At 37.9% G+C, this 57,671-nt stretch carries 42 protein-coding genes and 3 pseudogenes (1 of these 45 running past the window's edge); 42 read left to right on the top strand and 3 right to left on the bottom strand.

All coding sequences use genetic code 11. From position 1 onward, the window contains the following. The 26 genes from flgL to CVD23_RS16505 all read left to right on the top strand — a co-directional run. Window positions 1–761, top strand: partial view of a flagellar hook-associated protein FlgL gene (gene flgL, locus CVD23_RS16630; protein ID WP_101666617.1) — the 3' portion only. It extends 142 nt beyond the left edge of the window; only the last 761 of its 903 coding nucleotides appear in the window; its start codon lies off the left edge, out of view; it ends in the stop codon at window positions 759–761. 51 nt (window positions 762–812) lie between these two features. Continuing rightward, on the top strand, window positions 813–1,364 hold the full coding sequence (locus CVD23_RS16625; RefSeq protein ID WP_101577181.1) for a DUF6470 family protein: 552 nt from the start codon (window positions 813–815) through the stop codon (window positions 1,362–1,364). 18 nt (window positions 1,365–1,382) lie between these two features. Continuing rightward, complete coding sequence (gene fliW, locus CVD23_RS16620; protein WP_101577182.1) at window positions 1,383–1,826, top strand: flagellar assembly protein FliW; 444 nt, start codon at window positions 1,383–1,385, stop codon at window positions 1,824–1,826. Window positions 1,827–1,828: 2 nt separating this feature from the next. Continuing rightward, window positions 1,829–2,038, top strand: coding sequence for a carbon storage regulator CsrA (gene csrA / locus CVD23_RS16615; protein ID WP_101577183.1), 210 nt, complete (start codon window positions 1,829–1,831; stop codon window positions 2,036–2,038). Between the two features lie 138 nt (window positions 2,039–2,176). Next, complete coding sequence (locus tag CVD23_RS16610; protein ID WP_101577184.1) at window positions 2,177–2,995, top strand: flagellin N-terminal helical domain-containing protein; 819 nt, start codon at window positions 2,177–2,179, stop codon at window positions 2,993–2,995. A gap of 132 nt (window positions 2,996–3,127) precedes the next feature. Further along, window positions 3,128–5,017 carry a tetratricopeptide repeat-containing glycosyltransferase family 2 protein gene (locus CVD23_RS16605; RefSeq protein ID WP_101666616.1) on the top strand — a complete coding sequence of 630 codons (1,890 nt, stop codon included), beginning with the start codon at window positions 3,128–3,130 and terminating at the stop codon, window positions 5,015–5,017. An 11-nt stretch (window positions 5,018–5,028) separates the two neighbouring features. After that, entirely contained in the window at window positions 5,029–7,110 is a 2,082-nt protein-coding gene (locus tag CVD23_RS16600) for a glycosyltransferase (RefSeq protein WP_101577186.1), read from the top strand. Continuing rightward, entirely contained in the window at window positions 7,107–10,307 is a 3,201-nt protein-coding gene (locus tag CVD23_RS16595) for a glycosyltransferase (protein ID WP_180955696.1), read from the top strand. The genes CVD23_RS16600 and CVD23_RS16595 overlap by 4 nt, the downstream gene beginning before the upstream one ends. A gap of 112 nt (window positions 10,308–10,419) precedes the next feature. Next, complete coding sequence (locus tag CVD23_RS16590; RefSeq protein WP_101577188.1) at window positions 10,420–10,983, top strand: acyltransferase; 564 nt, start codon at window positions 10,420–10,422, stop codon at window positions 10,981–10,983. Between the two features lie 201 nt (window positions 10,984–11,184). Continuing rightward, the gene (locus CVD23_RS16585) at window positions 11,185–12,297 is read left to right on the top strand and encodes an aminotransferase class I/II-fold pyridoxal phosphate-dependent enzyme (protein WP_101577189.1); all 1,113 of its coding nucleotides are present in this window, start codon (window positions 11,185–11,187) and stop codon (window positions 12,295–12,297) included. A gap of 132 nt (window positions 12,298–12,429) precedes the next feature. Further along, window positions 12,430–12,798 carry a flagellar protein FlaG gene (gene flaG / locus CVD23_RS16580; RefSeq protein ID WP_101577190.1) on the top strand — a complete coding sequence of 123 codons (369 nt, stop codon included), beginning with the start codon at window positions 12,430–12,432 and terminating at the stop codon, window positions 12,796–12,798. A gap of 16 nt (window positions 12,799–12,814) precedes the next feature. Beyond that, window positions 12,815–14,344, top strand: a complete 1,530-nt coding sequence (gene fliD, locus CVD23_RS16575) for a flagellar filament capping protein FliD (RefSeq protein ID WP_101666615.1) — start codon at window positions 12,815–12,817, stop codon at window positions 14,342–14,344. Window positions 14,345–14,373: 29 nt separating this feature from the next. Next, complete coding sequence (gene fliS / locus CVD23_RS16570; protein WP_101666614.1) at window positions 14,374–14,772, top strand: flagellar export chaperone FliS; 399 nt, start codon at window positions 14,374–14,376, stop codon at window positions 14,770–14,772. Beyond that, entirely contained in the window at window positions 14,772–15,125 is a 354-nt protein-coding gene (locus CVD23_RS16565; protein ID WP_101577193.1) for a hypothetical protein, read from the top strand. Before fliS ends, CVD23_RS16565 begins: the two co-directional genes overlap by 1 nt. A 274-nt stretch (window positions 15,126–15,399) precedes the next feature. Next, window positions 15,400–15,951, top strand: coding sequence for a ribosome hibernation-promoting factor, HPF/YfiA family (hpf, locus tag CVD23_RS16560; protein ID WP_101577194.1), 552 nt, complete (start codon window positions 15,400–15,402; stop codon window positions 15,949–15,951). 272 nt (window positions 15,952–16,223) lie between these two features. After that, the gene (locus CVD23_RS16555; RefSeq protein ID WP_101666613.1) at window positions 16,224–16,799 is read left to right on the top strand and encodes a chromate transporter; all 576 of its coding nucleotides are present in this window, start codon (window positions 16,224–16,226) and stop codon (window positions 16,797–16,799) included. Beyond that, on the top strand, window positions 16,796–17,326 hold the full coding sequence (locus CVD23_RS16550) for a chromate transporter (protein WP_101666612.1): 531 nt from the start codon (window positions 16,796–16,798) through the stop codon (window positions 17,324–17,326). The genes CVD23_RS16555 and CVD23_RS16550 overlap by 4 nt, the downstream gene beginning before the upstream one ends. Window positions 17,327–17,494: 168 nt before the next feature. Further along, window positions 17,495–18,340 carry a DUF1028 domain-containing protein gene (locus CVD23_RS16545; protein ID WP_101666611.1) on the top strand — a complete coding sequence of 282 codons (846 nt, stop codon included), beginning with the start codon at window positions 17,495–17,497 and terminating at the stop codon, window positions 18,338–18,340. Window positions 18,341–18,614: 274 nt separating this feature from the next. Then, window positions 18,615–21,128, top strand: coding sequence for a preprotein translocase subunit SecA (gene secA / locus CVD23_RS16540; RefSeq protein WP_101666610.1), 2,514 nt, complete (start codon window positions 18,615–18,617; stop codon window positions 21,126–21,128). Window positions 21,129–21,249: 121 nt separating this feature from the next. Continuing rightward, window positions 21,250–22,351, top strand: a protein-coding gene (prfB, locus tag CVD23_RS16535) for a peptide chain release factor 2 (RefSeq protein WP_101577199.1) whose coding sequence is annotated in 2 segments (ribosomal slippage) — window positions 21,250–21,321 and window positions 21,323–22,351 — 1,101 coding nt in all. Because the reading frame shifts where the segments join, the coding sequence is not laid out codon by codon here. A 190-nt stretch (window positions 22,352–22,541) separates the two neighbouring features. Then, window positions 22,542–23,408 carry a YitT family protein gene (locus tag CVD23_RS16530; protein ID WP_101666609.1) on the top strand — a complete coding sequence of 289 codons (867 nt, stop codon included), beginning with the start codon at window positions 22,542–22,544 and terminating at the stop codon, window positions 23,406–23,408. Window positions 23,409–23,461: 53 nt separating this feature from the next. Next, window positions 23,462–23,803, top strand: a complete 342-nt coding sequence (gene cccB, locus CVD23_RS16525; protein WP_101577200.1) for a cytochrome c551 — start codon at window positions 23,462–23,464, stop codon at window positions 23,801–23,803. 545 nt (window positions 23,804–24,348) lie between these two features. Continuing rightward, a complete protein-coding gene (ftsE, locus tag CVD23_RS16520) occupies window positions 24,349–25,035 on the top strand; it encodes a cell division ATP-binding protein FtsE (protein ID WP_101577201.1) in 687 nt (228 codons plus the stop codon). Continuing rightward, window positions 25,025–25,918 (top strand): permease-like cell division protein FtsX, encoded by an 894-nt coding sequence (gene ftsX / locus CVD23_RS16515; protein WP_101577202.1) that lies wholly within the window; start codon window positions 25,025–25,027, stop codon window positions 25,916–25,918. The genes ftsE and ftsX overlap by 11 nt, the downstream gene beginning before the upstream one ends. 139 nt (window positions 25,919–26,057) lie before the next feature. Beyond that, the gene (locus CVD23_RS16510; RefSeq protein WP_101666608.1) at window positions 26,058–27,344 is read left to right on the top strand and encodes a murein hydrolase activator EnvC family protein; all 1,287 of its coding nucleotides are present in this window, start codon (window positions 26,058–26,060) and stop codon (window positions 27,342–27,344) included. A gap of 250 nt (window positions 27,345–27,594) precedes the next feature. After that, window positions 27,595–29,046, top strand: a complete 1,452-nt coding sequence (locus CVD23_RS16505; RefSeq protein WP_101666607.1) for a S41 family peptidase — start codon at window positions 27,595–27,597, stop codon at window positions 29,044–29,046. A gap of 237 nt (window positions 29,047–29,283) precedes the next feature. Here the strand turns inward: CVD23_RS16505 and CVD23_RS16500 are convergent, their stop codons facing one another. Then, complete coding sequence (locus tag CVD23_RS16500) at window positions 29,284–30,009, bottom strand: YqcI/YcgG family protein (RefSeq protein WP_101577205.1); 726 nt, start codon at window positions 30,007–30,009, stop codon at window positions 29,284–29,286. A gap of 197 nt (window positions 30,010–30,206) precedes the next feature. Between CVD23_RS16500 and CVD23_RS16495 the strand changes: the two genes are divergently transcribed. The 3 genes from CVD23_RS16495 (at window position 30,207) to CVD23_RS16485 (ending at window position 33,348) form a co-directional block, all read left to right on the top strand. Continuing rightward, the gene (locus CVD23_RS16495) at window positions 30,207–31,400 is read left to right on the top strand and encodes a PDZ domain-containing protein (RefSeq protein WP_101666606.1); all 1,194 of its coding nucleotides are present in this window, start codon (window positions 30,207–30,209) and stop codon (window positions 31,398–31,400) included. A gap of 269 nt (window positions 31,401–31,669) precedes the next feature. Beyond that, window positions 31,670–32,503, top strand: a complete 834-nt coding sequence (locus CVD23_RS16490; RefSeq protein WP_101666605.1) for a TniQ family protein — start codon at window positions 31,670–31,672, stop codon at window positions 32,501–32,503. A gap of 17 nt (window positions 32,504–32,520) precedes the next feature. After that, window positions 32,521–33,348, top strand: coding sequence for a hypothetical protein (locus tag CVD23_RS16485; RefSeq protein ID WP_142382908.1), 828 nt, complete (start codon window positions 32,521–32,523; stop codon window positions 33,346–33,348). An 823-nt stretch (window positions 33,349–34,171) separates the two neighbouring features. On the opposite strand, the pseudogene CVD23_RS22920 reads toward CVD23_RS16485, so the two are convergent. Beyond that, window positions 34,172–34,967: pseudogene (locus tag CVD23_RS22920) on the bottom strand (transposase); the annotation flags it as partial. Between the two features lie 629 nt (window positions 34,968–35,596). Between CVD23_RS22920 and CVD23_RS22040 the strand changes: the two are divergent. The 3 genes from CVD23_RS22040 (at window position 35,597) to CVD23_RS16465 (ending at window position 38,021) form a co-directional block, all read left to right on the top strand. Further along, complete coding sequence (locus CVD23_RS22040) at window positions 35,597–35,737, top strand: hypothetical protein (protein ID WP_180955695.1); 141 nt, start codon at window positions 35,597–35,599, stop codon at window positions 35,735–35,737. Between the two features lies 1 nt (window position 35,738). Continuing rightward, entirely contained in the window at window positions 35,739–36,608 is an 870-nt protein-coding gene (locus CVD23_RS16470) for a hypothetical protein (protein ID WP_101666602.1), read from the top strand. Between the two features lie 408 nt (window positions 36,609–37,016). Then, window positions 37,017–38,021: a hypothetical protein gene (locus CVD23_RS16465; RefSeq protein WP_101666601.1), complete on the top strand. Its 1,005-nt coding sequence runs from the start codon at window positions 37,017–37,019 to the stop codon at window positions 38,019–38,021. A 155-nt stretch (window positions 38,022–38,176) separates the two neighbouring features. Here CVD23_RS16465 and CVD23_RS16460 read toward each other — a convergent pair. Beyond that, window positions 38,177–38,954: pseudogene (locus CVD23_RS16460) on the bottom strand (class I SAM-dependent methyltransferase). Window positions 38,955–39,092: 138 nt separating this feature from the next. On the opposite strand from CVD23_RS16460, the pseudogene CVD23_RS16455 reads away from it, so the two are divergent. The 10 genes and pseudogenes from CVD23_RS16455 to CVD23_RS16410 all read left to right on the top strand — a co-directional run bounded on the left by CVD23_RS16455 (window position 39,093) and on the right by CVD23_RS16410 (window position 57,528). Beyond that, window positions 39,093–39,968 (top strand): annotated as a pseudogene (locus CVD23_RS16455) (LysR family transcriptional regulator). A 262-nt stretch (window positions 39,969–40,230) separates the two neighbouring features. Further along, on the top strand, window positions 40,231–41,451 hold the full coding sequence (locus CVD23_RS16450; protein WP_101666600.1) for an ROK family protein: 1,221 nt from the start codon (window positions 40,231–40,233) through the stop codon (window positions 41,449–41,451). A gap of 9 nt (window positions 41,452–41,460) precedes the next feature. Continuing rightward, window positions 41,461–42,336, top strand: a complete 876-nt coding sequence (locus CVD23_RS16445; RefSeq protein ID WP_101666599.1) for a carbohydrate ABC transporter permease — start codon at window positions 41,461–41,463, stop codon at window positions 42,334–42,336. A gap of 122 nt (window positions 42,337–42,458) precedes the next feature. Beyond that, window positions 42,459–43,220: a carbohydrate ABC transporter permease gene (locus tag CVD23_RS16440; protein ID WP_374702647.1), complete on the top strand. Its 762-nt coding sequence runs from the start codon at window positions 42,459–42,461 to the stop codon at window positions 43,218–43,220. A 15-nt stretch (window positions 43,221–43,235) separates the two neighbouring features. Next, a complete protein-coding gene (locus CVD23_RS16435; protein ID WP_257988580.1) occupies window positions 43,236–44,510 on the top strand; it encodes an ABC transporter substrate-binding protein in 1,275 nt (424 codons plus the stop codon). 66 nt (window positions 44,511–44,576) lie between these two features. Beyond that, a complete protein-coding gene (locus CVD23_RS16430; RefSeq protein ID WP_101666598.1) occupies window positions 44,577–47,981 on the top strand; it encodes a glycoside hydrolase family 31 protein in 3,405 nt (1,134 codons plus the stop codon). 18 nt (window positions 47,982–47,999) lie between these two features. After that, window positions 48,000–50,333: a glycoside hydrolase family 31 protein gene (locus CVD23_RS16425; RefSeq protein WP_257988579.1), complete on the top strand. Its 2,334-nt coding sequence runs from the start codon at window positions 48,000–48,002 to the stop codon at window positions 50,331–50,333. Window positions 50,334–50,344: 11 nt separating this feature from the next. Continuing rightward, window positions 50,345–52,024, top strand: a complete 1,680-nt coding sequence (locus CVD23_RS16420) for a glycoside hydrolase family 13 protein (RefSeq protein WP_101666633.1) — start codon at window positions 50,345–50,347, stop codon at window positions 52,022–52,024. Window positions 52,025–52,145: 121 nt separating this feature from the next. Beyond that, window positions 52,146–55,406, top strand: coding sequence for a TIM-barrel domain-containing protein (locus tag CVD23_RS16415; RefSeq protein WP_219619932.1), 3,261 nt, complete (start codon window positions 52,146–52,148; stop codon window positions 55,404–55,406). A 43-nt stretch (window positions 55,407–55,449) separates the two neighbouring features. Further along, window positions 55,450–57,528, top strand: coding sequence for a glycoside hydrolase family 31 protein (locus CVD23_RS16410; RefSeq protein ID WP_101666595.1), 2,079 nt, complete (start codon window positions 55,450–55,452; stop codon window positions 57,526–57,528). The last annotated feature ends 143 nt before the right edge of the window (window positions 57,529–57,671 follow it).

Below are 57,671 nucleotides of genomic sequence, written 5' to 3'. Positions count from 1 at the left end.
AAGGTATTTCCTACAGGAGCAGCGTAAATGATGTTGAGCAATATCAGAAAAATATTGCTGAAGTTAATGTTTGGCTTGAGAATACTGAAGATGCACTGGAAAAAGCGGGATCTTCGATTCACCGGGTCAGTGAGCTCATCATACAAGCGAATACTGGTTCAGTAACTGATGAGGACAGGCAGAAAATCGAAGATGAAATTGAAGAGATCAAGCAGCAGATAATATCAGTAGCGAATACAAAGTTATCTGGCAAGTACATTTTTAATGGTTCTGATATATATAACCAACCGGTAAACTATAATGGAACAGCAATTACTACAGCTTACAATAATGACTCTATTAAGATAGAAGTATCTGCAGGGATTAAATTAAATGCAAACTATTTGGGCTCTAACATTTTCAAGCATGATCCTGCGAGTACTACTGACAAAGGTTTGCTTGGTGATCTTGAAGCATTACAGGCGGATTTGAAGAACGGGAACGACCCTGATTTAGGTCAGTACATTACTAATTTTCAGAAGCATCTAGAAAATATTAATTCTACTAGATCAAGTATCGGGGCAACTATGAACAGAGTAGAATTAATTGAAACACGTTTAGATTCTCAAGAAATCATTGCAAACAAAATGGTTTCTCAAAACGAGGATATCGAAGTGGAAGAAGTTATTTTACAGCTTCAAACTCAAGAAAGTGTTCATAGAGCAGCCCTGAGTGTTGGTTCACGTATCATGCAGCCAACTCTAATGGATTTCCTAAGATAACACATAAAGCTATCTATATATAGATAGCTTTTCTTTGTAGGGGGAGAAACCGTGCGAGTACCGCAAATCCAGATTGAATCGCAAGCAGGGAGGGTAGGGTTAAATACTCAAAAGCCGACCCAAAGAATAGATCAACCCCCTGCTGATATGATAATTGAACAACCGCCTGCTGAGTTGTTTATTAATCGTCAACCTTCTAGATTAACAATAGATCAAACTTTGGCACGCGAGAATCTTGATCTGAAATCGTATAGGAGAAGAACTCAAGATAATGCGATGTTAGGTGTACAAGGAATAAAGAACTATGTCCAAAAAACCGTGCGTGACGGAAATGAACTTATGAGGATAGAAAATGGCGGAGATCCAATAGCCGCCCAAGCGAAACGAGCATTAATTGATGAAACTACATTTAGTACGGGTGATACACCAGCGCAATTCAGTGTGAAGGTAGAATACACCCCAGCTAAGGTTCATGTAGAATGGGAGCGTCATGAGCCGGTTATGGAAGTCCAAATAAACAAACCGGTTCACGCATATATACCTGGTGCTACTGATGTATATATGCGGCAAAACCCATCGTTAAAGATAGATTTTACAATATAAAGAAATGTGGTGAGATAAGTGAAAGTGAAAACACGTTATCTTGGGGAACTGGAAGTGGATAAAGATGATGTTATTACTTTTCCTAACGGAGTCCCCGGTTTTCCTGATGACAAGGGCTATATTCTCATTCCTTTGGAAGAAAAGTCGCCATTCAGTCTCCTTCAATCTGTCCAGACAGAGCAATTAGGATTTGTAATAGCTGATCCATTTTCCTTCTATAAAGATTATGAATTTGATCTTCCGGACTCGTTTGTCACTCAGTTTAAGATCGATGATAAAACTGACATCAATATTTTTTCGATTGTAACTGTAGAGCAGTCGATAGAAACGTCGACTCTCAATCTTCAGGCACCTATTATTATTAATGATAGGACGAGACAAGGTAAACAAGTAATACTGGATTCGGAGAAATATCATACAAAGCATCCTCTGAAAAATAAACAAGCAGGACAGGAGGGTTAGGCATGCTTGTCCTCTCGCGAAAAAAGAACGAAAGCTTAGTGATTGGTGAAAATATTGAAATAAAAATCCTCGAGATAAACGGCGATCAAATTAAAATTGGGATCAAAGCACCGAAAGAAATTGACATTCTGCGCAAGGAAATAGTAATTAAAACTGAAAAAGAAAACTCTACAGCACTTAAAAGCAATTTCGATATAAATAAATTTTTATAAAAAATCAAAAACTATTAAATAATTGCCGATTTATGTCGATATATTAACTAGTTACATAGTAAACAGTCGGCCGGCTAAATTCTATGTCAAATAAACCACATGGATGTGGACATTTCAAACTCAAGGAGGAAATACAAAATGAGAATTAATCACAATATCTCAGCGATGAACACTCATCGTCAATTGACTTTCAACAACAGCAACGCTGCTAAATCCATGGAGAAATTATCTTCTGGATACCGTATCAACCGTGGAGCTGACGATGCTGCCGGTCTTGCAATCTCTGAAAAAATGCGTAACCAAATCCGTGGATTAGACCAAGCATCTAAAAACTCACAAGATGCAATCTCTTTAATCCAAACAGCTGAAGGTGCATTGAACGAAACTCACTCAATGTTACAGCGTATGGCTGAATTGACAACACAAGCTGCTAACGAAACTATTACAAAATCTGATGCTGATAAAATTCAAGCTGAGATTACACAATTGACAAACCAAATCGACAGCATCGCTGGCCAAACTAAGTTTAATACTAAAGCATTATTGAACAGTGATTCAGCCATACTTACTTTCCAAGTAGGTGCTAATGGTGCAGAGACAATCTCTCTAAGCCTGAAAGATGCTACTGCAACTGGTCTTGGAGTTAATACTCTTACTGCATTAGATGGTACAAACGCCGTTGCTAGTGCAAACTTGATCAAAATTCAAGATGCCATCAATGAAGTTTCTGAAGCTCGTTCAAACTTCGGTTCAGTTCAAAACCGTTTAGAGCATACAATCAACAACCTAGGTACAACTTCTGAGAACCTGCAAGCTGCAGAATCTCGTATCCGTGACGTAGATATGGCTCAAGAAATGATGAACATGACTAAGAACAACATTCTGACTCAAGCTGCTCAAGCTATGCTTGCTCAAGCTAACCAACAACCACAAGGTGTTCTTCAGTTACTAGGGTAATACGAGTTAAAAAACCTCCGTTCAATTTGAACGGAGGTTTTTTTATTACCATAATAAACCTGTGAAACAGAAGGTGTTATATGATTAAGATAATGAATTTTTTGTCGATAAAAAGAGTATGAAATAAAAGTGATGGGTGATAAGATGCGAACTATTTCTCTATGCATAATAGTTAAAGATGAAGAACGTTTTCTTGAACGCTGCTTAAACAGCGTCGCAAAACATATAAATGAAGTCATACTCGTTGATACGGGCTCTACTGATAGAACACTTGAAATAGCGGAGAATTATAATGCTAAGATTTCTCACTATGAGTGGATAAATGATTTTGCGGCAGCACGTAATAACAGCATTAAACAGGCTACAAGCGATTATATCCTCGTTCTTGATGCAGATGAATATTTGGATGAAGATACCGATCTCCAGACGGTGTTAATTACAGAAAAGGATCATTATACAATCCGTATTAAAAACTACCTATCCAGTGGAGGAGCTATTTTCCATCCGGCTGTTCGGTTATTTAAAAATCATCGTGGACTACAATATCAAGGACGAATCCATGAGCATTTGAATGTGGAAGATAAAAGTCTTGGTTTATCTCATGAGTTCGCAGATGTACTCATACATCATGACGGTTATAAAGATGAGGTGGTCCAGGAGAAGGAGAAGCATAAAAGAAATATTGCAATCTTACTTGAAGAGGTGGAGAAAAATCCATCTGGGTATAATTTATATAATTTAGGAACTCAATATAGGGCAAATCATCAGGATGAAGAGGCAATTACTTATTATAAGAGAGCTTTTGAGCTTTCAAAAGACCGTTTATATATCCAAAGCTTGCTTTATAATATGATCGACTCAATAAGAAGGCTGGGCAGACATGACGAAGCTTCAAATGTGGTCAATGCTGCAATTGAAAGCTTTCCAAACCATACAGATTTTCACTTTTTAAAAGGCAGAATTTTTGAAGAGCTTGATTTCAACAATGATGCTGTTCAAGCGTATGAACATTGTATTCGTTTAGGTGAAGTTGAATTATTTCAAACGTTGGAAGGGGTGGGCAGTTTTCTTGCTTATGTGCGTCTAGGAGCTATAGCGGTGGAAAAGGGACAGTATGTACTTGCATTTGAAATGGCTTTAAAAGCTCTTGAGAGTAACAAATACCATATGCCTGCTTTACGCTTATATCTTGAAATGATGAAGAAAACAAATATACCTCTAAAAACGATGGAGGAGCATCTTAGAAACATCTTTTCAGTGGCAAACGTGACTGATCTTAAACATTTAATAGTAGTACTAACAGTTATCAAAAGCCCATTGCTCCAGCAATATATTGATTTATATAAATTAAAACTAGATCCAAGCGTTTCTATGATAGCAAGGTTATATAACCGGCAGTATGCAGAAGCAGTAGAAATAGCTACTAAGATGGATGATATTAAAGAAAGTGAAACCAATGACCTTTTTTTATTGGCATACATATCCAATTCAGAAGATTTAGCAGGAGCCGCCAGGAAGCCATTAAATTTTAGTATTAAAGAATGGAAGCAATTAAAAAGCTTTTTGCAAAGCAAACCCGAGGATCTTGGCAATATTTCTGAACCGGTCGCAAATATCATCGTTTTTATCGCGGAACAGCTTCTGAACTTACAAGAAGAAGATCTTTTCAATCAGTGCATCAGCACAATTCAACAAGGTCCTGCAACGTTAACAATAAAATTTTGCCATATGCTTATCGAAAATAGATATTCAAACATCGCAATGGATTTGTTATTGGCAGAATATGATAAAAATAAACAGAATATAGAATGGTTAGAGTTACTTGGCGATGCTTGCACACAAGAAAATCAGGATAAAGATGCTCTTTCTGTTTACAATCGTGCATTGCAGTTAAAACCTGAATATCGAATATATGAGAAAGTGTATGAAATTTATATAAAATTAAATGAGCACAAAGAAGCTGGATTAATAAAAAATGAAATAGCAAAGCTTTTTCCTTTTGTGGAATGGGCTAAAGCATAGAGGAAAATGACATGAAAACTAGTATAATCATCCTTACTCACAATCAAATAGAGTATACACAGCATTGCATTAAGAGCATTAGAAACTATACCTCAAACCTGGATTATGAAGTTATTGTTATTGACAACCAGTCAACTGATGGAACCGTAGACTGGCTGAAACAACAAACGGACTTAATAGTTCATTATAATTTAGAGAATGTTGGATTCCCAAAAGGATGTAACCAAGGAATAAATATGGCGAGCGGAGAAAATATCCTTTTGCTAAATAATGATGTAATTGTAACAGAGAACTGGTTAGACAATCTCCTGGCCGCTTTATATAGTGACGAAAAGATCGGGGCTGTTGGTCCTGTAACCAATTCAGCGGCCTATTATACTTCAATTCCAGTAACGTATACAACTATCGACGAAATGCACATATTTTCTAAAGGCTTTAATGTTAGCAATCCAAATCTGTGGGAAGAACGCTTAAAATTAATTGGCTTTTGCCTATTATTTAAGAGGACAGCCTTAGACGAAGTTGGAGTTTTGGATGAACGATTTACACCGGGGAACTTTGAAGATGACGATATCTCTATTAGATTGAGAAAAAGTGGATATACTCTTTTATTGTGTCAGGATACTTTTATCCACCATTACGGGAGTGTGTCCTGGAAGGAGAACCTTAACAATTATTCTTCCATACTTTCAACAAATGAACAGCTTTTTATGAACAAATGGGGAACAAATTCATCGTCATATTTAATCGATCTGGATCTAATTGAAGCCATTAATGTAACTACAAATGAGCCATTAAATGTTTTACATATTGGCTGCAGAAGCGGTGGGACACTGCTGAAAATAAAAAATTCATATAAAAGTGCTAATCTGTATGGTATTGAAAAATCTATTTTTGAAGCCAATGAGGCTAAGCTCGTTGCTAAAGTGAATGTTGATGAGCCGTCGAATGCTTTAAGTGAGTATCCAGATAATTTTTTTGATGTCATCCTAATGTCTGACTCGGAGAAATTTGAAGAAATAGAAGTTTTAGTTCCGGACATCAAGAAAAAGTTAAAAGATAATGGTGTCTATATTACCAAGTTGAGTAACATTAGTTTTTATCCAAATATCAAAAATATTTTATCCGGAGGTAAACCGTTATACGGCAATCGTTTCTTTTCTTATCAAGAAGTATTTGATTTATTCAGCGATGAAGAAGCTGACTTTGATATCACTTTATTAAAATCGGAACTAAATGAACGTGCAAGAACAGAGATAAAGGTTTATTCAGAATTTGGGGATGCCAATACGCAAATTCTTATGGAAACAGCCCAGTTTCTTGTCAGAGTAAAGACACAAAATCATGTTAAGCAACTTATCAAAGATATTTTCGAAGGCTATGCTACAGAAGCTAATCTGCAGGTAATAAATTCAAAAAGTGTAGAAGAGCTCATCAATAGTTTTGATGATAATGAGAATACGGTGAATTTCTTAAATCTGTTAGCAATTAAGAATTTAGAATTGCAGAAATATGAATTTGTACTTCCTTACTTAAATGCCGCCCATCATATTGATAAGAATGACGCAGATACAATTTATAACTTGGCCTACGTTTTAAACCTTTTTGGGGACAACAGGAAAGCGATGGAGTATCTTGAGAAATTGACTAACATGGATGAGGAAATCCAATCGCTGTATCAAGTATTATATGAAAAAACCGCTGGCTTAAAGAACATTGTTCGTAGAATAGAGTTTTCAATCGAAGTAGATGAATCGGTACAGGAAGTATTAATTTCGATCCGTGATGGGAAAATTTCTGAAGATGATCTTATGAATGTAATAAATAATGACATTATCAATAAACAATCAGTATTAAATATCTTGGCTGTTTCCTTCTATAAAGAAAAGAATATCGAATTATGTCTTTCGTTACTGGAAAAATCATATAAGTTAGACCCGAAAGATGAGGATACTTTGTTTAATTTAGGGCACATCTTGTGGACATTAAAAGAAAACAGGCTGGCTTTACATTATTTTAGTCAAATAGAAAACCGTGATTTAGAAATTGCCAGTGCTATTGAGGATATTCAAAAGGAGTTACAAACCACATGAACAACAATAAGGTTTGCTTTATTTATTGTGTTAACAATCAATCATTGCTTGAAGAGTCGCTTAAGTATATATACTCCTTGGACATCCCTGAAGGATTTGAAATAGATGTCATTACAATAGAGGATTCACCGGCAATGGCAGCAGGATATAATCGAGCCATGCAAGATTCTGATGCTAAATATAAAGTGTACCTTCATCAGGATGTGATAATTGTAAACCAAAACTTGATAACGGATATTATCAAATTGTTTACTGCTAATCCTAAGTTAGGAATGCTGGGCGTTGCAGGCAGTAAGTATATACCTGGCAATGGCATATGGTGGGAGAGTAAATTTACATATGGAAAAGTTTATGATAGCCATAGCGGTAATATGGAATTGCTTCAATTTAATGAAGTTACAAAAGATTATCAATCTGTTCATGCGTTAGATGGGTTAATTTTAATAACCCAGTTTGATATTCCTTGGAGGGAAGATTTGTTTGGTGGATGGCATTTTTATGATCTATCACAATGTATGGAGTTTATTAAACAAGGTTACGAAGTAGGAATACCTCCACAAGACCGTCCGTGGTGTCTACATGATTGTGGAATCGTTAATACTGAAAACGGCTTTGATTTATACGCAAATATTTATCTAAATGAGTATAAAAATGAGATCAAGGAAACGTATCCACTGGTTAGTATCTTAATCCCTACTTATAATCGACCAGAATTTTTTGAACAGGCTATAATAAGCGCAATAAAGCAATCATATCTGAATATAGAAATTATTGTATGTGATGACAGTACGAATGATGATACTAAAGAAATTGTAGATAAATATGTAAAAGAATACGAACACATCACTTATATAAAAAATCAGCAAAATCTAGGCCAATTTGAAAACGATTTAAAATTGATGAGTCTTGCAAAAGGGGAATACATAAATTTCCTAATGGATGATGACTTATTTCATCCAGAAAAAATAAAAAAAATGATGAGATATTTTTTACAAGATTCCGAGGTGAATATAGTAACCTCTCACCGACAAATAATTAATGAAAATGGAAAATTTGCAAACGATATAAAGAGCACCCAACGATTATTTAAAGAAGACCAAATTTTAGATGGCCTTGAATTTGGTAGTTTTATTTTAAAAGAACTAAGCAATTTTATAGGCGAACCCACTACAGTCCTATTTAAGAAGTCAAAACTTCTTGAGCCATTTGGAACTTATGGTGGAAGAAGATATTTATGTAATGTAGATTTGGCTTCTTGGTTCAATTTATTAGAAACTGGAAAAGTAGTTTATATTAATGAGACATTAAGTTATTTTAGAATTCACTCAGGTCAACAGCAGCAAAATTTTGACATGTATATAAACGGATTGCTGGATTATATCCATCAAATTCTTATTGCAAAGGAGAGGGGGTTTCTTAAAACAGATGAGGATTACTCACTCTCGTTAGAAAAATGCATAAATTACGCGGACAACATCATGACTGACCAAATAATAACTGAATATACGGGAGATAGACTACCTGAGGTACAGAGTTACCTTGACTATATGAAACTGCAGTTTAAAGAATTAAAACAAAAAAAGAAAAAAGAATCTCCGTTAGTTAGTATATTAATTCCCGCCTACAATCGGCCTGAATTGCTTGAAATCGCCTTGAAAAGCGTATTAGATCAAACTTACCCAAACATAGAGATTATCATAAGTGATGATAGCACGAATGATGAAGTCAAAGACATGTTAGCACCTTATTTACAAAGACATAATCATATAAAATATAAAAAAAATGAAATACCAATGGTAGAGAAAAACTTCTCACAATGTGTAAAAATGGCTTCGGGTGAATTTATTAATTATCTGATGGATGATGATGTATTTCATCCTAAGAAAATCGAAATAATGGCGCAATATTTAATCGAAAATCAAAATATTTCACTAGTCACTTCCCATAGACAATTAATTGATGAACAAGGTCACTTTCTACCGGATAAAACTGAAACAAAAGTTTTATTTAAAAATACTACGATATTACCAGGTAGAACTTTGGGTGATTTTTGCTTGAAAAATATGTGTAATTTCATTGGTGAACCTACAACTGTTCTGTTCCGAAGAAAAGATATTGCTAATGATTTCGGTATTTTTGAAAACAAACAATATTCTGTCATAAATGACTTAGCAACTTGGATATCATTATTGGCAAAAGGGGATGCAGTATACATTCCCGAGTCTTTAAGTTATTTTAGACAACACTCTGGGCAAAACCAAGAATCGATGAGATTTCTTAAAGATGCCATTCCACAGTGGCTTAGTTTATTAATTGATTCGAGAAAAAGCGGGTTCTTAAATAATGAAATAGAGTATAAGAAATCTTTGGTTAAGTATATTGATATTATTAAACATGTAATTTCACACGGTCATCGACAGCAAAAATTAGAGCTTTTAGATACCGAAGATATCAATGCGTCCTTGTCTCTATTTTTAAAAGAGCTTACATGCAATGATTCGCATTTCTGTCCATACTGTAAGCAGCGATTTCAAAGTTTTATCCCATGGTCAGATGATTATGATTTTGAAAACTATGATTGGGAAATGTGGAATAAGCGAACCGCTATTTGTCCTAATTGTCATTCGTTGGATAGAGAGAGGTTATATAAAATTTTTATTGAGAAAGAAACCAATATCAATAGTAAGGATCTTGCCGTCCTGCATATCGCACCAGAAAAAAATTTACGAGATTGGTTAAGTGCTAAACCCAATCTTGCCTACGTGGCAGGAGATCTTTTTCCAAGTGATAAAGATATGATCAAACTTGATATAACTGACATTGGCTATAATAATCAGCATTTCGATGTAGTTTTATGCAGTCACGTACTTGAACATGTACCAGATGATATGAAAGGCTTGAAGGAACTATACAGAGTGTTAAAAACAGGGGGGTGGGGGATTATTCAGGTTCCCATTGCCCTAAACATAAATATGACATTAGAAGATCCAACAATTACGACTCCAGAAGATAGAAAAAGAATCTTCGGCCAAGATGATCATGTACGAATATATTCAAAAAGTGATTTTGTAAATAGACTAAAACTAGTTGGATTTAGAGTTGAAGAATACAAACCGATTGAGTGTTTCGGAATAGATATAACAAGCGCAATAGGTTTATCTGAAAAAGATACTCTATACATCGTTTACAAGGCTTAGTTAATTTAACAGCTCTCGAAGCTTAGAGGGCTCGTAAAAGGTTACATTTAAAAGCCTTTCAAAAAATACGAGCCTATCATTATGTTTTAATAAAAATTTCATGGGGGGCTCTATATTGGGATTTTATTCTGAGGAAGAACTAAAAAAGATTGGCTTTAAACATATCGGTGTAAATGTCAAAATTAGTGATAAGAGCAGTATTTACTTTCCGGAAACTATTTCGATTGGCAATAATGTAAGAATAGACGATTTTTGTATATTGACAGGAGGAACGAGCGGAATAAATATTGGTTCATATATTCACATAGCAGCTTTTTCTGCTATATTTGGTAGTGGTGGAGGCGTCACGCTAAAAGATTTTTCCTGTTTATCTTCGAGAGTCACATTATATAGTTTATCAGATGATTACTCTGGCCACAGTTTGACCAATCCGACTGTACCAAAGGAATTTTTAGGTGTAGAAAAAGGACATATACTAATAGAAAAACATGTTGTTATAGGTACAAATTCAACAGTTTTACCGGGTGTTACAATAGGGGAAGGTAGCGCTATTGGTGCCCACAGTTTAGTTAAAGAGTCGTTGGATCCGTGGGGTATATATGCAGGAACACCGGTAAGAAAAATAAAAAACCGAAAAAAAGAAATACTTCGTTTAGAAAAAGAACTGAAGCAATGAATAACTGTCTATGTAAGGCAGGTTCTAAAATTATCGGAGATACTATTGGGCAGGTCGGCACAAGTAATATAAGTGAAAATACGATAATTTTCTTACTTCATATGATGTGTATTTTACAGGACAACAACTAAACATTAAAACTGGACTACATATGTAATCGTTGAAATTAAGTTTTTAACAATAATAATTGGAGTAAAAATAATGATTGAAATACCCTTTCTAAAACCGAAAGTTATACCTTATGAAAAATATGTAAACTATTTAAAATATATAGACGAAAGCAAAATCTACAGTAATTATGGACCGTTAAATAGAATGTTTGAAGACCGCATTTTATTAGAGTACTTCAATGGCATAGGTGCCGTTACAACAGTGAATAACGCTACAACGGGATTAATATTAGCAATAAATGAATTGAAAAGACCAAGAGGAAAGTATGCTTTAATGCCAAGTTTTACTTTTTCAGCAACACCCCTCGCTGCAATGTGGTGCGGGCTTGAACCATATTTTATAGATATAGATGAAAACACGTGGGAAATGGATAGAGATCACTTAAGTAGTGCTCTAAACAGGCTTGGAGATGAAGTTGCAATTGTCATTCCATATGCTACTTTCGGCAATAACATTGATCTTTCTTACTACAGTCTCATACACCAACAAGGAATCCCTGTAGTAATAGATGCAGCACCTGGTTTTGGGGCAAGTGATCAAGGGACACAATTTGGCCAGGATTTTTCCGGAGCTGTTGTATATAGCTTTCATGCTACAAAACCGTTTGGCATTGGAGAAGGTGGCTTGGTTTATAGTAGCGATGAAGAAATAATCCACAAAGTTAGGGCATCTGGCAATTTTGGATATTTAGGAACAAGAGAATCAAAAAGTATGGGACTAAACTCAAAACTTCCTGAATTATTTGCGGCTATTGGATTGGCGACATTGGATCATTTAAGTGAGAAAATAGCGAGTAGATTACGGGTTATTGAAAGCTACCAAAAAGAACTTGAAGCTCATAATTTAATAAGTTTAGGCTGGAAAACCCAACAAACAACCGGGCAAATTCCCCACCAATTTTTTTCGGTGTTATGCCCCGTGGGTGAATATAATGATTACTACATTAAAAAGCTGGGGGAGAAGAAAATTCAAGCATTAAAATATTTTTCCCCTGCTTGCCATGAACAAGAGCAGTTTATTAAATTTTTTCATTCAGATTTGACAATAACCGAAGGAATTTCTAAACGAATTCTTTCTTTGCCGTTCTGGGAGGGTATGGAGCAAGATACTATTTCACGGATTATTAAAACTCTAATTTCATAATTTACAAACGCGGAACAAAATGTAGTCGTTATGTCTATTTTTCACTGTGTTTATCAAACAAGCATATTAAAATTTAACATTCATTATTTTTATCCGATGTAATAAATAGATAATCATTAGGGGGATAAAAATATGGTCTCTGTCGATTCGATTTCACGATCAACAATAGGAGAAATAACTGTCGAACCAAAAAGTTCACTCCCAATGCTTCCGCAAGAGAAAGAATCTAACACCGTAGAACAGCAGCAGCTTGAGAACTTGAACGATAATAATATTAAAGAAGAAGAGTTAGATAAAGCTGTAAAAGATTTGAATAACTTTTTAGATACTTCACATACACATCTAAAATATGTTTTCCACGACAAGCTAGAGAGATATTATGTTACTTTAATTGACGACGAAACGAAAGAAACGGTAAAGGAAATCCCAGCTAAGAAATTATTAGATGTCTATGCTTCCATGAGAGAATATTTGGGCTTGTTTGTAGATGATAAAATTTAAGGGGAGGTTTTAATCTATGTTTACGAATCAAATGAGGATCACCGGGTTTGCGTCAGGCCTTGATACAACTTCAATAATTAGGGATTTGATGACTGCTGAAAGAGCACCGCTGGATAAGTTATTTCAACAAAAAGAATGGCTGCAATGGCAACGGGATGCTTATAGAGATGTAAATCTAGAGATTGCTACAGTTAGAAATAAAGCTGATAAATTAAGATTTTCCTCTGGCTTTAATGGTTTTAGTGCTTCTTCTTCAGATACTTCGAGGGCCTTAGTTGCTGCGAAAAGCAACGCTGTGGCCGGCTCATATGATCTCACTATTAATAGTTTGGCCGAGGTTGCAAAATTAAAAACAGGCAATGCTATAGTTAAAACTGATGGAACTGCTGCACAATCAACGGATAAGATACTTGCTGCTGGACAGACAGCTTCTTTCACACTTGAATCTTTAAATGGACAGGCTTCTATAACCATTACTGAAGAAGATACATACTCATCCTTGGCAAGCAAAATCAGTTCCGCAACTGATGCAACAACCGGTGTTTCATTAGGCCTGCGTGCCTCTTTTGATGCTACGACATCGCGATTTGTCCTATCTTCAAAGGAAATGGGTGGAGATCAAAAAATTGTTCTGACTGACACATCCGCAGCTGGTTCAACAAATATCGCGGCATTAATGACAAATGGTGGCGCAGCTGCGCAGTCAACGGGCGCAGCCACAGTGGAAACAAATGTTACAGGTGCATACGGAGAAATTGTATTTGATGGTACACTCATTCAGAATTTGAAATCAAACAAAGTCTCCGCGTACGGGGTCGACCTGACTCTTTTGAAAGCAGATCCTGCTAACTTAACTACTATATCTATTCAGTCAGATACTGAATCTATTTTTACAAATATAAAAGATTTTGTTGAAAATTATAATTCCTTAATTGATAGCTTTAATAGTAAGATAAAAGAGCCGAAGGACCGTGATTATCGACCTTTAACTGACGTGCAGAGGGAAGAATTATCAGAAAAAGAAGCAGAAAAATGGGATGAGAAAGCAAAGCAAGGCCTTCTTTATAATGACCAAATTTTACGTGAGACGTTAACTAAGTTAAGGGGAAGTATGTACACTCCGGTAGCAGGCATTCCAACTGGGCAACTAAGAATGCTGTCAGAATTAGGTATCAAATCTCCTTATATGTCGCTCGACGGAAAGCTTGAAATCGATGAAGCTAAATTAAGAGAGGCCATTGCCAACAAACCCGATGAGATTGAAGCGTTGTTTACAAGCGAAGATGGGATAGCTTCCAGAGTATATGATGAAGTGAATAAGGCGATTGATAAATTAAATAAAAAAGCTGGGAGGCCTCAAACAAGTGCTAACTTGGATGTTAGCACTATTGGCAAATCCATCGCTGGTATAAGTCAGCAAATGATATCCTGGGAAGACAAGCTTACTAGAATAGAAGAACGATACTGGAAACAATTTACAGCAATGGAGACTGCTTTGAGTAAGATGAACGAGCAAAGTAATTACATTACGGGCATGTTAGGTTAAATATATAAGTAGAAAGTCTGGGAGGATATATGTTGCAAAACCAGTATGAAAAGTATCAACAAAACGCTGTTTTGACTTCGTCACCGGGTGAATTAACGCTAATGCTATATAATGGCTGCCTCAAGTTTATTCATGTAGCTAAGAAGGCTATTGAAGACAAAGATATAGAGACAAAGCATATTAACATTTCTAAAGCACAAAATATAATCACAGAGTTAATCGTAACCTTAAATTTGGATTACTCTATAGCGAAAGAAATGAGAAGACTTTATGACTATATAAACCGCCGATTAATTGACGCTAATTTAAAAAATGATATCTCCATTCTAAATGAAGTGGAAGAGCTAGTTACTGACTTTAGAGATACTTGGAAAGAAGTCATCGCCATAAACAGAAAAAAGCAATTCAGAACTAGCGGACAAGCATAATGAACCAGATTCTTTCTTTGATTGAGCTGACTGATAAACTCGATACGATCCTCAAAGAAGTACCACAAGGTGATCAGAGAGAAATGGTGATCGAGGAAGTTACCAAAACATTAGACTTGAGAGAAGAACTTTTGCTTGGTATGAAGGAAATGATCTTTTCAGATGAAGAGAAAGAGCAGCTTAAGCAGATCAATGAAAAAAATAAAGCCATAATGATAAAGATCAGTCAATTGAAAAATATAATTCAGAATGATATTTTAACAGCTAAAAAAGGGAAAGGTGCCTTCAAAGGTTATCACCAGCTTTACCAACCTTCAACTCAAGACGGATACTATTTCGATAAGAAGAAATAATGACCCCATATGGGGTTTTTTCTTTGTATGTAGTGTGAACAATAATCGGGACTCGCAGTAAATTGTTAAACACAAATCAGTTCTTAAATTTCTCTGTTCAAACAATTTTTTTCGACAAAACTTTTCAAATTATTTCTCTGTTTTTGCAGGAGTTTTCTGGGGTAAAATAGAAATGTATTTACATAGCCTTAACATTTGTGAGGTGAGGTAAGAAGCAAGGATTGGATTCCGTTGCTAATACCGCAATTGGATAATAAAAAGGAGGAGTTCACTTATGAATTATAACATTCGTGGTGAAAACATTGAGGTAACTCCAGCAATTAAAGAGTATGTAGAGAAAAAAATTGCTAAGTTGGAACGCTATTTTGCTGAAACTCCTGATGCAAATGTTTATGTAAACTTAAAAACTTATAATGATGGAAGATCAAAAGTGGAAGTCACCATTCCGATGCCGAATTTAGTGCTGCGGGCGGAGGAAGATCATGATGATATGTATGCGGCAATCGATTTGATTACCGATAAATTGGAACGGCAAATTCGCAAGCACAAAACAAAGGTTAACCGCAAGTTTCGTGAAAAAGGCGACATTAACGAAATGTTTACAACTGTTGATGAGGCAGGTTCTCCGCAAGTTGAAGAGGATAACGATCTGGAAGTGGTCCGCCAAAAGAGCTTTGACCTGAAGCCAATGGACAGTGAAGAAGCCATTTTGCAAATGAACATGCTCGGCCACAGCTTTTACGTGTTTACAAACGCCGAAACAAACCTCACAAACGTCGTTTACAAACGAAAAGATGGCCGCTATGGCCTGATTGAAGCCCAATAACATGGTTGCTGAACGCAGTCCTGATTTTTCAGGGCTGTTTTTTATGATAGGTTTTTTATTTGACACAACATGGGGTTCTTATAAATAAGCGGCCCAAAAGGGCTTCCACATGAGAAAAGCCTGTTTATAAGCTTGTTCGAAATCATTTTTTCCAAAATGCTCTCATAAAATTTCGTGCTTCTAAATATTTTGTATTTTTCTTATAATTGAACTATGCGATAACGCATGGACAATTTGGACGTTATTCGTAAAAGGATGAAACGGGTGATTTAATGAAACAGCTTCATATTTTTTTAGCGTTTTTCCGAGTGGGGATTCTTGGCTACGGGGGTGGTCCCTCGTCGATCCCGCTCGTACATAAAGAGGTGGTTGAGAAATACAAATGGATGGATTCAGATGAGTTTGGTGATGTTCTTGCACTCGGCAACGCGCTCCCTGGCCCAATTGCCACGAAAATGGCCGGTTATATCGGTTACCGTGTTGGCGGCTACACCGGAATGCTCAATGCTCTTGTTGCGACAATGGTGCCGACGATTGTACTGATGATCCTGCTGCTCAATGTTCTGAATGCTTATAAAGATGAACCGTGGGTTACCGGCATGGCGGCAGCCGTTGTCCCCGTTGTAGCCGTGATGCTGGCAACATTAACATGGGACTTTTTTAATAAGTCCGGAAAGTCGGCTCTTGGCTGGGTCTGGACAGCTATTTTTGTCGTCGCGGGCCTGTTCTTAATTGAAATGCTCGGGGTCCATCCAGCGTTCATCATTTTGGCTCTCTTATTAGGAGCACTGTTTAAAAAGGATTCGGCTAAAAAGAATGAGGCAGAAAGGGAGAACAGTACATCATGATTTATTTTCAAATATTCCTGGCCTTTTTTTTACCCGGTATCCTTGGCTACGGCGGAGGGCCAGCTTCGATTCCGCTTATTGAAAATGAAGTGGTTGACCGGTATGAATGGTTGACGGTTAATGAATTCAGTGAAGTTCTGGCCTTGGGGAACTCATTGCCCGGACCGATTGCCACGAAAATGGCCGGCTATATTGGTTACGAACAGGGCGGGGTTCTTGGCGCTGTCGTTGGTGTCTTTGCTACGGTTGCCCCATCGCTTATTTTGATGATTTCCTTGCTCGGCTTGTTGATGAAATATAAGGAATCGCCAAGGGTCAAGCGGATGACAACCGTAATCCGGCCGGTCATTGCAGTTTTGCTCGGCGTTATGACGTATGATTTCCTGTTTTCTTCGTATGAAAGTGTTGGTGCTTTACAAACGATTGTGATCGGCACGATCAGCTTTCTTTTAATGGAAAAATTCAAGGTTCACCCTGCCTATGTCATTGCCGGAGCACTTGTGTATGGGGCGCTTGTATTGTCATAACTGCCTGCGCACGGTTAAATATTAAATACGCGGAGTTAAAAAATTTTATCAAGTTAGCACTCTAGAAAACTTTTAACTTGCTTGAAATAAGGGAATGGATTACTAACTCTTGCAATAATATGAAGAAGTAGTGCCAAATCCATAAACAGTTCAGGGAGGTTATCAATTTTGACATTTTCGATTATTGGTTATGATCCAGAAGAAAAAGAATGGGGAATCGCCGTTCAATCCAAGTTTCTCGCTGTCGGTGCAGTCGTACCGTGGGCTAAAGCCGGCGTAGGTGCAGTTGCGACCCAGGCTTTCGCCAATACAGCTTACGGGCCAAAAGCTTTGAACCTGATGGAGCAAGGGAAATCAGCAGAAGAAGCTCTTAAAATCATGACCGAGGAAGATCCGGACCGGGAGCAGCGCCAGATTGGAATCATCGATGGAAACGGCAATCCGGCCTCTTTTACCGGTGAGGGCTGTTACAATTGGGCTGGAGGAATCACCGGCCGGCATTTTACTGCCCAGGGAAATATCCTCGTCGATCAACGGACCGTCCAGGAAATGGCGATCATTTTTACGAAAACAAAAGGAAGCCTGGCAGAAAAGCTGCTTGCTGCCCTTCAGGCCGGCCAGCAAGCAGGTGGAGACAGCCGCGGCCAGCAGTCCGCAGCGCTTCTCGTTGTAAAAGAACAGGGAGGATATGGACGATTCAACGACCGGTATATTGACCTGCGGGTCGATGATCATCCCGAACCGATTAAAGAGCTGATTCGGATTTATGAGCTTCAGCAGCTGTATTTTTCTCCTTCAAGACCGGATAAAATTGTTCCGCTTGACGGAGAAATAAGAGATTCCGTTGAACAGGAGTTGACACGGCACGGTTATGCAAATTCAAACCCGTTAGTCGACGAAGACCTGTTCAGCGCCCTTACTAAGTACATCCGCACTGAAAATCTTGAGGCCCGTGAACAGGCGCAGGGGCACATCGATACAGATGTACTGGATTACATGAAAAGACAGAAATGATTTTAAGCAGCAGCTGCAGATGCAATGCGGCTGCTGTTTGCATATCGGTGTAAAACCTTTCAGAATTTCTTAGTATTTGGAAAAAGGCTCCTAGTTACGATAAGTTGTCACTACATAGCGAAAGTGGTAGTATTAATAAGGAATATATTAAAACGGTTGGAAGGATTCAGCGTAAAAAAAGCGAATCTTTTTTTAGTTGTCTTTTATGTTGTTATTTCATAAGTGAGGTAATTAAGGCCTCTCATATTTTTATAATAAAAAAGGAGCGTTTATCATGCTTGGAATTTTAAATAAAGTATTTGATCAAAATAAACGCGATTTAAAACGCCTGGCAAAGCTGGCTGATGAGGTAGACAGCCTTGCTCAGGATATGGAACAATTATCGGATGAAGATATTCGTCAGAAAACGGAGGAGTTTAAAGCCCGCTACCAAAAAGGCGAAGCACTTGAGAATTTGCTTCCTGAAGCATTTGCGGTGGTCCGAGAAGCAGCGAAGCGTGTGCTTGGCCTGTATCCTTACCATGTCCAGTTAATGGGGGGAGCTGCCCTCCATGACGGGAATATTGCCGAAATGAAAACCGGTGAAGGTAAAACGTTAACAGCGACCATGCCCGTTTATTTAAATGCGATTACTGGTAAAGGTGTTCACGTTATTACCGTCAACGAATACCTTGCCAGCCGTGATGCGACCGAAATGGGACGTCTTTATGAGTTTCTTGGCCTGACAGTCGGCCTGAATTTAAACGGCCTTTCGAAGGAAGAAAAGCAAGCGGCTTATGCAGCTGATATTACGTATGGTACAAATAATGAATTCGGGTTTGATTATTTGCGTGATAACATGGTGCTCTACAAGCATCAAAAGGTTCAGCGCCCGCTTTACTTTGCGGTCATTGATGAGGTTGACTCGATTTTAATCGATGAAGCGCGGACACCGTTGATCATTTCAGGAACTGCGCAAAAGTCTACTCAGCTTTATATTCAGGCAAATGCGTTTGTCAGGACGTTAACTAGAGACGATGATTACACATATGATGAAAAAACGAAGAGTGTACAGCTGACAGAGGAAGGGATGACGAAAGCCGAGAAGGCGTTCGGTATCGATAACTTGTTTGATATTTCACATGTCTCTTTAAACCACCACATCAGCCAGGCGCTTAAAGCTCATGCCAGCATGCATCTGGATGTGGATTATGTGGTTCAGGACGGCGAAATTGTGATTGTTGACCAATTTACCGGCCGCTTAATGAAAGGGCGCCGTTACAGCGACGGCCTCCATCAGGCAATTGAGGCAAAAGAAGGCCTTGAAGTCCAAAATGAAAGCATGACCCTCGCCACCATTACATTCCAGAATTACTTCCGTATGTATGAAAAACTTTCCGGGATGACCGGTACGGCGAAAACGGAAGAAGAGGAATTCCGCAATATTTACAATATGAATGTTATTGCGATCGCGACGAATAAGCCGATAATTCGTGATGACCGTGCAGACCTTATCTATGCTTCAATGGAAGGCAAATTCCGGGCTGTCGTCGAGGATATTGCCGAGCGTTACGAAAAAGGCCAGCCCGTTCTGGTTGGTACAGTGGCGATTGAAACATCTGAATTAATTTCCAAGCTTCTATCGAAAAAAGGCGTCCGCCACAATGTGCTCAATGCGAAAAACCATGGCCGTGAAGCCGAAATTATTGCGAATGCCGGTGAACGTGGAGCCGTCACGATTGCAACAAACATGGCCGGCCGCGGTACCGATATTAAGCTTGGTGAAGGTGTGGTAGACCTTGGCGGTTTGGCCGTTGTCGGTACGGAACGGCATGAGAGCCGCCGGATTGATAACCAGCTGCGCGGTCGTTCCGGACGTCAGGGAGACCCGGGGGTGACCCAGTTCTATCTTTCGATGGAGGATGAACTGATGCGCCGCTTCGGTTCTGACAATATGAAAGCGATGATGACTCGCCTTGGCATGGATGATTCCCAGCCGATCCAGAGCAAAATGGTTTCGAGAGCTGTCGAATCAGCGCAAAAACGCGTTGAAGGCAATAACTTTGATGCCCGTAAGCAGCTCCTTCAGTACGATGATGTTCTGCGCCAGCAGCGCGAAATTATTTACAAACAGCGCAACGAGGTATTGGAGTCGGAAAACCTGCGCGAGATTGTCGAAAATATGATTCATGGCGTGCTTTCCCGCCATGTTGAAGCCCATACGCCGGGTAATGAAGATCCGGAACAATGGGATCTGCAGGGCATTGTTGACTATGTCAACGGAAACCTTCTTAAGGAAGGCGACATTACAACCGATGATTTGCGCGGAAAAGAAGCTGAAGAAATCATCGAGATCATTTTTGCAAAAGTAAAAGACCGTTATGATGAGAAAGAATCTGTCCTGGACAATGAGCAAATGCGCGAATTTGAGAAGGTTATCGTTCTCCGTGCCGTTGACTCAAAATGGATGGATCATATTGATGCGATGGACCAGCTCCGCCAGGGTATTCACCTGCGCGCATATGGACAAACGGATCCACTCCGTGAATACCAGCACGAAGGCTTCGCTATGTTTGAAACTATGATTGAGTCAATTGAAGAAGATGTTGCAAAATACATCATGAAAGCGGAAATCCGCAATAACCTTGAGCGCCAGGAGGTTGCCAAAGGTCATGCGGTAAATCCTAAGGAAGATGGGGAAAAGGTCAAGAAAAAGCCGGTTGTCAAAGAAATTCAACTTGGCCGTAATGACCCATGCTACTGTGGAAGCGGCAAAAAATATAAAAACTGCCACGGAATTAGCGGATAAGCCAATACAATAAGCATGAAAAGAGGGCCAGGCAAGCTCTGCCGGCCCTCTTTTACCTGCCAGAGTATCTTTGCAGAGCTTCAAACGATATACTAATAAAAACTCTTAGAGGTGACCGAATATGGAATTAGCGGATATTCGCAATGAATTAGAAAAAACAGCTAAGAAATTAGCGGACTTTAGGGGGTCTCTTTGACCTTGAAAATAAAGAGGCCAGGATAGCAGAACTTGATGAAGTCATGCTGCAGCCCGGTTTTTGGGATGATCAGCAAAAAGCCCAGACCGTCATTAATGAAGGGAACGCATTAAAAGAGCTCGTCAATGAATTCAAAAGCCTTTATGAGACTTATGAAAATTTAGAGCTTACCTATGAGCTTGTTCGTGAAGAACCTGATGAGGAGCTACAGGAAGAGCTTTCTTCGGAAATGATCGAATTAAGAGACCGTCTAAACGACTTTGAACTCCAGCTTCTCCTAAGCGAGGAATATGATAAAAACAACGCCATTCTTGAACTTCATCCGGGAGCAGGCGGAACCGAATCCCAGGACTGGGGTTCCATGCTGCTGCGCATGTATACCCGCTGGGCCGAAAAGAAAGGCTTTAAAGTCGAAACCCTCGACTATCTTCCCGGAGATGAGGCGGGAATCAAGAGTGTCACGCTTGCGATCAAAGGGCATAATGCTTATGGTTACTTGAAAGCGGAAAAAGGCGTGCACCGTCTTGTCAGGATTTCCCCTTTTGATTCATCGGGGCGGCGCCATACTTCGTTCGCTTCCTGTGAAGTGATGCCTGAATTCAATGACGAGATTGAAATTGATATTCGTACCGAAGATTTGAAAATCGACACTTATAGGGCGAGCGGTGCCGGCGGACAGCATATCAATACAACCGATTCTGCCGTCCGGATTACGCATCTGCCGACCGGTGTTGTCGTTACTTGCCAAACAGAGCGTTCACAGATCAAGAACCGCGAGCATGCGATGAAAATGCTCAAGGCAAAATTATATCAACGCAAGATTGAAGAACAGGAACAAGAGCTTGCCGAAATCCGTGGCGAACAGAAGGAGATTGGCTGGGGCAGCCAAATCCGCTCGTACGTTTTCCATCCTTATTCAATGGTGAAAGATCACCGCACCAACACGGAAGTCGGTAACATCCAGGCCGTAATGGACGGTGAACTGGATGTGTTCATAAACGCCTATTTGCGATCAAGGTTAAACTAAATGGTAAAGCCTTTTGCTGGAATCTGGCAGAGGCTTTTTCTATTTGTTTACATTCCCTTAACAGCACTGCTTAAAAATGAGGTTTAACCCTTTAACACGGCAATACAACGCCATTTACACAAAATCATCTTCCATGCTATACTCACTTTCGGTCGAGAGAAAGTGTAAATTTAAAGGAGTAAACCAGGAAATGAAGCGAAAGCGTACTACATATACAAATCATCCATTATTAGCGAGGATCATAGAGTATTTCTATGTTTTAGTTGGATCAGCAATTGTGGCAATTGCCTTTAATGTCTTCCTGCTGCCAAACCGGGTGGCTTCGGGTGGTGTGAGCGGAATCAGTACAATTCTTAATGCCGTGATAGGGTGGGAGCCTGCTTATGTGCAATGGGCTTTTAATATTCCGCTCTTTGTTGCCGGGTTAATCTTTCTTGGCAAGCAATTTGGGGCAAAAACGCTTGCCGGTACGATCTTCTTGCCGCTTGTCGTATTCCTATCCAACGATCTAGAACCATGGACCAGCGATCCTTTGCTTGGCTCTTTATTCGGCGGCATTGGTGTCGGGCTTGGTCTCGGAATTGTCTTTCGCGGAAAAGCATCAACAGGCGGAACGGATTTAGCTGCGCAAATCATTCATAAGTATACAGGCTTTTCGCTTGGCAGAAGCGTTGCCCTCATTGACGGTCTAATAGTCTTGTCGGCCGCGATCGTCTTTGATATCGAAAGTGGTTTATATGCTTTAATAGGGCTTTATGTAACGAGTAAAACGATTGATTTCGTCCAAGTAGGCTTGGGACGATCAAAGATGGCGATGATTATTACAAACAGGCAGGACGAAGTCCGTGAAGCCATTTTGATTAAAATAGACCGGGGTGTGACAAAACTATCAGCATATGGTGGTTTTACGGACCATGAGAGGCCAATCTTAATGTGTGTCGTCGATCAAACTGAGTTCACAAAATTGAAACAACTAGTAAAAAGCATTGATCCAACTGCATTTGTGATTGTTATGGATGCTGCAGAGGTATTGGGAGAGGGTTTCAAACGAGCATGAGATTGGTATAATGTAACTGTACTATGCAATTTTTAACTCTCGGGGGGATATTAGTGAAAAAGAAGTTGCTCGCTTTAATGATGGGTACTGCTCTTGTGTTGGCTGCCTGTGGAGGCGGCGATGAAGCTGCTGATGACAAAGCAACAAAAGATGGCGAAGAAACAACAACAGCCAGCGGCGGAGATGCTGAAAAGCTTTATAACCAAAAATGTTTACAATGCCACGGGGAAAACCTCGAGGGTGGAGCAGGCCCTGCTCTCGATAAAGTAGGCGCTGATCTATCAAAAGAAGATATTGAAACGATTATTGCTGAGGGAAAAGGAATCATGCCGGCTGGAGCATTAAAAGGTGAAGAAGCCTCGACTGTTGCCGACTGGCTGGCAGCAAAAAAATAAGTGAATAAAGCCCGAAAAACGTTCTGTATATAGCAGAACGTTTTTTATATTAGAAAAATAGTATTTTTTAAGGACCTTGTCATGAAATAATAAATGGTAGAACCTTCACTAACTGTCTTGCTGTTAAGAAAAATCTTCGTCTTTTTGCCCCTTTTTTATAAATCTCCCAATTCGGATGAAATTATTTGTTACATTACTGTTACGTAAATGTCATATTAGTAACATTAAAAATGCGATTTTAAAAATTTTTTGTAGAATATTGGCTTAAAGATAGAATGGAAAATTAAAATTATAATAGATTTATTAACCAACAGAGGAAAAATGTAGTTATTTCGTACTAAAATGAAATGAAAATGTAATATTTATTCGGTTTATTTGACAATTTATGATGTTATAATAGTCTAGGCAAGAGGCGAAAAGGCTTGTTGCTATTGTCTAGTTATGTGCCACGGATAAGAAATTTGTCGAAATCGACGAAGATTGTCAAAAGATGTAAAATGATAAAATCTTATTGGCATATATTTTAAGTTCAGGTGATGGTATAAATGATAGAAATGCAATCAGTTTTTAAAAAGTACCCAAACGGTGTGATCGCCGTTAACGGAATAGATGTGACAATTAAGCAAGGCGAATTTGTATATGTAGTTGGTCCAAGTGGTGCGGGGAAATCTACTTTCATTAAAATGATGTATCGTGAGGAAAAACCTTCAAAAGGGGCGATCCTGATTAATGGAATAGACCTTGGGAAACTAAAGCCCAAAAAGGTTCCGCTATTGCGCCGAAACATAGGCGTTGTTTTTCAAGACTTTAAATTGCTTCCGACATTAAGCGTCTATGAAAACGTCGCGTTTGCCTTAGAGGTTATCGAAGAACAGCCGAAACAAATAAAGAAGCGCGTTTTGGAGACGCTCGAGCTTGTTGGATTAAAACATAAAGCAAGAATGCTTCCAACCGAGCTTTCAGGTGGCGAGCAGCAGCGTGTTTCGATCGCCCGTTCGATTGTTAACGCTCCTAAGTTAGTAATTGCCGATGAACCAACCGGAAACCTTGACCCTGATACATCATGGGAAATTATGAACATATTTGATGAAATCAACACGAGAGGGACGACCGTGGTCATGGCAACACATAATAAGGAAATTGTTAATACGATCACCCATCGTGTTATTGCGATTGAGAACGGGAAAATTGCCCGGGATGAACAGAGGGGGGAATACGGCTATGAAAGCTAGAACCCTTCGCCGTCATGTTAGAGAGAGCTTTAAAAGTTTGGGAAGAAACGGCTGGATGACCTTTGCGTCAGTCAGCGCCGTTACCGTAACATTAATTTTAGTTGGCGTCTTTTTCGTTATTATGATGAATCTCAATAAAGTAGCTACAACTATTGAAGAGAACGTCGAAATTCGCGTGCACATCGATATCGCTGCCACTGAGCAGGACCAAGAGGTTTTAAAGCAACAGATTGAACAGATTCCCGAGGTGAGCAGCACTACATATTCACCAAAAGAAAAAGAACTGACTAATCTGATCGAAAGCCTTGGAGAAGAAGGGGAAATATTCCAGTTGTTTGAACAGGATAACCCATTGAACGATGTATTTATCGTAAAAACGAAAAATCCAACAGACACAATGGCTGTTGCAAAGAAAATTGAGAAGATGCAGTACGCTTCAAATGTTAAATATGGACAAGGCTCCATAGAAAAGCTATTTGCATTTATCGAAACGAGCCGCAATGTTGGGCTTGTGCTAATAATCGGTTTATTATTTACCGCGATGTTTCTGATTTCAAATACGATCAAGATCACGATCGTAGCGAGAAGAAAAGAAATTGAGATTATGAAATTGGTAGGAGCAACCAATTCCTTTATCCGCTGGCCATTCTTTTTAGAAGGGTTGTGGCTTGGAATTCTTGGCTCAATTGTGCCAATTGCGATTATTGCCGTTACTTATCGCTATGCTTACGACTATATCGAACCAAGATTAACTAACCATTTTATTAAGCTTCTTGAATTTAATCCATTCGTTTACCAAGTTGCGGGGCTTCTCATTTTAATGGGAGCGATCATCGGAATTTGGGGCAGCTTAATGTCAGTACGCAAGTTTTTAAAAGTGTAGAAAGCTTGTGACCTCAGGTCGGGGTCTGTGAAGTAAGCCTTCTGCGCATTCATTGTATAGACGAATTAACTGGGGCCAAAGGTTCACCATTGTATGAGATTAGTAGATCAACCTGGAAGTCGAAAGGAGAATTCGGAATTTGAAACATTCATTATTAACTCTCACGGTTGTTGCAACTGTGGGAATGGGGAGTATTTTAACAGGGGCAGGTGCTAGTCCAGCATTAGCATCTACAAAATTACAAGAATTAGAGAATCAGAAGAAAGCCCTCCAGCAGGAACGTTCAGGCATTAATTCCGGAATTAATGAAGCAGAAGGTCAAATAAACCAACTGCAGGGACAGCAGGATAATGTTCAAAATGAAATTCAGCAAATTGAACTTGTAATAAACGATACGAACAGTAAAATCGCAGAAAAAGAGGGTCAAATTGAAGCAACAAAAGTCGAAATTGAAAAGCTTCAAGGTGAGATCCAAGTATTAATGGAAAGAATCGAAAAGAGAAATCAAATGCTCAAGGACCGGGCCCGTTCATTCCAGGAAACTGGCGGCTCAGTCAGCTATGTTGATGTGTTAATGGGCGCACAAAGCTTTAGTGATTTTATCGACCGTGTCGGAGCAGTAACGACGATTGTTGAGGCGGACCAGGGTATTCTTCGTCAGCATCGTGAAGACAAAGAACTTCTTGAGAAAAAGCAGACAGAAGTCCAACAGCAACTTGCAGACCTTGAAAAAATGCATGCAGATTTGGAAAACATGAGACAACAGCTTGATTCTCAAAAAGCTGAACAAAATAGACTGATGGCAAGCCTTGAACAGCAGGAACATGAAGCGCATGAATATAAGATGAGTCTCGAAGAAGAGGCCGAGATTAAAGCTTCACAAGAAGCAGCTATACAACAAGTAATTAAAATGGAACAGGATCGTATTGCAGCGGAAGAAAGAAAACGAAAAGAGCAGGAAGCAGCAGCTGCCAGGGCGAAATCCCAAGGAAGCAGCGGTGGAAGTGTTGCGGCACAACCACCAGTATCAAGTGGCGCATTTACCAGACCTGCAAGTGGATACGTCTCATCCGGATTTGGTCAGCGTGGTGGAAAGCTCCATGCCGGAGTTGATATCGCCAAAGGTGGAAGTGTTCCAATTGTTGCGGCAGCTGATGGAGTAGTGTATCGTTCTGCATTTTCTAGCAGCTACGGAAATGTAATTTATATTGCCCATTCAATTAATGGACAAACTTTTACAACCGTGTATGCTCATCTAAGCAGCTTGGGAGTTCCAAATGGAGCGGTAGTTCAAAAAGGGCAGCAAATCGGTATGATGGGTAATACGGGTGACTCTGATGGACAACACTTGCACTTTGAACTTCATAAAGGATATTGGGATGGACAGAAAAATGCTATAAATCCAGCTGGTTATGTCCCATTGTAAGCATCTCAGGAAGAAGCTCTATGCTTCTTCCTTTTTTCTTTTGACAAAAATCCTAACCATATATGATTCTGATACCCTGTCACCAAAATTTAAAAACTTGTAATCTCCCAAGAAAGAGTATTTATTATTGTTCATAACTCGTCCCAGTCCACATATATTGATATAGACAGGGAGCTGATGTGAATCTCTACTAGAATGGAGTATTCAGGGAAACCCCGCTTAATGTATTGTTGGAGAAAGAGGGGAAGCTATGAACAATAAATGGATCGCACTTTTAATGGCCGGTTCGTTGTTTCTTGGTTCTGCGGGTACCTATGCTGTAGTGAACTGGCAAGGTACGCCGCAAGAAACTAACGAGGCCCATCAATCAGCGAAAAGATCGCAGGTAGAAGAGAGTACAAGCTTTGTTGATCTGGAAAAAGTGAGTCAGGCCTATAATTTGATTTTAAATCGCTATGTGGAAAAAGTTGACGAAGAGCAGCTAATCGAAGGGGCAGTACAGGGCATGCTGTCCACACTTGAAGATCCATACTCTGTTTATATGGACAAAGAAACGTCCAGCCAGTTTAATCAAACCTTAGAATCAACCTTTGAAGGAATTGGTGCCGAAGTCAGTATCGTAGACGGTAAAGTTGTGATTGTTGCGCCGTTTAAAGATTCTCCTGCGGAAAAAGCAGGAGTTAAGCCGAATGATGAAATTTTAAAAGTGGACGGTGAAAGTGTCAAAGGACTGGATCTGTATGAAACGACTGTAAAGATCCGCGGTGAAAAGGGTACAAAGGTCGAACTGGAAATTGCGAGGCAAGGATTGAAGGATCCGTTGAAGCTTGAGATAGAACGTGATGAAATACCGCAAATTACCGTTTATGCTGATGTGAAAAAGCAGAATGGCAAACAGATTGGCTATATTGAACTCACCTCTTTTTCGAAAAACACAGCAGCAGAATTTCAAAAGGAATTGAATTTGATGGAAAAAAGAGGCATTGACGGGCTGGCTATTGATGTTCGCGGTAACCCAGGCGGCCTGTTAACAAGTGTCGATGAAATTTTAAAGCAGCTTATTACAGATGAAAAACCTTACGTGCAAATAGAACAACGGGACGGTGAAAAAGATCGATACTTTTCTAATTTGAAAAAGAAAAAGGATTACCCAATTGCTGTATTAATCGATAAAGGAAGCGCGTCTGCAGCAGAAATTTTGGCAGGTGCTTTAAAAGAAGCGGGCGGTTACGCGTTAATCGGCGAAACGACTTTTGGAAAAGGAACGGTTCAGCAGCCCGTACAGATGGCGGACGGAAGCACGATTAAATTAACACTCTTCAAATGGCTGACTCCGGACGGCAACTGGATTCATAACAAAGGGATTGAACCGACAGTCAAAGTCAGCCAGTCGGAAATATTCCAGACACATCCGCTCAAATTGGAAGAGCCACTAAAAAAAGACATGAACAATGAACAGGTTAAAAATATCCAGCAAATGCTTGATGGGCTAGGCTTTGCTCCCGGACGGAGAGACGGTTATTTCAATGCTGGCACAGTTACGGCAGTAAAAGCATTCCAACAGCAGCAAAAAATCAAGCCAACGGGCATCATCGACCAAAAAACCGCCTCGGCCCTTGAAGCAGCTGTTATCAAAGAAATAAAGAAAGAAGAAAATGATTTTCAACTCCAAACGGCCTTACGCCATCTTGCGAAAAAATGATAGAAACAAAGCTTTTATGAAAAGTAGATTTTAAAAAGGCCTTCCGCCATGTGGAAAGCCTTTTTGGCTGCTTATTGGTAGAATCGCGGGTGCATTTTATCTATGAGAGTGGAGATATATTCCGACAGTTAAAAATTTAATTCGCGATTTAGTCAGTATATGCGCGAAAACTTTTCTCCGCGATCAAAGAAACATATGTGGAACTGAAACAGGGTTAATATGTTGCCAAACCAATGATTATTTATGATGAAATGGGCATTTCCCTTCGATCGGTTTAATGTCATCGCCGATAAAGTACTGCTTCCATTCACGATGCTCAGGGTCGCCGTAGTGGCTAATATTCGGGTGTTTCGGAAGCTGGTCCCATTTCTCGACTCTTTCTCTCACCTTTTCCCGTGACATGATTCCGCCCGGCGATGTTCCTTCAAGTCCTTCAAAAATCCTTCGTGGCTGAAATCCAAGAATAAGGCTGTTTCCAAGGTCACGCGTCTTTCGCTGCTTGTAGGCCGGTGCATTGCCGAACACAAAGAATGGCTCATTTGCGAAAGAAAATGCCCAAAGATAGTGGTCGGGGTCTGTCGGGTAGTCTTTCGGCCATGGCTTAGAGTCTTTTTCATGCAGGTACTGAAGAAGATTCCAGAAATATTCTCTATAGTATTCAAGCGACTTTTCCTCTTTTTCCGGTTCAACAAATAAAAAGAGCCCATGCCTTATTAATTTGGGAGCATTAAACAGGTCAATGAACGCCTCGATTGTTCCCGGAAGTTCGGACCAGTTATCATGAGTGATATATGAGTAACGGAGTTCGCCCCTTTTTTCTGCCGTCATTCCAAAAGTGCATGGAAATGTTTTATCTGTAACCGTTTTGTTAAATGTAGCGTACTCGCGAATGACCCAATCTGGAACGATCTCAGGATTGGTCATATCCTCTTTTTCTAGTAAAAACTCATTGGCCGTGTGCATTGACTCACCTCTTTAAATTTATGTTTGGTGTAATTCCCGTTTGAAAAAGAAAATAAACATTTGAGGAGATTCACAAATTTATTCGGTTTGCAAAAACTAGCAATAGGTTTTAAGTTGTTGGTTTGGTAAAATAGGCTTTAATAGAATGTTTTTAATACACACAATTAAGAGGATTATCATAGAGGCTGGTGACTAGGTTGGCACAAGCGTGGTTAATTGAATTATTAAAAGGGACAGGTAAATTATTGCTCAACCCTGTGTTTTACTATCTTTTCCTATTGGCTGCTATATTGGGAGTTTCCCGGGTGAAACGGGAAAGGAAGAACTTTCATGTCCGTGTGGAGAATGCCTATTTTGAATTGCGGCAGCTTTTGCCGACAGGCGCCGTTATTGGAATAGCCATCTCTATCATTTCATTGGCAGCCGGGCTTGTCATTCCGTTTGAAGCCGTCCTGTTAACCGCATGTGCTACAATACTCGCGAGTATCACAACAAAAGTGCGGTTGATTTCACCTGCTTATACGGTTGGTGCGGCATTTTTCGCCTTCATATTAGCGGTCAATCAAAACTGGTCGATCCCATACTTTCCGGATCTGTTTGCTTCACTTGAGAATGGCATTTATCCTGCCATTGCAGTATTACTATCGCTATTAATCATTGGAGAAGGCGTCCTTATTTTAAAAAATGGCCAAAAGGGAACCTCGCCGAAGCTTATAAAAAGTAAGCGTGGGCAGTCAGTCGGAGTTCATGAAGTAAAAAGACTGTGGATGCTGCCTGTGTTCCTTGTAATCCCCGGTGATGCTATTTCAGCCCTATTTGAGTGGTGGCCGATTTTTACATTAGGAGGCAAGGAGTTTTCGTTTATCCTAGTTCCGTTTGCTGTTGGATTCTACCAGCAAATTCAAGGCATGCTTCCAAAAGAAGCCGTGAAGTTAGTTGGAAAAAGAGTGATTGTCCTAGGAGTAATTACCTTAATCTTTGCAGGAGCCGGATATTGGTGGCCTATCATTTCGATAGCAGTTGTCGCTTTAGCCGTGCTCGGCCGCGAAGTGCTCACTTTAAGGGATCGCCTTTCAGAAGAGAACAAACCATTCTACTTTTCGAAACGAAACAAGGGCCTGATGATTCTCGGGATTATTCTCGATTCACCCGCACACAAAATGGCCTTGCAGGTAGGCGAGCTGATAACAAAGGTCAATGGCATTCAGGTCAATGATGAAAAGGCCTTCTATGAGGCAGTTCAGCGAAACCGCGCCCATTGCAAGCTTGAAATTCTTGATGTGAACGGCGAGATTCGTTTCGTTCAGCGTGCGTTATACGAAGGCGACCACCATGAGCTTGGGATTCTGTTTGTGCAGGAAGAGAAGAAGTGGGGTACTGAGGCGGTTTGATGTAATTTTTCATAAAACTCCGGAATTGCTCTATAATTTACTGGAATGGTTTTCAATATTAACTGGAATACCATCTTAAACTAACGGAATGGGATATTAAAATTTATTTTGGAAATTATTTTAATTAAGCAGACAGTTGACTAATAGTTATTTAAGAATGGCTCACGAATCATACTTCTGAGCCTTTTATATTTCTCTCAACAAAGTTACTTGTTCACTATTAAAGTTGCTTATAGGGGAAAATCTAACAATGAGGGGTTTGATTCTTTATGAGGTTTTTAATTGTACCAACACCTTATGAGAATGAAAGTCTAGTTAGTTTTATAGGTAGAGTATCGATTGAGAATAAGTTTGACACTGCCGCATGGATATTTAGAGAATTAGACTTAACAGATATAAGAGTTACACACTTTAACCCCAATAATATCTCTCTCCGAAAGTTAAATGAATTAACAGGGATCAAGGAAACAGAATTATGGAAATTAACTCTTTGCAATGAATTAAATTATGCAGAGAATAATACTATGTTGAATAAAATATTATTTTCAAACGGTCTTGTGAGTTTAAAAGTAAAAATTTGTCCTTTGTGCCTAAAAGAAAAAAAATTTTGTTCAAAGATATGGGATATAAAAATATATACTACCTGTGCTATTCATTCTGTAGAACTTATTACAAGTTGCCCGAGTTGCAATAAAGGTATTTATCACCTAAGAGGGAACCTATACAAATGTTCATGTGGTTTGGACTATCGAGATATAAATATAAATAACATTAATAATGAACTTAATCTACAAAGATCTATTATGATTCATAGTAAATTTGATAATAATATATCCATAAGTAAAAATAATAAAGTTAAATATTTATTTTCAGATTTGGATATAAGCTCAATTATGCTTATTTATCATATATTTTATAGGATATATTTTATTTATATTATAAAAAAAAGGCGGTTTCAGGTTCCGTTTATTATGAATGAAAATAACAATAATGCAATAAATTGGATTGATAAGATATTTTCTTATTGGCCAAATAATTTTTTGAATTTTCTTCACGGTATAGTACTCTTCCTAAAAATACTGAGTATAAAAGTGGTTTGTTAAATAAGAGCTTTGGTCTGTTGTATGAAAATTTATATGAAAAAGCATATAAAAATAAACTTGACCCTCTAGTGAGCGAGTTTGAAAATTATTTACTTAACTTTTGGGATAACAGTAATCTATCCATTCAAAGGAACTTAAATTACGACGAAAATAAATCTAATTTTATATCCTTTAAGAGGGCGAGGGAAAAATATAAGCTTTCAGAAGGAAATTTAGATAAATTATTATCTACTGGCTATATCAATTACAGGAAAGTAAATAAGAACATACTTATTAATAAGCAAAACCTTGAACGTTTTTTAGAATTAGAAATGTTCAATTTAAGAGAAGTAGCCCAATATTTAAATGTAGATCAAAAAGTGATTGCAGATTTTGAGAGTGCAGGTTTTTTTAAACTAATGAGAGGTTCAAAGATAGATGGGCATCCAAGTAACCGATATTTAAGGGAAGACGTAATCCAATTTATTGAGAGTATTGAAAAGAATATTAGTTATTTACCTAAAGGGGAATTAACTAAGGATCTTGTTAGTTTAAAAAATATTTATAGACATTTAAAGGGGGGATTTAGGTTATCTGATATTATTGTCTTTATAATGGAGGGACATATTCGACCTTATTCTATAGTTGGAGAAAGTGAGAAAGGTTTAAATCGTTTTCTCATAAACACAAGGGAACTTGATGATTTTTGTTATTATTATAAAATTAAAAATGAATTCGGTACTTTTTCGTTAAGTGAGATATCGAAATTTTTAGAGATCCCTTATCCCTTTATAGAAAGAATTGTAAATAATTATAATCTTATAGAAAGAAATGGAAAAAACTCTTCGGTATTAGTTGTATTATAAAGATACTTATGTAACACTGGAAACTTTGGCTCTGGAATTAAATATTGATTATCAATTATTACTAAAAAAACTTAAGGAAAATAAAATAATGCCAGTCGAAGACTGTTTCTATAATAAAAGAAAAATATACCTTAGAAATGATATAAAAGATGTGGATTTATTAAATTGAGAGGAAACTGAGCTATCAGAAGTACATATGGGCCAGTTCCTAGGTGGCATTGCTTCAAAGTGGAATAGGTTTGCAAATAGTTTTTTGGCGCCTGAACACTTGAATGTTGTACAATATTCCTCAATAACTTTGAATTAATTGAAGTATTTGATGAACAATCCTAAACAAAAGAAAGGTTATTTATGAAATAATGTACTTAATTTAAAGGGTGCGTTGACCCAGGAAGGATTAACCGCCTCGTACATGAATCCCTTATTATGCTCCCTTAGTAAGATACGATTATCTCCTAAATACTCACGTAATTCGCAGGGTTTCAAATCACTTAATCAGAATTGAGAGGACTTTTGAAGGGCTTTATTAGCGTTTTGGCTATATCAAGGGTACTTAAATAAAGGATTTATGAATAAATTCAATCATTTCCATATACTGCAAATTTTCTCCGCGCTACCCCTGGAGGTTTTCACTCCCATGTCTCAACGGTCAAATGCCCTTTCATCTCTTCGTTACACCTATCCAAGTGGTAGAGGCCGGTCTTTCTAAAGGAATGGGTCAGAGCCCTTTTGCACAATAAATCCGGTACTCGTACATTCTTTGAAGTCCTGCGAATAAGGCAATATTCAAAAGGTTTGTTCTTAAAATTCTTTATTGATCAATTTAATATTCGGCAGCTGTTGATGTAACTGGGTGTATTTTCTCAGGATGATAGGAATCATTCTTTCTCGCCATTCCCACTAAGACTCTTGTGAGTTTATGTATTAATTTCATTATGGATTTCATTTTCTTCATCTTTTTTACTTTGACATTATTAGCGTGCAGTTCTTTAAAATTTGGGTTATTCATTACAAGACTCATAGTGGCTAAGTATAAGAAACGTCTTAAGCGTGGCCTTCCACGTTTAGAGATGACAATTTGGCCTTTCCATTTTTCAGAACTAGTCTCTGAAAGATGCAATCCAGCATGACGCAACAATGAATTCCCGTGGTCAAATCCACTCAGATCTCCTGATTCTCCTAGAATACCTGTAAGAGCGATTTCGCTAATCCCTTTAATTGCAAGTAAGTTCTTTGCGAAAGGTATGCGTTTGAGAACATCAGTGATTTCCTTTTCTACTCGCTTAAGTTGTGCAGTTGCTAGGTCAAACTCTTCAATTAACTGTTCCAGGTGTAGTTTATAAGCATCGAGTGCCGACTGAATGCACCTATTTCAATTAACGCTTGTGCTTTTTTACCCTAGGTTTTCTTTTCATTTGGGATATCCAACCTTCAACGATATCGAGTGCTTTCATGGAACGTAGTTCAAGTGGTGTAGGGAATAGGCGCAGTGTTGCCATAGCCCCTTTGCCTTTAACATCTTTGAATACCTGTCGAAGTTCCGGAAAAACAATATCGACCTAACGGTTGATTTGATTGATGGCACTTACAAGTCTCTTAACCGTCATATCACGATTAGACTAACAAGCGAAGCTATGGAATTACAGGAAGGTATAGTGGTTACTCGTGAGTAAAACTGGGGGAGAGATATTAATGAATCTGGTCATTGGCCTATATGTGGCTAACATGGGGAAAGTGAAGCTTAAGCCTTGTTAGATAAAGACCAGCCTTTTCGAAAAAGCTTCAGGATGAAAAATATCACGGACGATTTAGATTCTTTTATCTTTTTTTGAAAGGGATAGAGCGAAAGACTAGTTTCAGACCACAAAAACCGAGGGTCAAGATTTTAGACAATCCTCGAGAGATTTTTATCTTTAACTAAAAAAACATCCCTAAAGGATGCTTGTTCTTCCGTCAATTGACAATATTCAGTCAATATGATAAGTTAAAAGATGGAAGAAGTATAAAATACAACAAACTTTACGACACTTTATTCACTAAAGAATGGTATGTATTTTTTTATCGCTAAAAACAATATATAAGAAAGTACAACTAATTGCAACTATGTAATGAAAGTGTAATGTTATGTTTGCATTTTGTTCGTATTTCACCATTCATTGTGAAGTCGCCCGTAGGAGGATAGTTCATTAGGGAATTTTGTATTTATATCTTTATCCAAAACTATAAAACTACCGAAAGGGAGATATTGATGGAAAACAATCAAGGAAAACAGAAGGGGCATCAGGACCCTAAACCTGAATACGGGAACGACCAGAAAGGTCACAATGGCGGAAAGGACAAGCCTAGAATCCCGACAAAGCCAGGCACTTCTCATTCTTGGGTAAAGTAAGATGAAAAAGGAAATTATTGAACAGTTACAAGAGGTATTTCCTGTTCAATGGTTCCCGAATCCACTTCATGACCATAAAGGTATGGGTTGGTTTCTCTTGGAAATCAACCCATTACCTCCAAGTGATGAACTAAAAATGGTTGTTTCAGATATCATTAGAGACAAATTGGTGGATGTTTCATGGGGACAGGTACTTCATTCTGAAGAATGTAAAGCGAATCATCAAGTACCTCAAGCAATAAACAGAGTGCTCGGTCATTTAGAAAACCAAAAATTCTTGGTGGCTGTTCATCCAGGATTAAAAGGCGTTTACGGCGAACAACCAATTGCGACTGCTTTAGAGCCGAGAATCAATTATGAATTATATCCAGATCATCCGCACTTAAATGTCGGTCAAATGATAAATTTAAACGGCAAAAAGTTTTTCTTGTCTGATTCATTTTGTTATACGGATAACCCGAATGAACTTGGTGACAACTCCTACGATCGTTTGTTGGCAGCATTTTGCAAAATCACCATATGGGTATTAAGGCACCAAATATGGCTGGCAACAAGGGAAGAGGGAATAAAAGGCGAATGGATCGGTTCTGAGTCTCCGCCATTAAAGCCGAAAGAATACCCAAAATTTCTTAATCCAGCAGGCAAGTGCCGATGTGGCAAAGACGAGACTTATTATAACTGCCATATGCCGTCTGACATAAAACAGGACGCGACCGCACTTGCTAAGAAGAGGAAGCAAACTGTAGAAATGGTTAAGAGGAACCTTATGAACCAACAACTAAAGGATTGGAAACATAATAGAGGGTTACCGCATAACTCTGTGTTGGAAGAGCTTGAATCGGTAATGTTAAAGAAAATAAAACCTCGGTAACCCGAGGTTTTAATGTTTATTGCCACAATAAAATAAAGCTATTTTCATTCATAAACAGCTCCAATTGTCTGGAATAGACCCCGGTTGATTCAAATAAAATATGTGGCTGTTTACCATAACCTTCAATTAATTTGTCGACCCTCTCCTTCAAGTTTTCATTGTTAGGCCGTGAATGCTTAATTCTCCTTTATAAATACACTTTTTCATTGTGTTGTAAATAACCATGTAACTCTTTTAATGACTATATCCGTTGAAATCATCATTCTGGTTGATGCACCCGCCTCTGTTGATGATTGCCGTAGATTCCTTATTAAACATACGGGAGGTTAGTGCAAGAAGGTAATATAATCAATGTCATTGATATTAAAAACAAAAACAAAATAATAACTAGGAGTTGCTGTACAAGATATGTATTATGTGAGAATTGTCTTTTTAATCAATGAGGGATATGATTTTGATACCGAGGATGAATTCATTCTGTTTGAGTCCGGAAGTGTTGTATGTAGGGTGAAGATTGATCGTAGATTTGAAAAGCTAAAAGTGATAATGTCATATGGTGGATTTGAAGATAGAGAAATAGCTGAAATAGAGGGAAACAAGCTTTTTTATAGTGTGAAAAAGTCTTTTATTAAAAAAGGAATTCCAATCAATATCTCAGGTGGTCTTGGTGTATTAGATACAACCCAAATATCATTTGCCACTGGAGAAATCACAGAATACGGATTAAAGAATATAGAGATGATATTTCCCCAATCAGCTAACAAAACAGTAAAAAATGAACTGTTAGGAATGGGAATTTATCAATTAGATGAAGATATATCTGAAGTGAAATTTTTAAGTCAAAGTGTTAAGGCACAATTGACAACCCAATTTCCTGAAATAGAAGTTGCTGAATATATAGAAGACGAAAAAATAAATATTGCCTATTCATTACTAAATTCTAGTAATGCAATTAATGATTTAAGAGCTAGTTTTTTATTAAAGGTATCTTCTATCGAATCATTAGTATCTGAGGATTCCTATAAAGATGACTCTTATTGTTACTTCATTAAGCAAATCAATAAATCAATTACAATGGAAAATATAAATATTGATATCGATATTCCTGAAAAGGAAAAACAAAAAATAATTCAGAGTATTAAAAGTTCAATTGGATTACTAAAGAAAAAAACAATTGGTGAAAAGTGTAGAGAATTAATTAAGGGTTGTAATTTTAAAAAAAATTATAATGGTAAAAATGCTATTACTTTTTTTGATGAATGTTATAAGATTCGGAGTGAGTTTGTTCATACTGGAACATATAAAACTGGCGTTTCTGAAATACAAAAAATCCGCGAGTTAGAAACATATAAAATGGAGCTAAATCGTTTAATTATTGATGTATTAGATTATTACGAAAGGAATACTATATGAATTAATTGTAAGGAAAAATAATTGTTAAGTTTTTTGAACTATCAGGGTCGATTGCTAAAAAAAGCAATCGCTTTTTACTAACGGGGCAGGTTAGTGAAAGAAGACTTAGGACAAATAATAAAGGAAGGAAACGAGTTGATTCCTTCCTTTATCATTTATGATTTTACTCCGATTACACAAATTCTTTTATAATCAGCAATCCAATTACCATCTTTATATAAAATTTCTTTTAAATTTCTTTCAACTTTTGTAATTATTTTCATTTTTTATAGGTTCACAGACACCATTGAACAGATGATTACCGAACATTTCAATCGAGTTTTTTAATCCATTAGCTCCATCTAATTGAGTTGGTCTATCAAAATGCTGAGCAAAAGTCACTCTGAATCCTACTTTTTCCATTAAAGTCGAATATTCAGCAATACTTGGATAAAACCAAGGAAATTGTTCCTTTTTAAATTCTAATCCTGCTGCTTTTATTTGCTGAATGATTTCTTCTATTATCGTTTGAACATTTCCTTTTCCTCCGAATTCAGCAACAAACTTTCCACCTCTTCTTAAAGATTTATAAATACAATATAGTGCTTGGCTTGGTGGTTTTACCCAATGTAGTGTTGCATTTGAGAATACTGCATCAAATTCCTCGTTATATTCTAATTCAGTTGCATCTTCAACTTTAAATTTTATATTTGGATATTTATTTATTGCTTGAGTAACCATATTTTCAGATTTATCTATACCTACAACATCTACTTTGAAATCATATAATTTTTTTGCTAAGTCTCCTGTTCCACAACCAAGATCAAGAATTTTTTCTCCTTCCTTGGGAGCTAATAATTCAACTAAACTATTCCCATACTTTGATACAAATGAGTGTTTTATATCATATAAATTTGCATTCCAACTGTCCTTTTTATGTTTGACAACATTCACATCTAATCTCTCCTTAAATTAGTTATTCACCGCAACTGTGTATTTTTGTTAATTAGATTATAATAAAAAAGTTAAATAAAGAATATTAACAAAATTAGATTAAATTAATAACCAACCGTTATTATCAAGGAGGTTTAAATGGATATTAGATGGTTAAAAACATTTATTATTGCAGCTGAGAATGAAAATTTTCGTAAAACGGCAGAAGAACTTTTTTTAACTCAACCAGCTATAACAAAACACATAAGAAGACTTGAGGAGAATCTAAACGTTCAGTTATTTAACAGAACAGGGAAATCAATTGTTCTTACACCAGCAGGTTATAAATTTCTTCCATATGCAAAGGAGATAATTACTAAATATGAGCAAGGATTAGATGAATTTGAATCGTGGAAGCAGGGCTATAAAAGAAAACTTATTATTGCAACTGCACCACAAATTGCTTCGTCTGTATTGCCTTCCATTTTACGAAGTTTTATGAATAATAATCCCGATATAGAGGTTTTATTAAATGTTCTTAAATCCTATGAAATAGGTGAGGAAATTAGTGCAGGAAGGGCTGACATTGGATTATCAAGAATAGAGCCAATACAGACAAATATAAATTAGCACAAGACTCACGAAGAGCCTGTGATTTTAGTAGGACCTTATATTGATGAAAACGTGTATCAGTACAATGAAAAGACAATATTAGAAAAATACAGGTTGATTACTCATAACCACCCTGAATATTGGGATACTCTCTTGATCGAAATTAAAAGGAATTATCCAAATGTTAGAACGATGAAAGTTAATCAAATTGAAATTACTAAACGTTTTATTGAGCAAGGGCTTGGAATTTCATATTTACCATATTCTATGGTTAGGGAAGAAATAAGTATGAAAAAATTGAAAGAAATAAAGTCAGATAAAATCAATCTACCCTTTTCATCAACATATATTTTAACAAAGATAGAAACAAGTGAAACCTGTGCATTTATTAGATTTTTTAAAGAAAAAATTTCAAAGTTTTAATCTCTAAGTACATTTTCTTTCCCTTCGTCTTTAACAGGTCAGATTCTTCAAGGGTAAGATCATTTTTTTATTATAAAAGAAAGTTTGTGAATTATTACACTTAAACTAAAGGGTGCTAATGTTCAATAAGAAGAACAGATGACTACTAAATCAGCAGTCTATTTATTTTACACAAAATTGTCGAAAAATATCGAAAAAACTTACTTGCTTCATTGAAGAAAGTAAGTTACGCTTTAATTAGTAAATTATGGAGATGGATTATATGAATGGACTTAGGAAAGGCAGTAAGGATCTAATCAAAGAAATTAACCGTTCCATAGTAATTAACTTAATCAGGAAGTCAGGCAGAATCAGCAGGTCTGATGTTTCTAAAATTACCAAAATGAGTTTATCGACAATTACTTATATTGTTGATGAACTGATGGCTGTTGATTTAGTGAGAGAAGTAGGTGTAGCTACTTCAACTGGTGGCAGGAGACCGGTTCTACTTGAGTTTAATGCGGATTATGGCTATACGGTTGGGGTGAAGATTGAGGAGAAAAGAGTATTATTCGCTTTAACCAATTTAAATGCCGACATTTTGGATTTAGTAGAAAAGAAGTTTAACAGATTTGATAATATCCAGGATGTTGTAGCGATGATAGCTGGTGAAATTAAGAAGCTTTTACAAATTGCTGATAAGCCAATGGAGCAACTTATGGGTATTGGAATCGCAGCTTCTGGATTAATTAACCGCCAGGAAGGGACGATTGTTAGATCATCAATGCTGGGATGGGAGAAAGTACCTTTATGTCAATTATTAAGCGAGCAGCTGAACAACATCCCTGTATTCATTGATAAAAATGTCAACGCTTACACCATGGCTGAATTATGGTATGGAGAAGGAAAGGAACTATCAAACTTCGTCTGTATGTCTGTTGGTGCCGGCTTAGGTATGTCCCTGGTGGTCGATAAGAAAATTTACTATGGAGAATCAGGGGGAGCTGGTGAGTTTGGCCATACGGTAATGAAGATTGGCGGGTATCCTTGTCACTGCGGACAAAAGGGTTGCCTTGAAATGTATGCATCTGAATTCTTTCTATTTAACCGAGGCAGTGAAATAAAAGAAAGCTACCCTGAAACAATTATTGAAGATTTTTCATTTGAAGAAGTATCCACTGCAGCAGAAAAAGGTGACGCACTAGCAATCGAGCTGATGAATTCATTTGGTGAGAACCTTGGATACGGAATACTAAATGCAATTAACGCACTTAATCCCCATACAATTTTACTTATTGGAGAAGGAATGAAATACAAGCACTTATTCCTGAATGCCGCTGTAAATATTGCGAAAGTGAATTTTTTCTCGGCAGCGAAGATCCAAACAGAAATTAGACCAACACAACTTGGAGATGATTCATGGTTAAAAGGAGCGGCTTTACTTGCAATCACACATTTGTTCCAAGCTCCGATTTATGAAGAATCTAAATCTATATTAAATTGAGGTGAGAACATGGTTGGAATGACAAAGAAAAAGACAGCCTTTTGGGTAGCTGTGTTCCTTTTGCCCAATTTAATAGGTTTCTTAACTTTTATCGTTTTCCCGCTTTTATCATCATTAGCCATTAGCTTTACGAACTGGGACCTAATATCCACTATGGAATTCGTCGGTATTGATAATTATAAACACCTAATGGCTGACAAAGAATTCTGGGCAGCGTTTACCCATACGGTAACTTTCATTATTGGATATTTACCTTTAGTGATGATTTTCGGATTGGCTTGTGCTCTGCTGCTTAATCGAAAAGTAAAATTTAGAGCCTTTTTCAGAGCTGCGTATTTTTTACCCGTAGTTACATCCTGGGTTGCCGTATCTCTTGTCTGGAAATGGCTGTTTAACCCGAGTTACGGTTTAATAAATTACTTCTTATCATTTGTTGGTATTGAGGGGCTGAATTGGCTCCAGGATGAAAATCTTGCAATGCCAGCTATCATCATCACAAGTGTCTGGAAAGACATTGGTTTTGTTATGGTACTTTTCTTGGGCGGCCTGCAAAATATTTCAACCTCCTACTACGAAGCCGCAGAAATCGATGGGGCAAATTCCTGGAAGAAATTCTGGAATATCACCCTCCCGCTTTTGACACCTACGACATTTTTTGTAACCATCATTTCTTTAATTAACTCATTCCAAGTTTTTGACCAGGTCATGATCATGACTGAAGGCGGCCCTGGCGGCGCTACAAATGTGCTAGTTCAAAACATATACAATCATGCTTTCCGGTATTTTGAAATGGGCTACGCTTCCGCAATGTCATGGATTTTATTCATAGTCATATTTGTGATTACTTTGATCCAGATGAAAATGCAGAAAAGGTGGGCGGATTGAATATGGGAATGAATACGGTTACAAAACAGTCAACTGTCCTTCAGAAACAATATCAACTTACAAGTCTCAGGATATTTAAAAAAAGTTTACTATACATCGTTTTAATCTTAGGTGCAATTGCAATGCTGCTTCCTTTTCTATGGATGATTTCAACTTCATTAAAGAATCAAGGAGCAACTATGGTCTTTCCACCACAGTTTATCCCTGATAATACAACCTTTCAAAACTATAAGGATGTGACCGGGGTATTCCCAATGCTTCACTTTTTGGGAAACTCCTTGTTAGTAGCGGTTCTCACAACTTTGGGCCAATTGCTTTTATGTTCAATGGCAGCATATGCGTTTGCCAGGATGCAATTTGGGGGCAGGGATAAACTTTTCCTGTTATACCTGGCAACTATGATGGTTCCGGCACAGGTCACGATGATACCACAGTTTATTTTAATGAAAAACTTTGGTTGGCTAGATACATATCAGGCACTGATCGTCCCAGGATTATTTAGTGTTTTTGGAACCTTTTTGTTAAGGCAGGCATTCTTGTCCATTCCGAAAGAACTTGAAGAGGCTGCATTCATGGATGGTGCCAATCATTTTTCAATATTTTGGCGTGTAATCATGCCGTTGTCTAAACCTACACTCGCGACTTTAGGCATCTTTTCATTCATGCAATCATGGAACAATTACTTATGGCCACTTATTGTAATCAATGATAAAAGCTTTGCTACTTTGCCGCTAGGATTATCTCTTCTGCAAGGGAGGTGGGAAACGAATTGGAACATGATGATGGCAGGTGTAGTCATTAGTGTTTTGCCAATACTTGCAGTCTATCTATTTGCACAGAAGTACTTTATTCAAGGAATGACAATGAGTGGAATGAAAGAATAATAAGGGGGAATTAGGATGACTCAGAAAAAGCTTATTTCGGCTATTGTTTTACTATTTATGCTTACTTTTACAGTATTGGCAGGATGTTCTGATTCGGAAAAAAGTTCTGGAGACAGCAAAGATGAAAAGGTAACCATCAATTACTTTACGTTTTCACCAGGTACTGACCATGAAAAAGACCTTCAGGATATGATCAGTGCTTTTGAAAAGCAAAATCCTAATGTGAAAGTAGATTATGAGATTGCTGCTTATGATGATTATTTTACGAAACTGCAAACCATGATAGCTGGCGGTAAAGCACCGGATGTATTTGAGCTTAACTATGAAAACTTCGTTAGTTATGCCTCAAAGGGAGCTTTGGCAGACCTATCTAAATACATTGAAGAAGATAAAGACTTTGATCCATCTAAATTAAATCAAGAAGCATATAAAGCTTATCAATACGAAGGAAAGCAATATGGAATGGTAGAGAGCTTTTCAAACGTTGTCACTTTCTACAATAAAGACTTGTTTGATAAAGCAAAAGTAGATTATCCAACTGCAGATTGGAAATGGGAAGATGAATTAGCTGCAGCTCAGAAAATCACAAATAAGGATGAAAAGATCTGGGGTACTTATGCACCGATTCAGTTCCATGAATTCTATAAAGTCATTGCTCAGAATGGTGGATCTGTATTCAATGAAGATAAATCAGAAGTAACAATCGATAGCCCTGAAAATGCAGAAGCTCTTCAATATATGGTTGATAAGCTGAACAAATATAAAGTAACTCCTTCTGTAGGTGATCTATCTGGCCAGTCACCAGAAGATTTATTTAAGAATGGTCAAATTGGAATCCTGCATACTGGAATCTGGATGCTATCCGCTTTTAAAGATGCACCATTCAAATGGGATATTGCACTTGAAGCAGGCAATACACAAAAGGCTCACCACTTCTTCGCAAATGGATTAGCAGTTTCAAAGGACTCGGATGCTCAAAATGCTGCATATAAATTTGCACGCTTCATGAGCGCTAGTGACGAAGCGGCAGAAATTCGAATTGCAAGTTCATGGGAACTTCCAGCAATCACAAATGAAGAGATTTTAAAGCCTTACCTGGAACAAAGCCCTCCAGAAAGCAGGGAAGTTATTTTTGAAGCCATGGATACGCTTGTTTTACCTCCAGTAATTGAAGATTGGAGTAAAATGAGTGACCTGATCACTAAGGAACTAGAAAATGTGGTGAATGGTAAAAAGAGCCCTGAAGAAGCATTAAAAGTTATGCAGGGAGAATTAGAGAAGTTGAAGTAATCAAATCTGGAGAAGGATATCTAGTCATCCTCATATCCTTCTCTTCTAACATAAGGGGAGAGACATATGGATCCAAAAATGATGTACAGTAAGCTGCTTAAAGCTCATGTATTCCAGTTAAATAGCGATTATCCATCCTCGGAAGAAATTCTTCTTAATCATAAACCTCAACTCGATAAAGACAGCATATACCTTATTGCTACCTGGCTATGGAATGTGAAGAACCATTTAAAAGAAAAGAACAGTGAAAGTTTGAAAGAAATTAATCTTCAACCCTATTTAACGTTTCTCCAGGAAAATTGGAGAAAACCTTTTGATTGTATCTGGGGAGAGGGCAAAAAAGATATTCATGTTTCGAACATTGCAATGGTATATGCGGCATTAACCGAATCCAAAAATAGCCTACAACAATATGAACTCCAAAAAACAATCACGGAAATCAGAGATTTTGTCTTTGACTCTTTACTTTCTGGTGGGATGTTGCTTAATGCGGTCGAAGAACGGCAAATTTCATTGGATATGCTTACCGCAGTTATGCCATATGGATTGTTTTCTCCGGAGGACTTAATTGTGGTCGAAGCAGTTGGTCAAATTGAAAGACAGTTAGTGAATAAGGCAGGAGTACTTAAAACGATTGAAAGCAAGAAAGAATCTTCTTCAGCAACCGCGCTATTGTCATTATATTTTTTGGAAAAGGGCAACTATGAAAAAGCGAATACATATTTAAATTTGGCAAAAAGGTTGATTGAAAAAGAGTCGACAGAGGAATCCGAGCTTGGAACAGTGATTATTGAAATTATAGAACACTATAAGGTTGATTCAATAGAAGAGTACAAAATTGTACATACACCATATGGCAATCATAACATTTACGAACCACAGCTTACAGAACGCAGTCCTCAATATCCGACTACTGAAGAGCCTATAACAGTAGCATGCCAGGTATGGCCTGAGGGAGAAGTAGATTCGGTTTTATTGACTTTAAAATCAGCTAGCGGTGAAATTGTAAAGACAAATGAGTTGACCAGGAAATATGTTGAGGATAAAAAAGTGTACATATGGACTGGAACTATAGAGCCCCTGACCAAGCAGGAGGAATTCAGTTATCAATTCTCTGCTTATAAAGGCGGGAACCTTAAGGTGCAATCAGAATGGTATTCAATCACACCTCTAAAACGACGGGTATTAAATGAATACCGCTTATTTGAAAAGGCTGAGAATGAAGTTGTCTTGTTAGGAAAAGATGAAGATGGTTTTTCACTGCAGTTCAATCTGGGGTTCAATGAAGACCAGTTTTATATGAATATTGATTCCAATACTAATCAAACCATTTTCCATGAAGAGAGTAAAGATATTAATCTTAGGTCCCTAAATCAAGAATATATTGTTGACCTGAAGTTAGATCCATTTTTTATTTGTCTCAAGGATGCCGACAGAACTCTTTTAAAGTCTCATGAATTCCTTCCGTTCATTGAATGTACGACTGATGAAAATCAGTTTATAAGAGATTTAAAGCTTAACTTGCATACACCGTCGAACGAAAGCTTTTATGGATTTGGTGAGAGATATAACGCTGTTGAGCAGCGCGGGAATATTATTGATTGCTATGTTTATAACCAGTATCGTGATCAGGGTACAAGGACTTATATGCCAGTTCCTTTTTTTATCAGTTCACTGGGATATGGCTTGGTGGTTAATACCAGCAGGTACACCCATTTTGATATCGCTCACTCATTGAGGGATGCCATGTCTATTAAGATACGGATGTCAGAAAAAGAACAAAGTACATCCATTACGGCATTCTTAGGAACACCAAAAGAAGTGATTGAAACCTATACTTCGAAAACTGGAAAACCAGTATTACCACCAGTTTGGGCTTTTGGACCCTGGATGTCGAGTAATAACTGGGACAGGGACAGTCTAGTCCGTTCAGAAGTTGAGAAAACTAATGGCTATCAGATACCAGCGACTGTTCTGGTCCTGGAACAGTGGAGTGATGAAGCCACTTATTATATGTTCAATGATACCCAATATAATGTGAAAGGTAATGGAGATAGCCATTCCTACAACGAAATGGAATTTTCTGAATGGGGACGTTGGCCGGATCCTAAGGGGTTGTTTAAATACCTGCATGATAATGGGCTAAAAGTTCTTCTATGGCAGATTCCGATTAAAAAGTACTTGAACAGGCAAACGGATCCACAAAAAGACGCAGATGAAAAATACATGCTGGAAAATGGATATGTTGTCAAAAAGAAAGATGGATCTCCATACAGAATGCCTGAAGGATGGTTTAAGGAAAGTCTGTTGATGGACTTTTCAAATCAAGAAGCCAAAGAATGGTGGTTTAGCAAACGGAAGTATCTGCTTGAAATCGGAGTGGATGGATTCAAAACAGATGGGGGGGAATTCGTGTTTGGAGACGAATTGCTGTTTGCTGATGGGAAAACTGGCGATGAAATGCGCAACTTGTATCCAAATAATTATATAGAGGCTTACTACAGATTCGCAAATGACTTTAAAAGCGGAGATGCAATAACCTTTAGCCGTGCAGGATATATGGGAGCTCAAAACTTCCCTGCTCATTGGGCAGGGGATGAGAGATCGACTTTTGACGCCTTTAAGCGATCTTTGGCTGCAGGTATCACTTCTGGAATGTCAGGAATTCCATTTTGGGGCTGGGACTTAGCAGGATTCAATGGTGATATTCCAACGGCCGAATTGTTTGTTAGATCTGCGGCGATGGCGGCCTTTTGTCCAATCATGCAATATCATGCTGAAAGCAAAGGTGAGTTTAATCAGGACCGCACTCCATGGAATATTGCGGAGAGAACCAAGCAAGACATTGCAATTGATGGATATCGATTTTATGCCAATGTCCGAATGAACTTGCTCCCTTACATTTGGAACGAAGCAAGAAAAACTAGTGAAACAGGCATCCCATTGATGCGCTCCTTGTTTATGGAGAACCCTGAAGATCAACGAGGTGAAGGAGTATTCGACCAATATTACTTTGGATCTTCTTTATTGGTTGCTCCTGTAACAGAAGAAGGTGCAACTTCTAGAAAAGTATACTTCCCTGAGGGAACCTGGTTTGATTTTTGGACTGGGAAAAGAATTGTTGGTCCTGCATATGAAATGATTGATTCACCAGTTGAACATATCCCTGTTTACGTTAAAGAAGGGGCAGTTATTTTAACGAATGTGGACCAATCCCTTCAATTAGGTTCTTGGGTATATAATGATATTACTAGTTATGACAGACCATTATTAAGGATTTACTTGAAGGAAGGATTATCAGAAACTATCAATGACCATCTGAATAATCAATGGAGTGTTGACGTCTTGGAAGAATCGGATAGGTGGACGATTACAGTAAACGGACCTACAGAAGATTTTGATGTTTATCATCCTGACGAAGCTAATCCAGAAGGAAAAGCTGTATTTGTAAACGGAAAGAAAAAAGCTTGAGTACATGGAGGAATGAATGTGTTAGATACAACTAGTTATGCAATCCTTCCATCACAGGAAAAAATCCAGGAGGAACCGAAATTACACGTTGGGTCAGTCAAATCTTTCTCCTGGAAAGATCATATGCTATCAGGGACTAATGAGCATGGTGAGTTCTTGATTTATTTTGCAGAAAAAAAGATTCCCAGGATTATAATAAATCCATTTGGAAAAGCAGACTCGGCATCGAGCATTGCTGTTTCACTTAAGCAAGTTCCTCTTGAGGCATCGTTTTATGAAACACACGATCATTTAATTATCAGTAGCGGGCCAGTAATGGTAGAGGTTGCAAAAGATACATTCGCAATAAGGATATCGAATGATCAAAAAACAATTTTCCAATCCGCCAGTCCTTCATCATTTTATAAAAGCAGTGGTGAAGTTTACTTTGATGTACTTATGGAGACTGAGGATGCCTATTATGGCTTTGGAGAGAAGACAGGTTTCTTGAACAAAAGAGGCTCGAAACTGTCGATGTGGAATACGGACGTTTATGCACCACACAATAAGGACACGGTCGAGCTATATCAATCCATCCCGTTTTTTACTGTTCATAATAAGCAGAGATCGTATGGGCTTTTCTTTGACAATACATTTAAAACCGAATTTGATACTCAAACATATTCAAATAAATACAGGATGAGTGCTGATGGAGGCCAAATTGATTTCTATCATTTTGTTGGAGAAGATTTAAAGGAAATCACCACCCTTTACAGCGAGTTGACCGGTAAAATGAGTCTTCCTCCAAAATGGGCGATTGGATATCACCAGTCCCGCTACAGTTATCGCTCAGAACAAGAGGTATTAGAAGTCGCCAATCGTTTCAAAAAAGAAGGAATCCCGTTGGATTGTATATTTTTCGATATCCACTATATGAGGGATTATCGTGTATTCACCTTTGATAAGGATCATTTTCCTCAACCTGACAATTTAATCTCAACACTATTAAATGACGGGATCAAGGTTGTGCCAATTGTAGATCCAGGAGTGAAAAAGGATGTTCAGTATCCGGTGTACACAGAAGGGGTAAAGAAGGGCCTGTTTTGTAAGTATCTTGATGGGCAGATTTATTATGGAGATGTCTGGCCGGGGAAGAGTGCATTTCCGGACTTCATGAATTCTGACGCAAGAAAATGGTGGGGTAGCTTACACAAGTTTTATACCGATCTCGGGATAGAAGGAATCTGGAATGATATGAACGAACCCTCTGTCTTCAATGAAAACAAGACCATGGATCTGGATGTGATGCATGATGTGGATGGAGAACCGAAACCTCATTTGGAAATGCATAATACTTACGGACTTTACATGAGCAAAGCAACTGCAGAAGGACTTGCGGAGCTTCTTCCCGATAAGCGTCCTTTCGTTTTGACCCGGGCTGGTTATGCGGGTATCCAAAGGTATGCCACCGTCTGGACGGGAGATAACCGAAGCCACTGGGAGCATCTTGAAATGTCACTGCCGATGATCATGAATCTTGGCATGTCAGGAGTTGCTTTTACTGGAGCGGATGTTGGCGGTTTCTCTTCTGACTGTACACCTGAATTGTTGACCAGGTGGACACAGGTCGGGGCTTTCATGCCTTATTTCAGGAACCATAGTGTACAGGACAGTATCCGCCAAGAGCCATGGGTATTTGGTGAAGACACAAATGAAATGGTTAAGAAGTACATCAAACTGAGGTATAAATGGCTTCCTTATCTATATTCGCTGTTCCATGAAACGTCCCAAACTGGAGTCCCAATCGTTCGTCCACTTGTAATGGAATATCCAGAGGATGAAAATACATTTAATATCAGTGATCAGTTCCTCTTGGGAAGCAACGTAATGATTACACCTATTTTAAGGCCAGGGATGACCCATCGATCTATCTATCTTCCGGAGGGAACCTGGTATGATTACTGGACCAAAGAATTATATCAGGGCGGAAAACATGTATTAATTGAAGCCGCCTTAGATAAGCTGCCGATTTATATAAAAGAAGGAACCATTCTTCCTATTGGGTCAGATGTTCAAAACACAACAGAAAAGCAAACCCTTGAGTTAGAAGTTTATGCTGGTGATAAAGGTGAGTTCCAGTTGTATGAAGATGATGGAAGCTCCTTTGGCTATAATGCGGGCCAATATTCCATTACAAATTTCCAAACTGAAATGAATGCTGGTTATCTGAGCATAAAGGTGAATATAAGCGGTGAAATGAAATGGAAAAGCCAAATAAAAAAGATGAAGGTATATGGCTGCTCGGGAGACGTTAGGGTTGAGAATTTATCTGAAGTAAGGGAGCCAGAGAAATGGAAAATAGAGATACTGTAATCGAAAAACTTATGAATGATCAACAATGGTGGAAAAAAAGTGTCGTATATCAAATCTATCCTAAAAGTTTTTACGATTCCAATGGAGATGGTATTGGGGATCTGCAGGGAATTATCCAAAAGCTTGATTACTTAAAAGAGCTTGGCGTGGATGTGATCTGGCTAAGTCCTATCTATGACTCTCCAAATGACGATAATGGTTATGACATAAGCGATTACTACCAAATAATGAATGAATTTGGAACAATGGAGGATTTCGACCAGCTTCTTGATGCTGCTCATCAGCGAGGATTGAAAATCATCATGGATTTAGTAGTGAATCATACTTCTGATGAACACTCCTGGTTTGTAGAATCGAAGAATGGCCTGGATAATCCGTATCGAGACTATTACGTTTGGAAGCCAGGAAAGAACGGAAAAGAGCCGAACAACTGGGGATCGATTTTCAGTGGGCCGGCATGGGATTATGATGAGAATACAAATGAATATTATCTTCATTTGTTTTCAAAAAAACAGCCTGATTTGAACTGGGAAAATCCAGCTCTAAGAAATGAGATTTATACCATGATGAAATTTTGGCTCGATAAAGGCATAGACGGTTTTCGTATGGACGTCATTAACTTTATTTCTAAGGTCCCTGGTCTTCCGGATGGGGAGGTTAAAGAAGGAGCAATGTATGGGGATGGCGGTCCATACTTCGTAAACGGACCAAAGATTCATGAATACTTGAGGGAGATGAATGAACAAGTTCTTTCTCATTACGATATTTTGACTGTTGGGGAAATGCCTGGTGCGAGTACTGAAGATGCGGTCATTTACACAAATCCTGAAAATAAGGAAATTAACATGATTTTTACCTTTGAACACATGAGCTTAGATAGTGGTCCTACTGAAAAATGGGATCTCAAACCTCTGAACCTGGTTGATTTAAAGGAGAATCTGACAAAATGGCAGACTGAATTGCATGGCACAGGATGGAATAGCTTGTATTGGAATAACCATGACCAACCAAGAATTGTCTCCCGGTTTGGGGATGACCAAGAGTACCGGGTGGAATCTGCCAAAATGCTTTCGACTTGCTTACACATGATGCAGGGGACGCCTTATATTTATCAGGGTGAAGAAATCGGGATGACCAATGTGAAGTTTGAATCGATCGAACAATATCAAGACGTCGAGACGTTAAATATGTTTAGAGAAAAACGTTCACTTGGAGTTCCAACAGAAGATATCATGAACTCAATTTATGTAAAAGGCAGGGACAATGCCAGGACTCCTATGCAGTGGAGCGATCATCCTCATAGTGGATATACAAAAGGCACTCCATGGATTGAAGTAAATCCGCGCTATAAAGAAATTAATGTAGAAGCAGCGCTAAAAGATAAAGAGTCTATTTTTTATCATTATAAGCATTTGATTTCTCTTAGAAAGAAACTGGATGTCATCACAAAAGGTGACTTCAATCTAATATTTAAGGATCATCCAAAGATTTTTGCATATGAGCGAAGATGTGAGAATGAAAAGCTTGTTGTGTTGTGTAACTTTAGTAGCGATGAAATTGTAATTGATGATAACAAATTATTGTCAGAAATCACTACAGGTAAATTAATTGTTCAAAATTATAAGGAGGTTGAAGCTGGATCCTCAATCACTTTAAGGGCTTTTGAAACGCTTGTATACCATGTGAAATAATAATTGTTTATCTATGAAGCCACCATACTGTGGTGGCTTCTAAAAAACATAGATAAAAGGCTTCTATGAAAAGGAGGTATAATTTTTTTATCTAACAAACTCAATTATTTAGTAAAGGAGAATGTTAATGAAAAAAACATTTAGTCTTTCTTTGGCAATGATACTCTTCTTCTCAACATTTATTGTTGCTCAGGCAATCGATGGGGTATGGCATAGCCCTTATGGAAAAGATGATTTGTATGAAATTGAATCTACAGAGAGATTCCCTCGTGATCCTGAAGCTGGCCAGAATGTTTATATTAAATTGAACACTTGGCCTGTTGAAATGGGGCAATCAACATGGGTGTCTTGGAAGAAGAATGGTATTCAACAACTGAATAAGAATGGTGACTGGAAATACAACGAAGGGAATAATACTTTTTGGGAAGTTAATTTAGGTTCATTTAATAAGGGGGATGTAATTGAATATTATGTTCACGCCAATAAAGATGGTGCTAATGAAAAGAAAATAGGGCCTTTTTCCTTTACAGTCACAGGCTGGGAAACTATTTCGAAAATAAATAGTGCAGCAAACTTAAATAATAAGGTGGAACTTTCTGCAACCCCCAATACAGGAAGCTTCCAGCCAAAAATAGGAATCTCTTTCACCTCAGATGAGACTTTTAGGTTTCAGCTATCTCCAAATGGAAGCTCAGCAACTACTTCAGGGTTATCTAACTACACACTTTCCGAGACTACTTCAGAGATCAATATTTCAACTTCTAAAATTAGAATCAATATTAATAAGAACCCATATAGATTAAGCGTCTATAAGATAGATGGCACCTTGATTGCAAAGGAATATGATCCATCTATAAATAGAAATGTGGGTTGGCTTACTGATGGTCGAGACCTGATTACAAAGGTACAAAACAACTGGTATACACCTACCAATGAAGAATTTTACGGATTTGGTGAGAGGTATAACAATATCCGCAAAAGAGGTACTAATGTAGATACCTATGTGTATAACCAATATCGAAATCAAAATGAAAAAACGTATACTGCAATACCGTTCTTTTTAAATACCAAAGGGTATGGTGTTTTGGTTAATTCAACTTATTACTCTAATTTTAAATTAGCAACAGAAAAAGCTGATATGCACACTTTTACCTCTGATTCTGGAGGGAAAAAGACCTCAATGCTTGATTATTACTTTTTCGGTGGAAATAGTTTTAAAGAAGTAATGTCCAACTATACTTCAGTAACTGCTAAGCCGACTTTACCTCCTAAATGGGCGTTTGGACTTTGGATGTCTGCAAATGAATGGGATCGTCAATCAGAAGTTATTAGTGCTATTAATAATTCAAAGCAACATGACATTCCTGCTACAGCAATTGTTTTAGAACAATGGAGTGATGAAAACACCTTTTATATCTTTAACGATGCACAGTATACATCAAAAGCGGGTAGTGAAGCCTTTAAATATTCCGATTTTACATTCCCGCAAGAAGGAAAATGGCCCAACCCTAAACAAATGGTAAACGATGTGCATGCTAACAACATGAAACTACTATTATGGCAAGTTCCTATTCAGAAATATACTTCTTACGCATATCAGCAAAAGGATAATGATGAGGCTTATATGATTTCTCAAGGATATGGCGTTAAAACTAAATCCGGCTCACCATATAGACTTCCATCAGGAACATGGTTTGGAGATAGTTTGCTATTAGATTTTACTAATCCACTTGCTGAAAAATGGTGGCTCTCCAAGAGACAATATTTATTAGATGAAATAGGTATTGATGGTTTTAAAACAGACGGTGGAGAGATGGTTTGGGGGAGAGATACTCTCTTTTCTAACGGTAAAACAGGCGATGAAATGAGAAACCAATATCCAAATGAGTATATTAGAGCATACTATGATTTTGCCAAACAAATTAACCCTGATAGTATGACCTTCAGCCGGGCTGGAACAACAGGAATACAAAAATATCCAGCATTGTGGGGTGGGGATCAAGATTCTTCCTTCTATGCATATCAGCAAGCTATAAATGCTGGTTTAACATCAAATTTGTCAGGGGTCCCTTTCTGGAGTTGGGATCTCGCAGGGTTTACAGGAAATTATCCTAGCTCTGAGTTATATAAGCGATCAACTGCAATGGCTGCGTTTTCCCCAATAATGCAGTTCCATTCCGAGAAGGCATCTCCATCTCCAAGCGAAGAAAGATCTCCGTGGAATGCAGCTGCTAGAACAGGAGACCAAAGTATTATCTCTACTTTTTCTAAATTTGTTAATACTCGGATGAATTTACTACCTTATATTTATAGTGAATCAAAGAAATCTAGTGATACTGGTATACCTTTAATGAGAGCCATGGTCTTTGATTATCCTAATGATTCAAGCACATATGGTTTAGATCAACAATATATGTTTGGTGATAGTTTGCTGGTTGCTCCTATTGTTAAAGAAGGTGAGACACTAAAACAAATTTATCTACCTGATGGTGAGTGGGTTGATTTTTGGTGGGGTGCCTCTAAACCAGGTGGAAGAACAATTAACTATTATGCAGGGGTAGATGATTTACCGGTAATTGTTAAGGATGGAAGTATACTTCCAATGAATTTAAATGAACAATATAAAGTCGGAGGAACGATTGGGAACGACTTAAAGAACCATACAAATCTAACTTTTAGAGTGTATCCAAAAGATACTTCATCTTATCAATGGTTTGATGATGTGAATAATAATACAAAAACAATACAGGTAGATGAAAATGAATCTTTAAGTAGAATTACTGTAACTCTACCTGGTATTAACCAAAAGACCACATTACAAGTTCTTGCATCCAAGCCGAGTAATGTGTTGCTAAATGGTGTGGCTATGCAAAACTTCCAAACTAAACAGGATTTTATTAACTCTACTGGGTGGTACTATGATTCTTATGAAAAACTAACTTATATTAAAACTTCAGCAGGTACTTCATCCAGGACTATTTCATTAGAAGGAGTAAATAAGTCTGAATATGAAGCGGAATTTGCAACTTTAACAAGTGTGACTACAAATAACAATCATATTGGATATACAGGTACTGGATTTGTGGATGGTTTTGAAACTTCCGGGGACAATATTACCTTTGATGTTCAGGCTGAAGCAACAAGATCATATAAACTTAAAATTAAGTATAGTTCTGCAGGAGGGAATGCCAAGCGGTCTGTTTATGTAAATAACACCAAAATCACAAGTTTGACTCTTCCACAGACAGCAAATTGGGATACATGGGGGCTCGGAGAGATGACTGTATACCTGCAAAAAGGCGTCAATACCATAAAGGTACAATTTGATTCAACTGATAGTCTAGGTATAAACGTAGATAACATTTCTATTAAACCATTATAAAAAAAGGGGGGGAAACCCCTCTTTTTGGGAGTGATATGATTAAATGAAAAAGTATTATAAGTATATAACTATAATAATATTTTCTCTTTTTATCCCATTATTAGCCGCGCCGCAAACAAACGCGTACACTTCATCATTAGGAAATGTTTTGAATGTAAATGTGACTGCAGATAAAGCCGTTTTAACGATTGATAATGGGATAGAACCAAATGATGATATATTAGAAATTAAAGTTCTGAAATCAGACTTATTGGAAGTTAACTATAGACCTAATGGGATTTCATACAGTCCAGATACTCCCATGATAGATTCCAGTAAACAATGGTCACAAGTTGGAGCTAACATTCAGAATCTTTCAGAGAAGTTGTTAATAACAACTTCAGATATGATTGTTGAACTAACCAAATTACCTGCACGAATGACTGTAAAAAAAAGCGATGGAACCATATTACTCTGGGAGCCATCCGATGGTGGTGTATTTTATGATGGGATAAAGTTCCAGCATAATCCATCTCATAATATCTATGGAATCAGAAGTTTTGATGCCTTCGATAATGGAGGGGATTTGTTAAGGAACAATAGTAATCATCCAGCACATGCTGGTCAACAAGGTGATTCAGGCGGACCGTTTTTATGGTCAACAAGCGGTTATGGTGTGTTAATTGATAGTGATGGAGGATATCCACTAACGGAATCAGCAACCGGAAAACTAGAATTTTATTATGGTGGCACACCAGTAGAAGGTAGACGATATACTAAACAAAACGTAAAGTATTATCTTATGATTGGAGAACCAGAGAAAATAATGAAGTCATTCTCAGATGTTACTGGAAAATCTCCTCTCTTACCTAAATGGGGACTAGGATTCTCCAATTTTGAGTGGGATACGAACGAATCTGAAATGACTAACATGGTTGACACATATAGAGCTAAGAATATTCCTATTGATAGCTATGGATTAGATTATGACTGGAAGAAGTATGGAGAAAACAATTATGGGGAATTTGCCTGGAATACAACAAAATTCCCAAGTGCTTCAACTACGGCATTTAAAGACTCTATGAATAACAAAGGCATAAAAATGATTGGTATTACAAAGCCGCGAATAGTAACAAAGGATGCTTCTAATACTCGTACACAGCAATATTATGATGCTGAAGCAGGAGGTTATTGGTACCCAGGGCATAATGAATATCAAGACTATTTTATTCCAGTAACAGTTAGGAGTATCGATCCTTATAATTCAGGAGCACGTACTTGGTTATGGGATAAATCGAAACCGGCTTTTGATAAGGGCATTGTTGGATGGTGGAATGATGAAACAGATAAAGTTTCTTCAAATGGAGCTGAATACTGGTTCGGAAACTTCACTACAACACATTTATCACAAGCAATGTATGAAGGGCAAAGAAGTTATACAAATGGGGCTAAACGTGTGTGGCAAACAGCAAGAACTTACTATCCTGGTGCACAACGATATGCAACGACTTTATGGTCTGGAGATATAGGAATTCAATTCCGAAAAGGAGAAAAGGTAACGTGGGCTGCTGGAATGAAAGAGCAAAAAGCAGTCATGCTCTCATCGATTAATAATGGGCAGCCTAAGTGGGGAATGGATATTGGTGGATTTAATCAAAACAGTGGAACAACTAATAATCCTAATCCTGAACTATACACCCGATGGATGCAATTTGGTGCCTTTACTCCTGTTTTTCGTGTTCATGGTAATAACTATCATCAAAGGCAACCGTGGTTTTATGGAAAAACTGCTGAAGAGATAACCAAGGGGTATATACATCTACGATATAAACTTTTTCCTTATATGTATTCCAGTGAAAGAGAGACTTATGACACAGGTGTAGGGCTAGTAAGGCCACTAATGTGGGAATATCCAAGTGATCCAAATACAGCTAACAATACAGATTCCTGGATGTTCGGTGATAGTTTACTAGTTTCACCGATTGTTGAAAAAGGCCAAAAATCTAAAAATATATATCTTCCAACTGGAAAATGGATAGACTATTTTAGGGGTATAGAGTACACAGGATCGCAGACTATAAATTATGACACTAGCGTTGCACAAAAAATCTATGAAAAAGTCAAGGATGAAAAAATGGAATAAAAATCAAAAATATTCCATTAAATAACTTAACGCAATATTCAGTTTTTATTTATTTGAGTAACTGAGAAAAAAGGATAAGAGGACCTAGTTGAAGGTAGTCCTTATCCAGTTTTTTACAAATTAACAAATAGGGTCATAGTTTT

The sequence above is a fragment of the Bacillus sp. V33-4 genome (genome assembly GCF_002860225.1).
Classification (GTDB): Bacteria; Bacillota; Bacilli; order Bacillales; family Cytobacillaceae; genus Bacillus_BJ; species Bacillus_BJ canaveralius.
This window is presented reverse-complemented; position numbering and strand designations above follow the sequence as displayed.

Excerpts from the sequence above, each read along its gene's own strand:
- CVD23_RS16500 (WP_101577205.1), bottom strand. The coding sequence starts at position 30,009 with ATGCACACGGCCAATGAGTTTTTACTAGAAAAAGAGGATATGACCAAT.
- CVD23_RS16605 (WP_101666616.1), top strand. The coding sequence starts at position 3,128 with ATGGGTGATAAGATGCGAACTATTTCTCTATGCATAATAGTTAAAGAT.
- CVD23_RS16450 (WP_101666600.1), top strand. The coding sequence starts at position 40,231 with ATGAATGGACTTAGGAAAGGCAGTAAGGATCTAATCAAAGAAATTAAC.
- CVD23_RS16600 (WP_101577186.1), top strand. The coding sequence starts at position 5,029 with ATGAAAACTAGTATAATCATCCTTACTCACAATCAAATAGAGTATACA.
- CVD23_RS16585 (WP_101577189.1), top strand. The coding sequence starts at position 11,185 with ATGATTGAAATACCCTTTCTAAAACCGAAAGTTATACCTTATGAAAAA.
- CVD23_RS16555 (WP_101666613.1), top strand. The coding sequence starts at position 16,224 with ATGAAACAGCTTCATATTTTTTTAGCGTTTTTCCGAGTGGGGATTCTT.
- ftsX (WP_101577202.1), top strand. The coding sequence starts at position 25,025 with ATGAAAGCTAGAACCCTTCGCCGTCATGTTAGAGAGAGCTTTAAAAGT.
- CVD23_RS16610 (WP_101577184.1), top strand. The coding sequence starts at position 2,177 with ATGAGAATTAATCACAATATCTCAGCGATGAACACTCATCGTCAATTG.
- CVD23_RS16410 (WP_101666595.1), top strand. The coding sequence starts at position 55,450 with ATGAAAAAGTATTATAAGTATATAACTATAATAATATTTTCTCTTTTT.
- CVD23_RS16430 (WP_101666598.1), top strand. The coding sequence starts at position 44,577 with ATGGATCCAAAAATGATGTACAGTAAGCTGCTTAAAGCTCATGTATTC.
- fliD (WP_101666615.1), top strand. The coding sequence starts at position 12,815 with ATGTTTACGAATCAAATGAGGATCACCGGGTTTGCGTCAGGCCTTGAT.
- CVD23_RS16440 (WP_374702647.1), top strand. The coding sequence starts at position 42,459 with ATGCTGCTTCCTTTTCTATGGATGATTTCAACTTCATTAAAGAATCAA.
- fliS (WP_101666614.1), top strand. The coding sequence starts at position 14,374 with ATGTTGCAAAACCAGTATGAAAAGTATCAACAAAACGCTGTTTTGACT.
- CVD23_RS16470 (WP_101666602.1), top strand. The coding sequence starts at position 35,739 with ATGAAAAAGGAAATTATTGAACAGTTACAAGAGGTATTTCCTGTTCAA.
- CVD23_RS16435 (WP_257988580.1), top strand. The coding sequence starts at position 43,236 with ATGACTCAGAAAAAGCTTATTTCGGCTATTGTTTTACTATTTATGCTT.
- CVD23_RS16550 (WP_101666612.1), top strand. The coding sequence starts at position 16,796 with ATGATTTATTTTCAAATATTCCTGGCCTTTTTTTTACCCGGTATCCTT.
- CVD23_RS16445 (WP_101666599.1), top strand. The coding sequence starts at position 41,461 with ATGGTTGGAATGACAAAGAAAAAGACAGCCTTTTGGGTAGCTGTGTTC.
- CVD23_RS16490 (WP_101666605.1), top strand. The coding sequence starts at position 31,670 with ATGAGGTTTTTAATTGTACCAACACCTTATGAGAATGAAAGTCTAGTT.
- ftsE (WP_101577201.1), top strand. The coding sequence starts at position 24,349 with ATGATAGAAATGCAATCAGTTTTTAAAAAGTACCCAAACGGTGTGATC.
- CVD23_RS16505 (WP_101666607.1), top strand. The coding sequence starts at position 27,595 with ATGAACAATAAATGGATCGCACTTTTAATGGCCGGTTCGTTGTTTCTT.
- flaG (WP_101577190.1), top strand. The coding sequence starts at position 12,430 with ATGGTCTCTGTCGATTCGATTTCACGATCAACAATAGGAGAAATAACT.
- hpf (WP_101577194.1), top strand. The coding sequence starts at position 15,400 with ATGAATTATAACATTCGTGGTGAAAACATTGAGGTAACTCCAGCAATT.
- secA (WP_101666610.1), top strand. The coding sequence starts at position 18,615 with ATGCTTGGAATTTTAAATAAAGTATTTGATCAAAATAAACGCGATTTA.
- CVD23_RS16530 (WP_101666609.1), top strand. The coding sequence starts at position 22,542 with ATGAAGCGAAAGCGTACTACATATACAAATCATCCATTATTAGCGAGG.
- CVD23_RS16595 (WP_180955696.1), top strand. The coding sequence starts at position 7,107 with ATGAACAACAATAAGGTTTGCTTTATTTATTGTGTTAACAATCAATCA.
- CVD23_RS16465 (WP_101666601.1), top strand. The coding sequence starts at position 37,017 with ATGTATTATGTGAGAATTGTCTTTTTAATCAATGAGGGATATGATTTT.
- CVD23_RS22040 (WP_180955695.1), top strand. The coding sequence starts at position 35,597 with ATGGAAAACAATCAAGGAAAACAGAAGGGGCATCAGGACCCTAAACCT.
- csrA (WP_101577183.1), top strand. The coding sequence starts at position 1,829 with ATGCTTGTCCTCTCGCGAAAAAAGAACGAAAGCTTAGTGATTGGTGAA.
- CVD23_RS16565 (WP_101577193.1), top strand. The coding sequence starts at position 14,772 with ATGAACCAGATTCTTTCTTTGATTGAGCTGACTGATAAACTCGATACG.
- CVD23_RS16415 (WP_219619932.1), top strand. The coding sequence starts at position 52,146 with ATGTTAATGAAAAAAACATTTAGTCTTTCTTTGGCAATGATACTCTTC.
- CVD23_RS16420 (WP_101666633.1), top strand. The coding sequence starts at position 50,345 with ATGAATGATCAACAATGGTGGAAAAAAAGTGTCGTATATCAAATCTAT.